The organism is Gallaecimonas pentaromativorans (assembly GCF_003751625.1).
Classification (GTDB): Bacteria; Pseudomonadota; Gammaproteobacteria; order Enterobacterales; family Gallaecimonadaceae; genus Gallaecimonas; species Gallaecimonas pentaromativorans.
Genome location: NZ_RJUL01000007.1, coordinates 222,317 through 279,987, shown reverse-complemented (window position 1 = coordinate 279,987; position 57,671 = coordinate 222,317). Strand labels below are relative to the sequence as shown.

46 protein-coding genes and 1 pseudogene (2 of these 47 running past the window's edge) are annotated in these 57,671 nt (G+C 57.8%); 13 read left to right on the top strand and 34 right to left on the bottom strand.

Translation table 11 applies throughout. From position 1 onward, the window contains the following. From EDC28_RS14410 to ubiE, 12 genes are all read right to left on the bottom strand, one after another. Positions 1-600 carry the start of an ArnT family glycosyltransferase gene (locus EDC28_RS14410; protein ID WP_123422064.1) on the bottom strand. It extends 1,047 nt beyond the left edge of the window, so only the first 600 of its 1,647 coding nucleotides appear in the window; the start codon lies at positions 598-600; its stop codon lies beyond the left edge, outside the window. Then, on the bottom strand, positions 584-850 hold the full coding sequence (locus EDC28_RS14405; protein WP_050659759.1) for a lipid-A-disaccharide synthase N-terminal domain-containing protein: 267 nt from the start codon (positions 848-850) through the stop codon (positions 584-586). Before EDC28_RS14405 ends, EDC28_RS14410 begins: the two co-directional genes overlap by 17 nt. Further along, positions 847-1,560 carry a glycosyltransferase family 2 protein gene (locus EDC28_RS14400; RefSeq protein WP_050659760.1) on the bottom strand — a complete coding sequence of 238 codons (714 nt, stop codon included), beginning with the start codon at positions 1,558-1,560 and terminating at the stop codon, positions 847-849. Before EDC28_RS14400 ends, EDC28_RS14405 begins: the two co-directional genes overlap by 4 nt. A gap of 129 nt (positions 1,561-1,689) precedes the next feature. Further along, positions 1,690-2,697, bottom strand: a complete 1,008-nt coding sequence (gene hemB / locus EDC28_RS14395) for a porphobilinogen synthase (RefSeq protein ID WP_417361618.1) — start codon at positions 2,695-2,697, stop codon at positions 1,690-1,692. 27 nt (positions 2,698-2,724) lie between these two features. Beyond that, positions 2,725-3,507, bottom strand: coding sequence for a TatD family hydrolase (locus EDC28_RS14390; protein ID WP_050659761.1), 783 nt, complete (start codon positions 3,505-3,507; stop codon positions 2,725-2,727). Beyond that, positions 3,504-3,977, bottom strand: a complete 474-nt coding sequence (locus tag EDC28_RS14385; RefSeq protein ID WP_050659762.1) for a hypothetical protein — start codon at positions 3,975-3,977, stop codon at positions 3,504-3,506. The genes EDC28_RS14390 and EDC28_RS14385 overlap by 4 nt, the downstream gene beginning before the upstream one ends. Then, positions 3,974-4,714, bottom strand: coding sequence for a twin-arginine translocase subunit TatC (gene tatC / locus EDC28_RS14380; protein ID WP_050659763.1), 741 nt, complete (start codon positions 4,712-4,714; stop codon positions 3,974-3,976). The genes EDC28_RS14385 and tatC overlap by 4 nt, the downstream gene beginning before the upstream one ends. Continuing rightward, complete coding sequence (gene tatB, locus EDC28_RS14375; RefSeq protein WP_123422063.1) at positions 4,711-5,043, bottom strand: Sec-independent protein translocase protein TatB; 333 nt, start codon at positions 5,041-5,043, stop codon at positions 4,711-4,713. The genes tatC and tatB overlap by 4 nt, the downstream gene beginning before the upstream one ends. Continuing rightward, positions 5,043-5,273, bottom strand: coding sequence for a Sec-independent protein translocase subunit TatA (gene tatA / locus EDC28_RS14370; protein WP_050659765.1), 231 nt, complete (start codon positions 5,271-5,273; stop codon positions 5,043-5,045). Before tatA ends, tatB begins: the two co-directional genes overlap by 1 nt. A 41-nt stretch (positions 5,274-5,314) precedes the next feature. Further along, positions 5,315-6,931 (bottom strand): ubiquinone biosynthesis regulatory protein kinase UbiB, encoded by a 1,617-nt coding sequence (ubiB, locus tag EDC28_RS14365; RefSeq protein WP_123422062.1) that lies wholly within the window; start codon positions 6,929-6,931, stop codon positions 5,315-5,317. Next, a complete protein-coding gene (locus EDC28_RS14360; RefSeq protein ID WP_123422061.1) occupies positions 6,928-7,530 on the bottom strand; it encodes a ubiquinone biosynthesis accessory factor UbiJ in 603 nt (200 codons plus the stop codon). The genes ubiB and EDC28_RS14360 overlap by 4 nt, the downstream gene beginning before the upstream one ends. A 1-nt stretch (position 7,531) precedes the next feature. Beyond that, on the bottom strand, positions 7,532-8,281 hold the full coding sequence (ubiE, locus tag EDC28_RS14355) for a bifunctional demethylmenaquinone methyltransferase/2-methoxy-6-polyprenyl-1,4-benzoquinol methylase UbiE (RefSeq protein ID WP_050659768.1): 750 nt from the start codon (positions 8,279-8,281) through the stop codon (positions 7,532-7,534). A gap of 333 nt (positions 8,282-8,614) precedes the next feature. Here ubiE and EDC28_RS14350 point away from each other — a divergent pair, with 333 nt between their 5' ends. The 4 genes from EDC28_RS14350 (at position 8,615) to EDC28_RS14335 (ending at position 13,616) form a co-directional block, all read left to right on the top strand. After that, complete coding sequence (locus tag EDC28_RS14350) at positions 8,615-10,003, top strand: GntP family permease (RefSeq protein ID WP_050659769.1); 1,389 nt, start codon at positions 8,615-8,617, stop codon at positions 10,001-10,003. Between the two features lie 46 nt (positions 10,004-10,049). Then, positions 10,050-11,207 (top strand): iron-containing alcohol dehydrogenase, encoded by a 1,158-nt coding sequence (locus tag EDC28_RS14345; protein ID WP_123422060.1) that lies wholly within the window; start codon positions 10,050-10,052, stop codon positions 11,205-11,207. Between the two features lie 25 nt (positions 11,208-11,232). Beyond that, positions 11,233-12,729 carry a CoA-acylating methylmalonate-semialdehyde dehydrogenase gene (locus EDC28_RS14340; RefSeq protein ID WP_123422059.1) on the top strand — a complete coding sequence of 499 codons (1,497 nt, stop codon included), beginning with the start codon at positions 11,233-11,235 and terminating at the stop codon, positions 12,727-12,729. A gap of 119 nt (positions 12,730-12,848) precedes the next feature. Next, positions 12,849-13,616 carry an IclR family transcriptional regulator gene (locus EDC28_RS14335; protein WP_050659806.1) on the top strand — a complete coding sequence of 256 codons (768 nt, stop codon included), beginning with the start codon at positions 12,849-12,851 and terminating at the stop codon, positions 13,614-13,616. Positions 13,617-13,641: 25 nt separating this feature from the next. Here the strand turns inward: EDC28_RS14335 and EDC28_RS14330 are convergent, their stop codons facing one another. From EDC28_RS14330 to EDC28_RS14300, 7 genes and pseudogenes are all read right to left on the bottom strand, one after another. Continuing rightward, on the bottom strand, positions 13,642-15,063 hold the full coding sequence (locus EDC28_RS14330) for an efflux transporter outer membrane subunit (protein ID WP_123422058.1): 1,422 nt from the start codon (positions 15,061-15,063) through the stop codon (positions 13,642-13,644). A 4-nt stretch (positions 15,064-15,067) separates the two neighbouring features. Beyond that, entirely contained in the window at positions 15,068-18,205 is a 3,138-nt protein-coding gene (locus EDC28_RS14325) for an efflux RND transporter permease subunit (RefSeq protein ID WP_123422057.1), read from the bottom strand. Between the two features lie 3 nt (positions 18,206-18,208). Next, positions 18,209-19,348, bottom strand: coding sequence for an efflux RND transporter periplasmic adaptor subunit (locus tag EDC28_RS14320; protein ID WP_123422100.1), 1,140 nt, complete (start codon positions 19,346-19,348; stop codon positions 18,209-18,211). A 243-nt stretch (positions 19,349-19,591) separates the two neighbouring features. Further along, a complete protein-coding gene (gene pbpC, locus EDC28_RS14315) occupies positions 19,592-21,877 on the bottom strand; it encodes a penicillin-binding protein 1C (RefSeq protein ID WP_123422056.1) in 2,286 nt (761 codons plus the stop codon). Next, positions 21,874-27,483 (bottom strand): alpha-2-macroglobulin family protein, encoded by a 5,610-nt coding sequence (locus EDC28_RS14310; protein ID WP_123422055.1) that lies wholly within the window; start codon positions 27,481-27,483, stop codon positions 21,874-21,876. Before EDC28_RS14310 ends, pbpC begins: the two co-directional genes overlap by 4 nt. A 668-nt stretch (positions 27,484-28,151) precedes the next feature. Then, a pseudogene (locus EDC28_RS14305) lies at positions 28,152-29,068 on the bottom strand (IS5 family transposase). Between the two features lie 204 nt (positions 29,069-29,272). Then, a complete protein-coding gene (locus tag EDC28_RS14300) occupies positions 29,273-29,689 on the bottom strand; it encodes an IS3 family transposase (protein ID WP_170164134.1) in 417 nt (138 codons plus the stop codon). Between the two features lie 423 nt (positions 29,690-30,112). Here EDC28_RS14300 and EDC28_RS14295 point away from each other — a divergent pair, with 423 nt between their 5' ends. After that, positions 30,113-31,147, top strand: coding sequence for an IS630 family transposase (locus EDC28_RS14295; RefSeq protein ID WP_123422053.1), 1,035 nt, complete (start codon positions 30,113-30,115; stop codon positions 31,145-31,147). Between the two features lie 372 nt (positions 31,148-31,519). Here EDC28_RS14295 and EDC28_RS14290 read toward each other — a convergent pair whose 3' ends face one another. From EDC28_RS14290 to EDC28_RS14265, 6 genes are all read right to left on the bottom strand, one after another. Further along, on the bottom strand, positions 31,520-32,134 hold the full coding sequence (locus EDC28_RS14290; protein WP_123422052.1) for a LysE family translocator: 615 nt from the start codon (positions 32,132-32,134) through the stop codon (positions 31,520-31,522). Between the two features lie 168 nt (positions 32,135-32,302). Then, positions 32,303-32,488: a CsbD family protein gene (locus EDC28_RS14285; RefSeq protein ID WP_123422051.1), complete on the bottom strand. Its 186-nt coding sequence runs from the start codon at positions 32,486-32,488 to the stop codon at positions 32,303-32,305. Positions 32,489-32,497: 9 nt separating this feature from the next. Beyond that, positions 32,498-32,674: a DUF1328 family protein gene (locus EDC28_RS14280; protein WP_083445931.1), complete on the bottom strand. Its 177-nt coding sequence runs from the start codon at positions 32,672-32,674 to the stop codon at positions 32,498-32,500. 252 nt (positions 32,675-32,926) lie between these two features. Next, entirely contained in the window at positions 32,927-34,252 is a 1,326-nt protein-coding gene (locus EDC28_RS14275; RefSeq protein WP_050659784.1) for a sigma-54-dependent transcriptional regulator, read from the bottom strand. A gap of 174 nt (positions 34,253-34,426) precedes the next feature. Continuing rightward, positions 34,427-34,882, bottom strand: a complete 456-nt coding sequence (locus tag EDC28_RS14270) for a ferritin-like domain-containing protein (protein ID WP_050659785.1) — start codon at positions 34,880-34,882, stop codon at positions 34,427-34,429. An 11-nt stretch (positions 34,883-34,893) separates the two neighbouring features. Next, positions 34,894-35,454, bottom strand: a complete 561-nt coding sequence (locus EDC28_RS14265; RefSeq protein WP_050659786.1) for a BON domain-containing protein — start codon at positions 35,452-35,454, stop codon at positions 34,894-34,896. A gap of 252 nt (positions 35,455-35,706) precedes the next feature. Between EDC28_RS14265 and EDC28_RS14260 the strand changes: the two genes are divergently transcribed. The 3 genes from EDC28_RS14260 to EDC28_RS14250 are packed head-to-tail and all read left to right on the top strand — an operon-like array spanning position 35,707 to position 38,686. Next, a complete protein-coding gene (locus tag EDC28_RS14260; RefSeq protein WP_123422050.1) occupies positions 35,707-36,363 on the top strand; it encodes a fumarylacetoacetate hydrolase family protein in 657 nt (218 codons plus the stop codon). Beyond that, a complete protein-coding gene (locus EDC28_RS14255; RefSeq protein WP_123422049.1) occupies positions 36,341-36,736 on the top strand; it encodes a gamma-glutamylcyclotransferase family protein in 396 nt (131 codons plus the stop codon). Before EDC28_RS14260 ends, EDC28_RS14255 begins: the two co-directional genes overlap by 23 nt. 60 nt (positions 36,737-36,796) lie before the next feature. Continuing rightward, complete coding sequence (locus EDC28_RS14250; RefSeq protein ID WP_123422048.1) at positions 36,797-38,686, top strand: S9 family peptidase; 1,890 nt, start codon at positions 36,797-36,799, stop codon at positions 38,684-38,686. Here EDC28_RS14250 and EDC28_RS14245 read toward each other — a convergent pair. Both EDC28_RS14245 and EDC28_RS14240 read right to left on the bottom strand, forming a co-directional pair. After that, positions 38,683-40,254 carry a sensor domain-containing diguanylate cyclase gene (locus tag EDC28_RS14245; RefSeq protein ID WP_123422047.1) on the bottom strand — a complete coding sequence of 524 codons (1,572 nt, stop codon included), beginning with the start codon at positions 40,252-40,254 and terminating at the stop codon, positions 38,683-38,685. The two genes, EDC28_RS14250 and EDC28_RS14245, sit on opposite strands and share 4 nt — an antisense overlap. A gap of 97 nt (positions 40,255-40,351) precedes the next feature. Beyond that, positions 40,352-41,014 (bottom strand): hypothetical protein, encoded by a 663-nt coding sequence (locus EDC28_RS14240; RefSeq protein WP_050659791.1) that lies wholly within the window; start codon positions 41,012-41,014, stop codon positions 40,352-40,354. Positions 41,015-41,231: 217 nt separating this feature from the next. On the opposite strand from EDC28_RS14240, the gene EDC28_RS14235 reads away from it, so the two are divergent. From EDC28_RS14235 to EDC28_RS14215, 4 genes are all read left to right on the top strand, one after another. Continuing rightward, positions 41,232-42,728, top strand: a complete 1,497-nt coding sequence (locus tag EDC28_RS14235) for a phospholipase D family protein (protein ID WP_050659792.1) — start codon at positions 41,232-41,234, stop codon at positions 42,726-42,728. Between the two features lie 108 nt (positions 42,729-42,836). After that, a complete protein-coding gene (locus tag EDC28_RS14230; protein ID WP_123422046.1) occupies positions 42,837-44,720 on the top strand; it encodes a CocE/NonD family hydrolase in 1,884 nt (627 codons plus the stop codon). An 839-nt stretch (positions 44,721-45,559) separates the two neighbouring features. After that, positions 45,560-48,598 (top strand): di-heme oxidoredictase family protein, encoded by a 3,039-nt coding sequence (locus EDC28_RS14225; RefSeq protein ID WP_244946597.1) that lies wholly within the window; start codon positions 45,560-45,562, stop codon positions 48,596-48,598. Between the two features lie 480 nt (positions 48,599-49,078). Next, positions 49,079-49,603 (top strand): hypothetical protein, encoded by a 525-nt coding sequence (locus EDC28_RS14215; protein ID WP_123422044.1) that lies wholly within the window; start codon positions 49,079-49,081, stop codon positions 49,601-49,603. A 557-nt stretch (positions 49,604-50,160) separates the two neighbouring features. On the opposite strand, the gene EDC28_RS14210 is transcribed toward EDC28_RS14215, so the two are convergent. From EDC28_RS14210 to EDC28_RS14180, 6 genes are all read right to left on the bottom strand, one after another. Further along, positions 50,161-50,679, bottom strand: a complete 519-nt coding sequence (locus EDC28_RS14210; protein ID WP_170164133.1) for an SMI1/KNR4 family protein — start codon at positions 50,677-50,679, stop codon at positions 50,161-50,163. A gap of 130 nt (positions 50,680-50,809) precedes the next feature. Next, positions 50,810-51,325 (bottom strand): DUF6438 domain-containing protein, encoded by a 516-nt coding sequence (locus EDC28_RS14205; protein ID WP_123422042.1) that lies wholly within the window; start codon positions 51,323-51,325, stop codon positions 50,810-50,812. Positions 51,326-52,555: 1,230 nt separating this feature from the next. Then, complete coding sequence (locus EDC28_RS14195) at positions 52,556-53,134, bottom strand: type II toxin-antitoxin system VapC family toxin (RefSeq protein WP_123422040.1); 579 nt, start codon at positions 53,132-53,134, stop codon at positions 52,556-52,558. 5 nt (positions 53,135-53,139) lie between these two features. Then, a complete protein-coding gene (locus EDC28_RS14190) occupies positions 53,140-53,478 on the bottom strand; it encodes an STAS-like domain-containing protein (protein ID WP_123422039.1) in 339 nt (112 codons plus the stop codon). A gap of 9 nt (positions 53,479-53,487) precedes the next feature. After that, positions 53,488-54,462, bottom strand: coding sequence for a hypothetical protein (locus EDC28_RS14185; protein WP_123422038.1), 975 nt, complete (start codon positions 54,460-54,462; stop codon positions 53,488-53,490). Positions 54,463-54,952: 490 nt separating this feature from the next. Continuing rightward, the gene (locus tag EDC28_RS14180) at positions 54,953-56,398 is read right to left on the bottom strand and encodes a DUF3612 domain-containing protein (RefSeq protein WP_419179032.1); all 1,446 of its coding nucleotides are present in this window, start codon (positions 56,396-56,398) and stop codon (positions 54,953-54,955) included. A gap of 235 nt (positions 56,399-56,633) precedes the next feature. Between EDC28_RS14180 and EDC28_RS14175 the strand changes: the two genes are divergently transcribed. Then, on the top strand, positions 56,634-57,206 hold the full coding sequence (locus EDC28_RS14175; RefSeq protein ID WP_050659510.1) for an aldolase/citrate lyase/malate synthase family protein: 573 nt from the start codon (positions 56,634-56,636) through the stop codon (positions 57,204-57,206). Between the two features lie 48 nt (positions 57,207-57,254). Here the strand turns inward: EDC28_RS14175 and EDC28_RS14170 are convergent, their stop codons facing one another. Continuing rightward, a protein-coding gene (locus tag EDC28_RS14170; protein ID WP_123422036.1) for a flagellar brake protein crosses the window boundary here: on the bottom strand, positions 57,255-57,671 show its 3' portion. 327 nt of this gene lie beyond the right edge of the window; the window shows 417 of its 744 coding nt (coding positions 328-744); its start codon lies off the right edge, out of view; its stop codon occupies positions 57,255-57,257.

Genomic DNA, 57,671 nt, shown 5'->3' with positions numbered 1-57,671 from the left:
TTTGGCCATTTTCTGGCGCAAATCGCTGCGCCAAATCAGCGGCAGCAGCAGGAACAGGGCGATAACCCCCACCCCTTTGGTGATCACCCCAAAGCCGGCGGCGGCAAAGCCGAGGAAGTACCATCCCCAGGCCGGGCCCAGCAGCAGGTGGCGGGCAATACCGTAACCGCCAAGGGTGACCCAGAACACCAGCAGCATATCTATCTGCGCCGTCCGCGATTGCAGGCTGAACTGGATAGTGAAGGCCAGCAGCCACAGGCACCAGGTAGCGACTCTGGGGCCATGGAGGCGTTTGGCCAAGTCCACGGTCAGCCAGGCGGTGCCTATACCGGCCAGGGCCGAGGGCAGCAAAAAGGCAATTTTCATGGGGACCTTCAGCCACAACAGTACGGCAATGGCCCACATGAAGATGGGGGGTTTATCGGGATAAAGCTCGCCCACCCGGTGCGGGATCAACCACTGGCCGGTGTTGACCATTTCCTGGGCGATAAGGGCAAAGCGGGGTTCATCGGCAGGCCAGGGCCAGCGCAGGCCGATACCGGCCAACACCACCACCAGCAACAATAGCCATCCGAGGCGATATTCAGTTTCTGGCTTCATGTTTTTTGATCAGCTGCAGGTTGCGAAGGTAAATGATGAAGCCAGCGCTCTGGCCGAGGATAAACACAGGGTCTTTGCGGTAAATGGCGTACACCAGCAACAAACTGGAACCACCGATAGACAGGTACCAAAAAGCGGTCGGCACTATGCTCTGCTTGGCTTTTTCACTCACCAGCCATTGCACCAGAAAGCGGGCCGAGAACAGCAGCTGGCCGGCAAATCCCAGCAGCAGCCACCAATCAATGGTCATTGCAGCTCCTCCTGCAACAAGGGCTTTTTGGCTCGCTTTTGCAGCCAGCGCACTCCGGCCATGTCCACCAGGCCCACCCAGAGCCGGTTGTGCAGACCGTATTTAGAGGTGCCGGCCACCCGGGCCCTGTGGTTAACCGGTACGCTCAGCACCTTGGCGCCGGTGCGCACACAAAGAGCGGGCAGAAAGCGATGCATGTGGTCGAAATAAGGCAGGGTCAGGAACAGTTCGCGGTTAAGGAGCTTAAGGCCACAACCGGTATCCACCACACCATCGCTCAATAAGCGGCGGCGCACGCCGTTGGCAATCTTAGACGACATTCTTTTGAGCCAGCTGTCGTTGCGGCGGGTACGGATCCCGCAGACGCACACATCACCACCGGCCTGGCGGGCTTGGTTTAGCAAGTTGGGGATATCGGCAGGGTCGTTCTGGCCGTCGCCGTCGATGGTGGCCACAAACCGGCCCTTGGCTTTGCGGCCGCCCAGCCAGACGGCGGTGCTTTGGCCGGACGACTGCCCCAGGCGCAGGGCTCGTAACCAGGGGTAGCTTTCTTTCAGCTCACACAGCAGGTTCCAGCTGTTGTCGGTAGAGCCGTCGTCAATGACCACGACTTCAAATTGCTCGCTTTCGAGGGCTTGGCCCACTTCTTTCAGCAGAATGGGTAGGTTTTCGGCCTCGTTCTTGGCCGGAATAATAACGGAAACGTCCATCGCCCCTCGCAGTATTGAAACTGACTATTTATCAATAGCTTAAATTTGCAGTCTGGCCAGTCAGACTTAACAAAAAATTAAGGGCGAAAAAAAAGCCGGTGATGACCGGCTTTTGACATTTTTGTGAATTTACTGTGCTTCTTTGAGCCATTTCGCCGCTTGTTTGGCGAAGTACGTGAGAATGCCATCGGCGCCGGCTCGCTTGAAGCAGAGCAGGGACTCCATGATGGTTTCTTTTTCGGCCAGCCAACCGTTCTGCACGGCGGCCATGATCATGGCGTACTCGCCGGACACCTGATAGGCAAAGGTGGGTACCCGGAACTCGTCTTTGACGCGGCGCACCACATCCAGGTAGGGCATGCCGGGTTTGACCATCACCATGTCGGCTCCTTCGGCGAGGTCCAGGGCGATTTCATGGAGGGCTTCGTCGCTGTTGGCCGGATCCTGCTGATAGGTCTTCTTGTTGCCGCCCTTGAGGTTGCCGGCAGAGCCGATAGCGTCGCGGAACGGGCCATAGTAGGCCGAGGCATACTTGGCGGAATAGGCCATGATGCTGGTGTTCACATGGCCCGCTTCTTCCAGCGCCTGGCGCATGGCGCCGATGCGGCCATCCATCATGTCGGACGGGGAAATGATGTCGGCGCCGGCTTCCACATGGCAAAGCACCTGCTTGATCAGGATGTCGATGGTGATGTCGTTAAGCACATAACCATCATCGTCGATGATGCCGTCCTGGCCGTGGGTGGTGTAAGGGTCCAGGGCTACGTCGGTCATCACCCCCATTTGTGGGAAGGCGGCTTTGACGGCGCGAATGGCGCGGGGAATGAGGCCTTGTGGGTTATAAGCCTCTTCGGCCAGCAACGACTTGGCCGCCGGGTTGGTGACCGGGAACAGGTCGATAACCGGTACCCCCAGTTCCACCAGCTCGGCCACTTCCTTGAGTAGCTCGTCGATGGTCAGGCGCTCCACGCCGGGCATGGAGGGCACCGCCTCGCGCTTGCCTTCCCCTTCCATAATGAACACCGGCAAAATCAAATCGTCGCTGCGCAGGTGGTTCTCGGCCATCAGCCGGCGGGTGAAGTCGTGTTTGCGCATGCGGCGCAGGCGGGTGTTGGGGTAAGGCGCGCGGTTCATCATTCTCGATACTCCTGAATAAGGCACCTGCTACCCGGCAAACCCGAACAGGCGCTGGCTGTTGGCCAAGGTCATGGCGGCCAGCGTTTGTGGGTCTTGTCGGCGGCACGCAGCAATGGTGCGGACAATGTGGGGCAAATACTGTGGCTCGTTGCGGCGGCTTTTGAGCTTGAGATCCCGGGGGATGAGATAGGGGGCGTCGGTTTCCACCAACAGCCTGTCGTCGGGGATCATCTGCACCAACTCGCGCAGGTGCTGGCCGCGCCGCTCGTCGCAGATCCAGCCGGTAATGCCGATATAAAGGTCCAGCTCCAGCCAGCGCTTTAGGGTGGCCTCATCGCCGGTAAAGCAATGGGCCACGGCGCCGGGCAGGCGGTCACGGAACTGGCGCAAAATGGCGTGCTGGCGCTCGGCGGCCTCTCGCTCGTGAAGCAGCACCGGCATGGCAAGCTCGCCGGCCAGCTCAAGCTGAGCGGCAAACACCTGCTCCTGCACCGCCCTTGGGCTTAAATCGCGGAAAAAATCCAGGCCGCATTCCCCTATGGCCAGCACCTCTGGGCGCCGGGCTAATTGGCGCAGGCGGGCAATAAAGTCGGCAGGAGCTTCGTCGGCATAATGGGGGTGGACACCAGCGGTGGCAAAGGCCCTTTGCGAAGAGGCCGCATAATCTGCGGCCTGGGTACTTTGCTCGACCGTGGTGCCGGTCAAAATCAGGTAGTTGACCCCTTGGGCCGCGGCATCGGCCACCACTTGCTGCCGGTCGCTGTCAAAGGCGCTGTCGGTAAGGTTAATGGCGATGTCGCAGAGGGTCATTTGCTACGTACTACCCGGATGGTGCGGCCGCCTTCCTTGCTGAGATAAACGGCGCCGAACACACCTTTTTTCAGCTCGACTTTGTCGTCGGCCTTGATGCCGGAATAGCTGCTGTCGGTTTGTTTCCAGATTTGGCCGTTATCCAGTACCACTACCAGCTTGCCGTAGGGGCCTTTGTTAACCTGGGTAACGATGGCGTTGATGCTCTGCAGGGCATCCTGATTTTGCACCTTTTCCTCAATACCGAAGCTGGCCACCGGGTCCTGGGTTTTGGCTATCACAGTAGAGCGGCCCACGGCTTGCTCGGTGGCGGCCATATCGGGGTTCGCCTTAACCTGTTTGGCCAGGGCGTCAAAGCAAGCCAGCCGCAACTCGTTGTCGCTCAGTTGGGTACACTGGGCCAGTTTGTCCTGGATTGAGGCATTGGCACCAAAGGCCAGGGCCAACAGGGGCAGGTAACGCAGTTTCATTCAGAATCCTCTTCTTCGTCTGGCGCTCGGCGGCGCTTGACCAGCTTGGCCATCACCAGCCCGGACTCGAACAGCAGCCACATGGGCACGGCCAGCAGGGTTTGGGAAATCACATCCGGTGGCGTAAGCAGCATCCCCAGGGTAAAGGCCGTTACGATGATATAAGGGCGCTTTTTGGCGAGGCTCTGTACGTCGGTCGCGCCAGTGTAACAGAGCAGCACCACGGCGATGGGTATCTCAAAGGCCACACCGAATGCAAAAAACAGTTTCAGAACGAAGTCCAAATAACTGGAGATATCGGTGGCGATGGTCACCCCTTCTGGGGCAACCGAGGTGAAAAAGGCAAAAATAACCGGGAAAACAACGTAGTAGGCAAAGGCAATGCCGGCGTAAAACAGCAGGCTGCTCATCGCCAGCAAGGGCGCTACCAACCGCCGTTCATGCTTATAAAGCCCCGGCGCCACAAAGGCCCAGATTTGGTAAAGCACCGCTGGCATGGCCACAAAAAACGACAGCACCATAGCCAGTTTGAACGGCGCAAAGAAGGGGGAGGCCACGTCGGTGGCGATCATCGAGCTGCCGGCGGGCAGCTTGCTGATCAATGGCAAGGCCAGGTGGTGATAAAGGTCTTTGGCAAAGTAGGCCATCACCACCAGTGCCAGACCCACTGCGATCAGGGCGCGCAGGATACGGGTGCGCAGCTCCAGAAGGTGCGCAAGTAACGGCATATCACTCATGGGTCCTTGGGATCCTTGGCGTCTTTGGCCTCGGGGGCATCCTGATAAGGCCTTTGCATTTCCTTGGCGCTGCGTTTCATGTCATCGACGGTGTCGGCCAGCTCTTTGGGCAAGTCCTTGCCCATCTGCTCGGCTTTTTTCATGCTCTCGTTGAGCTCGTGGGCTTCCAGCTCGCGCTCCAGTTCGCTACGCACTTGGTTAGCCATGCCCTTGACGGTGCGAACCCAGCGCCCCAGGGTGCGGGCCGCGCTGGGCAGGCGTTCTGGCCCCAGCACCACCAGGGCGATGATGCCAACCAGAACCAGCTCCCAGAAGCCAATGTCGAACATCAGACCTTATCCTTGTCAGACTTGGCCTTTTCCTCCTGTTTTTCTTCCTTGAACTGGGCGTCAGGTTTGTCTTCCAGTTTCTTTTCTTCCTCGTCGTCCTTCATGGCTTTTTTAAAGCCTTTGAACGCCGAGCCGAGATCGGAGCCGATATTGCGCAGTTTTTTAGTGCCGAACAGCAGCACGACGATGGCGCATACGATAAGCAATTGCCAGATACTGATATTACCCATGGAAGATCCCTACAACGTGGTTACACGATTCTAAGTAGCGCCTACTTACGCAGCGCCTTTATCCAGGTTGCCGCCGAGGCTAAAGCCAGAGCTGCTGGCACCCATACGTTCACTTTGCCATAAAGTATGGCGCCGCACACCAGCAGGGTAGCGGCAAGAATGCGCAAACTTTGTTTCTGTAATTGTTGCTGGTGCAGTTGGTGGTGGTGTTGCTCCCGCTGGGACTGGCGCTGTTGCCAGTCTCGGGCCAGACGCAGGTTGTCATACAACAGGTCCGGCAGCTCCGGCAGCTTCTCGCCCCAGAACGGCAGATTGGACTTGATATGGCGCAGCATGGCCTTGGGGCCCATCTGATCTTTGAGCCAATCCTCTAAAAACGGTTTGGCGGTTTTCCACAGATCCAGCTGCGGGTAAAGCTGGCGGCCCAGGCCCTCGATATAGAGCAGGGTCTTTTGCAGTAGCACCAGCTGTGGCTGCACTTCCATATTAAAGCGCCGGGCGGTGTTAAAGAGATTCACCAGCACCTGGCCAAAGGAAATTTCTGCCAGGGGCTTTTCAAAGATGGGCTCGCAGACGGTGCGAATGGCCACTTCGAATTCATCAACGCTGGTGTCAAAAGGCACCCAGCCCGAATCCACATGCAGCTCGGCCACCTTGCGATAATCGCGGTTAAAGAAAGCCACGAAGTTCTCGGCCAGGTAGCGTTTGTCTTCCTTGGCCAGGGTGCCGACGATGCCGCAGTCGATGCCGATGTACTTGGGGTTCTCGGGATTTTCATAGGCCACGAAGATGTTGCCTGGGTGCATGTCGGCATGGAAGAACGAGTCGCGAAACACCTGGGTGAAGAACACTTCCACGCCCTTCTCTGCCAGGCGCTCGAGGTTGGTGCCGTTGGCCTTGAGGGTCTCGACATCGGCCACCGGAATGCCGTAGATGCGCTCCATCACCAACAGCCGCTTGCGGCACAAATCCGGGTAAACCTCCGGCACATAGAGAGAATCCGAGCCTTCAAAGTTGCGGCGCAGCTGGATGGCGTTGGCCGCTTCGCGCAACAAATCCAACTCGTCAAAGAGGGTCTTTTGGTATTCGCGCACCACTTCCTTGGGCTTGAGGCGGCGCCCGTCTGGCATCACCTTGGCGGCGATGGCGGCGAAGGTACTCATCAGCTCCACATCGGCGCTCATTACCTTGGCGATGCCGGGGCGGATCACCTTAAGCACCACTTCCACTTCGCTGTCCTTGAGGCGGGCGGTGTGCACCTGGGCGATAGACGCTGAGGCTAGGGGCTTTTCGTCAAAGTCGCTGAACCACTGCTCCAGGGGGCCGCCAAGGCTGCGCTCAATACTGGCGCGGGCCGCCTTGCCGTCAAAGGGCGGCACCTTGTCCTGCAGCTTGGTGAGCTCTTGGGCGATGTCGTCGGGCATCAGGTCGCGGCGGGTTGAGAGCATTTGCCCGAACTTGATGTACACCGGGCCCAGGCTTTCCAGGGCCAGGCGTAAGCGCTCGGCGCGGGGCTTTTGCTTGTGGCGGTTGGGGATCCAAAACAGCGACAGCCGCCAAAGGCGCATGTACCAAGGCCAGAACCGGGTTGGGATAAGGTCGTCAAGGCCATGGTTTAAAAAGGTTTTTAAGACTTTATAGAGTCGCAGGCTGCTCATCGGTGCTCCAGCGCCGCAAGGCGCCTCTCCAGGCGGGCCAGGGCGCTTTTCAGGTCGTCTACATCATCAAAGAACTGGCGCTGCTCGAGGGCATTGGGGGTTAGCCGGGACTCTTCGGTGAGCTGCTCGGCGCCCCACTGTGCAAAGCGGCCGGCACTGCCTGCCAGGCGCCGGCTGAGGCGTGCGGTAGCGCTAAACAGCAGGTGCGCCGGCACATCGCCCAGGTATTTGGCCAGTTCCCCTTCCCAGTCGATGTCGAGCTTGGCAAAGAGTTCCGAGAACTGTTTGAGCAGCATCGGGTCGCCGGTCAGCTCCAGGCGCCCTTCCTTGATGGCGCGGGGCAGGTTGGCGCTGTCCTTGAGCTCTTTGATGGCGGCCACCGGCAGGGCCACCTTGGCGTCGGGGGCGGCCAGATCGCCGGTCACCAGCAGGCCGTCGTCCAGCACCACAAAACCGAGGCCAAGGTTGATGTCGGTCAGTTGCACCAGCACCGTTTTGCCGCTCAGGCGCCCCAAGCGGCGGCCGCTGGAATCATCCAGTGCCAGCAAACGGTTGGCACCGGTTTGAGCTAGGGCCTGGATAAGCTGCTTGAACGGCATCTTAGAACTTGAAGCCTCGGTGCAGGGCGACGATGCCGCCGGTGAGGTTGTGGTATTCCACTTCGTCAAATCCGGCGTCTTTCATCATGGCCTTGAGGGTTTCTTGGTCCGGGTGCATGCGGATGCTCTCGGCCAGGTATTGGTAAGACTCGCTGTCACCAGCCACCAGTTTGCCCATGGCTGGCAGTACCTTGAACGAGTAGATGTCGTAGGCCTGGGTCAGCAGCGGGTTGGCGGGCTTGGAGAATTCCAGCACCAGCAGGCGGCCACCGGGCTTGAGTACCCGTTGCATGGACTTGAGTGCCGCCAGTTTGTCGGTGACGTTACGCAGGCCAAAGGCGATGGTGATGAGGTCGAAGTGGTTGTCCGGGAAGGGCAGGCATTCGGCGTTGGCCTGGACAAAGCGCACATTGCTGACGATGCCCATGTTGCGCAGCTTTTCCTTGCCGACATTGAGCATGGAGTCGTTGATGTCGGCCAATACCACTTCACCGCTGTCGCCAACGATACGGGCAAACTTGGCGGCCAGATCGCCGGTACCGCCGGCCAGATCCAGCACCTTCTGGCCGGTGCGCACCCCGGAAAGGTCGATGGTAAAACGCTTCCACAACCGGTGGATGCCCATGGACATCAGGTCGTTCATTACGTCGTATTTGCCGGCCACGGAGTGGAACACCCCGGCCACCATCTTGGCTTTGTCTGCCACCGGGACCGATTTATAGCCAAAGTCGGTGCTGTTGTTGTCTGCCATGGGCTCATCCTTTTCAAATCGCCCCTAGTGTACTTGAGCCAGCCGCCCGGCGCAGCCCTGGGCAGTGGTGAAAAATGCATTTCTGAATTTTCCCGATACAGGTGCTGCCCAGGCTCAGCCTAACGAGCAGTAATTTGACGTTTACGTAAATGTCGATTGGGTTTGACAGGGTTATTTTGATCGATAATGATACGTTTCGTATCGAAAATTGATTTTGTTTCGTTGTGTGGCGGGGTTGGCAGCATAAGGGCCGGTGCAACAGGCCCAGGCAGAACCGCCAGAAAACCAATAACAACAAGGGTGCCAAGTACGGCGCTGCCTTTGGGGGAAAACATGAGTTTGATAGGAATAGTGCTGTCGCTGGGGTTGCTGATGTACCTGGCGTATCGCGGCATCAGTGTGTTGATCCTGGCGCCGCTGCTGGCCATGTTGGCGGTGCTGCTGAGCGGTGAAGGCAACCAGTTGCTGGGCACCTACACCCAAATCTTCATGACCGGCCTTGGCGGCTACATCATCAAATACTTCCCGCTGTTCCTGCTGGGGGCCATCTTCGGCAAGTTGATGGACGATTCGGGCTCGGCCCGGGCCATCGCCCACGCCCTGGTGGGCAAATTGGGCGGCTCACGGGCGGTGCTGGCCATAGCCCTTGCCTGTGCGCTGTTGACCTACGGCGGCGTGTCGCTGTTCGTGGTGGGTTTTGCGGTGTTTCCCATCGCTGCGGCGCTGTTTCGTGAAGCCGATGTGCCCAAGCGGCTGATCCCCGGGGCCATCGCCATTGGTTCCTTGGGCTTTACCATGACCGCCTTGCCCGGCACCCCGGCCATTCAGAACGCCATACCCATGCCGTTTTTCGGCACCGACGCCTTTGCCGCCCCTGGCCTTGGCCTTATCGGCGCTGTGGTGATGTTTGGTTGTGGCTGGGGCTGGATGGAATACCGGGCCCGCAAGGCGCGGTTGGCCGGTGAAGGTTATGGCAGCCACCCCGACAGCCAGGAAAGCGGTTTTGATACCAGCCGCCTGCCGCCGCTGTGGGTGGCGCTGCTGCCCATCGTGCTGGTGGTGCTAGGCAACTACCTCTTTAGCAAGGTGTTGTTCCCGGCCCTTAACAACAGCTACCTGGCCGAGGCCAAGTTTGGCCACACCGAGCTCAGCGCGGTGCTGGGGATCTGGTCCATCATCAGCGCGCTGCTGCTGGCTTGCCTGGCGTTGGTGGCCTTTAACTGGCGGCGCTGGGGCAACCTCAAAGACACTCTCAACAAGGGCACCCTTGGCTCCCTGCTGCCGATTTTCAACACCGCATCGGAAGTGGGTTATGGCTCGGTGATCGCCTCTTTGGCCGCCTTCGGAGTACTCAAGGCGCTGATGTTGAACTTGTCGCCAGACAACATTTTGATCTCCGAAGCGGTGGTGGTGAACGTGCTGGCCGGCATTACCGGCTCGGCCTCTGGCGGCATGAGCATTGCCCTTAACACCATGGGCGATACCTACATGCAGTTGGCTACCCAGGCCGGGGTGTCGCCGGAGCTGCTGCACCGGGTGGCAGCCATGGCTTCTGGCGGGCTTGATACCCTGCCCCATAACGGCGCCGTGATCACCTTGCTGGCCATTTGCGGCCTGACCCACCGGCAGTCGTATCTGGATATTTTCATGGTCACCATTCCTGCGGCCCTGGCCGGCCTGGTGGTGGTGATTGGTCTTGGTAGCATGTTCGGTGCCTTCTGAGCATGTGTCAGTTGGCGCCCGGCCGGGCGCCTTAAAGGAGGGTCTTATGGCCTCAGTCGTTCTGCCCCGGGTGATGGAAGTCGGCCCCGGCGCGCTTCAAAAACTGCCCGAGTTGCTGGCTACCTTTGGCTGCAAAAAGCCGCTGCTGGTGACTGACAAAATGATGGTGCAGCTCGGTTACCTCGATAAGGTGCAAACCCTGCTGGCGGCCAAAGGCATTGCCAGCGACGTCTTTGCCGACACCGTGCCCGAGCCCACCGCCGCCTCCATTCAGGCCGGGGTAGACAAAGTGCGCGCCGGCGACTTTGACGCCGTAGTGGCCCTCGGTGGCGGTAGCCCTATCGACAGCGCCAAAGCTATCGCCATCTTGGGGAAATTTGGCGGCGTCATTAACGACTACCGTTTCCCGCGCCAGGTTAACGAGGCGGGGCTGCCGATTATCGCCATCCCCACCACCGCCGGCACCGGCTCGGAGGCGACCCGCTTTACCATCATCACCGATGAAAAGACCGACGAGAAACTGCTCTGCGCCGGCGTTGGCTTTATGCCGGTGGCGGCCCTGATTGATTACGAGCTGACCTTAACGGTGCCGCCCCGCACCACCGCCGACACCGGTATCGATGCCATGACCCATGCCATCGAAGCCTATGTCAGCAAAAAGGCCAGCCCCTACTCCGACAGCCAGGCCCTGGCCGCCATGGGCCTGATTGGGCCCAACCTGCGTCGCGCCTACCACCAGGGCGACGATAAAGCCGCCCGCGAGGCAATGATGCTGGGCGCTACCCTGGCCGGTATCGCCTTTTCCAACGCCTCGGTGGCGCTGGTGCACGGCATGAGCCGGCCCATCGGCGCCTTCTTCCATGTGCCCCATGGCCTGTCCAACGCCATGTTGCTGCCGGCGGTAACCGCCTGGTCCATCCCTGCTGCCGCCGAGCGTTACGCCGATTGCGCCAGGGCCCTGGGGTTTGCCCATATGGACGATCCAACCGAACTGGCCAACCAGAAATTGCTGGCAGAGCTGGTGGCCATCAACACCGAACTCAAGGTGCCAAGCCCGGCGGATTTTGGCATCGACAAAGACCGCTTCTTCGCGGTGCGCCACACCATGGCCGAGCAGGCCCTGGCCTCGGGTTCCCCCGGCAACAACCCGCGGGTGCCCAGCGCCGAAGACATCGTCACCCTTTACGAACAGCTTTGGGCCTGATGCCCAGCCCCCAAGGAGATTTGCAATGACTACCATCGGACATCTCATCAACGGCCAGCCGCGCATGGACGCGGCCCGCACCCAGGACGTATTCAACCCCGCCACCGGCAAGGTCGAGAAAAAAGTGGCCCTGGCCCCCAAGGCCACGGTGGAAGAGGCTATCGCCGCCGCCCAGGCCGCATATCCTGCCTGGCGCAACACCCCGCCCATCAAGCGGGCGCGGGTGATGTTTCGCTTCAAGGAATTGCTGGAGCAGCACAGCGACAAAATTTGTGAACTCATCGGCCAGGAGCACGGCAAAATAGTTCATGACGCCGCCGGTGAACTGCAGCGCGGCATCGAGAACGTCGAGTACGCCTGCGGCGCCCCGGAGCTGTTAAAAGGCGAGTACACCAAGAACGTCGGCCCGGCCATCGACGCCTGGAGCGAGATGCAGCCGCTAGGCGTCGTCGCGGGCATTACCCCCTTTAACTTTCCGGTGATGGTGCCGCTGTGGATGTTCCCCATGGCGCTGGTGTGCGGTAACACCTTCGTGCTCAAACCCTCCGAGCGCGACCCGTCCGCCACCCTCTTTATTGGTGAGCTGCTGCAGGAAGCCGGCCTGCCGGCCGGGGTGTTCAACCTGGTCAACGGCGATAAAGAAGCGGTAGACACCCTGCTCACCGACCCTCGGGTACAAGCAGTGAGCTTTGTAGGCTCCACCCCGGTGGCCGAGTACATCTACGCCACCGCCAGCAGCCATGGCAAACGTTGCCAGGCCCTGGGGGGCGCCAAGAACCACGCCATCGTCATGCCCGACGCCGACATGGACAACGTGGTGAACTCCCTGCTGGGAGCCGCCTTTGGCTCCTCCGGCGAGCGCTGCATGGCGCTGTCGGTAGCGGTAGCGGTGGGCGACGCCGCAGCGGACACCCTGATTGAGAAAATGCAGGCCGGCATGCAGGGCCTGAAGGTCGGCGCTTACCACGATAAGCAAAACGACTTTGGCCCTGTCATCACCCGCGCCCACCAGGAAAAGGTGGTAGGCCACATCAACAGTGCCGAGGCCCAGGGTGCCAAGGTAGTGGTGGATGGCCGCAGCGTAACGGTGCCGGGCTTTGAAGAGGGCTTTTTCGTCGGCGCCACCCTGATTGACCGGGTTACCCGCGACATGGACAGCTACCAGGCCGAGATCTTTGGCCCTGTGCTGCAGGTGGTAAGGGTCAACACCATGGAAGAGGCCATGGCGCTCATCAACGACCACGAGTACGGCAACGGTACCTGCATCTACACCCGCGACGGCGAAGCGGCCCGTTATTTTTCCGACAACGTCCTGGTGGGCATGGTGGGTATCAACGTGCCGCTGCCGGTACCGGTGGCCTACCACAGCTTCGGCGGCTGGAAGCGTTCCCTGTTTGGTGACCTGCACGCCTACGGCCCGGACGGCGCCCGCTTCTACACCCGCCGCAAAACCATTACCCAGCGCTGGCCCTCGGCCAACGTGCGGGAAGGGGCCGAATTCTCCATGCCTACCATGAAGTAAAAACCCCCGCGAGTTTTGGCCGCCTGCGGGCGGCTTTTTTTATGGGCCGCTCTCGGGTGTTGCAGGGCGGGGATGAAAACGCCACCATTAACCGACTTTTTTGGCACGCAGGTAACCCCTTGACCACAAAACGCGATAAGGGCTCGGCCATCAGCCGGGTGCTGGAGATCATCGAACTGGTGTCCAACGCCGAGGCGCCGTTGTCGCCGGCCGATATTGCCCACGGCCTGGATATTCCCAAGCCCAGCGTGCACCGGCTGCTGGCCCAGCTCAAACAGGACGGCTTCTTGCAGATGAACCTGCGCGGCCTGTGGGAGCCGGGTAACCGCCTTTATCAGTTGAGCATGGGGGTCTGGCATGCCGACCGCTTCAAGACCTCGCGCCAGGCCATCATGCAGCGGCTGGCGGACGCGGTGCAGGAAACCTGCGGCATCTCCATCCCCAATGGTCTGGAGATGGTGTACTACGACCGGGTGCAGGCCAACTGGCCGCTGCAGATTTACCTGCCAGAAGGCAGCCACACCCCGGTGTGGTGCACCTCGTCCGGTAAGCTGTACCTGGCCTCTTTGTCCAAGGCCAAGCGCCAGACGGTGCTGGCCTCCCTGCCCATCAAGGCCATGACCCGCAACACCATTACCGACCTTGACGCCCTGAACGCCGAGCTGGACCGCATCGCCAAAACCGGCATCGGCACCGACGATGAAGAGTTCATCGACGGCATGGTGGCCTGCTCTGTCCCCATCAAAGACGGGCGGGGCAAGCTGGTGGCCTGCCTGTACGTTCATGCCCCCAAATTGCGGCTGAGCCTGGACGGGCTGCTGGCCTTTGCGCCGCAGCTGCGCCAGGCCGCAGCGGATTTAAGCCGGCTGGACGACACCGAGATCTAAAAAAGGCGTCGGTTGGCGCCCTTTTTTATGGTGTTGCTGGCGCTTCGGCCGCAGTGCCGGCCAGGCCCCCGCCCAGCACCCGGTACAGGGTAACCCTGTTGCTGAGCTCGGTCAGGCGGGTGCTGATCAGCCCCTGCTGGGCGCTGTAGAGGGTGCGCTGGGCACTCAGGGCGTCCTGGAAGCTGTCGATACCGGCCTGGTAGCGCTTAAAGGAGAGCCGGTAGCTTTGCTGGGCCGCTGCCACCAGGGCGCTTTGGGCCGCCAGTTGCTCCTCTATGGTGCCGCGCCGGGCCAGGGCGTCGGCGCTTTCCTTAAAGGCGGTTTGCACCGCGTTTTGGTAGGCGGCCAGGTATTTGTCCCGCTGGGCCTTGGTGTAGGCCAACTGGGCGCTGTTGGCACCGGCATCGAAAATGGGCAGGGTCAGGCTGGGAGCCACCGACCAGATACTGCTGGCGCCGTTGAAGAGATCTGACAGCGCGTCACTGCCCACCCCGCCTTTGGCGGTCAGGCTCAGGCTCGGGAAGAAGGCAGCCCTGGCCACGCCGATGTTGGCGTTGGCGGCTTTAAGGTCATGCTCGGCGGCCAGCACATCGGGGCGGCTTAGCAGCACATCGGAAGAGAGCCCCGCCGGCACATCGCTCAGCCACTGGCCGTTATCTGCAAGGGCGGCAGGCAGCAGCTCTGCCGGCAGCTGTTGCCCGGCCAACAGGTTCAGGGCGTTGATGTCCTGGGCCACCTGGGTCTTGTAGCTGGCCACATCGGCCCGGGCACTTTGGTAGGTGGTCTCGGCGCCGGCCAGATCGACCCGCGAGTCTACCCCCATGGCTAGGCGTTTTTGGCTGATGGCCATGGTTTGCTGGGCGCTGGCGGCGGTTTCTTCGGCCAGTTTCAGCAAGGAGTGGTCGGCGGCCAGGGTCAGCCAGGCATTGGCGGTTTCGCCAATCAGGCTGATCTGCGCGGCCCGCAAGGTTTCGCTGCTGGAGAGGTAATTTTCCAGCTCCATTTCGCTCATGTTGCGGGCTTTGCCGAACAAGTCTATCTCGTAGCTCGACAGGCCAAGGGTGGCTTCGCTGCTGCTGGTAATGCTGCCGCTGGTGGTCTTGGCGCGGCTGGAGGAGACGCTGGCGTCCAATTCCGGGAACTGGCTGGCGTACTGGCCCTTGTAAGTGGCTCTGGCCGATGCCACATCGGCCAGGGTTTCTTTTAAGGAGCGGTTGCTGGCAAGGGCCTTGGCAATCACCTGTTGCAGGCGGCTGTCGGCCACGAACTGGCGCCAGGGCAGCGCGGCAGCACTGGCGGCTTGTTGCGGCTGGCCATCGGCGGCCCCAAGGGGCAGCTTGGCCGGAATGTCCGCGGCCGGGCGCTGGTAGTCGGGGGCCAGGTTGCACCCCGCCAACAGCAAAGGGGCAGCCAGTAATAAGGCCAGGGCGGTTTTATGGTCGGTCATGGCCTTACTCCAAGTCACTGCTGTACACCGGCTTTCTGGCCGGGAAGAAGCGGCGCACCAGCACGAAGAACAGCGGCACCATAAAGATGGCCAGTACCGTGGCGGTGAGGGTGCCGCCAACGATACCGGTGCCGATGGAGATGCGGCTGTTGGCGCCGGCGCCGCTGGAAAGCGCCAGGGGCAGGGTGCCGAAAATAAAGGCCAGGGAGGTCATCAAAATGGGCCGCAGCCGCAGCCGTGCCCCTTCCATGGCCGCATCAAGGGCCGATTTACCGCGCTCGTATGCCTCTTCGGCAAACTCGACGATAAGAATGGCGTTCTTGGATGAAAGACCAATGGTGGTGAGCAGTGCTACCTGGAAGTAGATGTCGTTTTCAAGGCCGCGCAAGGTAGCGGCCAGGGCGGCACCGATAACCCCCAGCGGGATCACCAAGATCACCGAGAACGGCACAGTCCAGCTCTCATAAAGGGCGGCCAGGCACAAAAACACCACGATGATGGACACCGTATAGAGCATCGACGCCTGGCCGCTGGATAGCTGCTCCTGGTAAGACAGACCGCTCCAGGCGTAGCTGATAGCATGGCCCGGCAGGGCTTTGGCCAGGCGCACCATCTCGTTCATGGCCTCACCGGAGCTGACCCCGTTGCCGGAGCCTTGAAGCTCATAGGAGGCGTTGCCGTTGAAGCGGTCCAGGCTTTGGGGGCCCGAGGTCCATTTCACCGACGAGAAAGCCGAGAACGGGGTCATGGTGGTGTTGCCGTCGCTGTCGGTGCCGCGCACAAACCAGTGGCGCAGATCGTCGGGCTTGGAGCGGTAGGGCGCGTCGCCCTGCACGTAAACCCGCTTGACCCTGTCCTTGTCCAGAAAATCGTTCACATAACGGCCGGCCCAGGCGGTGGACAGGGTGTTGGTGACATTGGACAAGCTCAGTCCCAGGGCCGAGGCCTTGGCGTCGTCGATGTTGATTTTGAGCTGCGGGGTGTCGCTGATGGAGCCTTCGCGCACCGAGCTTAGCAGCGGGTCCTGGCGGGCTTCGGCCAGCAGTTGGTCACGCAGTTCGGTCAGTTGCTGGCGGGAGGTGCCGGCGTTGGCCAGCAACTGGAAGTCAAACCCGGCGCTGTGGCCCAGGCCGCGGATGGCCAGCGGTAGCATGGAGAACACCCGGGCGTCGCGGATCTTGGCCAGGTTCTTGTTGGCGCGGGCCGAGATGGCGCCGGCGCTGTTCTCGGCTCCGGGGCGCTGATCCCAGTTTTTGAGCGACAAGAAGCCCATACCGGCGTTTTGGCCGCTGCCACCGAAGCTAAAGCCCGAAATGGTGAAGATGGTGTTGAGGTTGTCTTTTTCCTGGGTCATGAAATAGTCCTCAACCTGCTTGGCCACGTCGCGGCTGCGCGACATGGACGCGCCAGTGGGCAGGTTGAACTGCACCATGGTGCTGCCCTGGTCCTCGTTGGGCAAAAAGCCGGTGGGCAGGCGCACCAGCAGCACCGCCAGGGCGGCGATCACCAGCCCGTACACCAGCATCCAGCGCACCGGTTTTTTCAGCACCTGGCCAACCCGGCCGGCGTAGCGGTCGGTCATGGCATCAAAGGTGCGGTTAAACCAGCCGAACAGGCCCTTGTGGCTATGCTCGGCGTCGGAGGGCTTGAGCAGGCTGGCACAAAGGGTGGGGCTTAAGGTCAGGGCCACCACCACCGACAGCACCATGGACGAAACGATGGTGATGGAGAACTGGCGGTAAATCACCCCGGTGGAGCCGCCGAAGAAGGCCATGGGCAGGAACACCGCCGACAGCACCACCGCAATGCCGATAAGGGCCGGGGTGATCTCCTTCATGGACTTGATGGTGGCGGCCCGTGGCGAGAGTTTGTCTTCGCGCATCACCCGCTCGACGTTCTCCACCACCACGATGGCGTCGTCTACCAGCAGGCCTATCGAGAGCACCATGCCAAACATGGTCAGGGTGTTGATGGAGTAGCCGAAGATCTCCAGCACCCCGAAGGTGCCCAGCAACACCACCGGCACGGCGATGGCCGGGATCAGGGTGGCTCGCCAGTTCTGCAAGAACACGAACATGACGATGATCACCAGCACTATGGCCTCGAACAGGGTTTTGACCACCTCCTCGATAGACAGCTTGATAAAGGCGGTGCTGTCACGGGGGAAGGCCACCTGGTAGCCGGCCGGGAAGGTGCCCTTCATGCTGGCCACGGCGGCGCGAACCCGCTCGGCGGTGGTCAAGGCGTTGGCGCCGGGTGCCAGCATCACCGCCATGCCCGATGCCGGGTGGCCGTTAAGGCGCGGCGCGGCGCCGTAGCTTTCGCTGCCCATCTCTACCTTGGCCACGTCGCTCAGTTTGACGTCGGCGCCCTGGTAGTTGTGTTTAACGATGATGTTGCGGAACTGCTCCGGGGTTTGCAGCATCGATTGGGCGGTAACAGTGGCGTTCAGTTCTTGCTGGTCGGGACTGGGCTGGCCGCCGATGCTACCGGCAGCCACCTGGGTATTCTGGGCCTCAAGGGCGCTGGTGATGTCCGACGGCATCAACTGGTAAGCCGCCAGTTTGGTGGGGTCCAGCCAGATACGAATGGCATGCTGGGCGCCGAACACCCGCACATCGCCCACCCCTTCGAGACGGGCGATGCGGTCCTGCATGTTGGACACCAGGAAGTCGGCCACGTCGTTGGAGGTGGCTTGGTCGGTGGTGTCGTACAGGGCGAAAACAATCAAGAAATCATGCTGGGATTTGGTAACGGTTATCCCTTGCGATTGCACCGAGGTAGGCAGCCGGGAGGTCACCTGCTGCACCTTGTTTTGCACCTGTACCTGGGCGGTGTCGGCGTCGGTGCCTTGCTCGAAAACGGCAGAGATACTGGCCTGGCCGGAAGAAGAGCTGGACGAGGTGAAATACAGCAGGCCGTCGATACCGGTCAGCTGCTGCTCGAGGATCTGGGTGACCGAGTTTTCCACCGTCTTGGCGTCGGCGCCGGTGTAGGTGGCGTTGATGTTGATGGTGGGTGGCGCCACGTCCGGATACTGGGCCACCGGCAAGGTACGAATGGCAAAGAGGCCGCCCATCATGATGATGATGGCCAGCACCCAGGCAAAGACCGGGCGGTCGATAAAGAAACGGGCCAACATGGCTTAGACGCCTCCGCCGGTGCTCAAATCTAACGTCACCGGCACGGTTTTCACCTGCTGCTTGGGCTGGACCTTGTCGGTGCCTTCGACGATAAGCGTATCGCCGTCTTTCAGGCCGCTCTGGATAACCCACTGATTGCCCATGGCCTGGCCGGTAACCACCTGGCGGCGCTCTACCTTGCCATTGGCATCCACGACCCAGGCGTGGGCACCGCCGTCGTTGTCACGGATAACCCCTTGCTGGGGCGCCAGAATGCCGTTGTCCTGGCGGGCTTCGGCAAGGGTGGCCCGCACGAACATGCCGGGCAGCAGCAGGCCGTCGGGGTTGGGGAAGGTAGCCCGCAGGGTAACCGAGCCGGTGGCCTGGTTTACCGCCACTTCTTTAAACTCCAGCTTGCCCTGGTGGGGGTAAGTGCGGCCGTCTTCCAAGGTCAGCGACACTTGGGCGTTGCGCTGGGCGATGCCGCCCTTGGCCAGCAAGTCACGCAGCTCCAGCAGCTCTTTGGAAGACTGGGTAAGGTCAACGTAAATGGGGTTCAGGGCGCGAATGGTGGCCAGTGCCGTGGTCTGGTTGGCGGTCACCAGGGCGCCGGCGGTGACGCTGGAAATACCAATATGGCCACTGATGGGGGCTTTAAGTTGGGTGCGGTCGAGGTCGATTTTGGCGCTGTCCAGGGCGGCCTGGTAGCGGGCGACGCTGGCCTTGGCTTGCAGGTAGGCGGCGTGGGCGTCGTCGGCGTCCTGTTTGGACACCCCCTGGTCTTTCACCAGGTCCTGGTAGCGGTTGTCCTTGAGCTGGGCCGAGTTGAGGGTAGCTTCGGCATCCAACAGATCGGCCTTGGCCTGGTTGTAGGCGGCCTGGTAGCTGGCCGGGTCAATCTGGTAAAGCAAGTCACCTTTTTTGACTTCGCTGCCTTCCACAAAGTGGCGCTCCTGGACGATGCCGCTCACCTGGGGGCGGATCTCGGCACTCAACGACGCCACGGTGCGCCCCTGCAACTGAGTGGTCAGGGCGATAGGGGCGGCCTTGAGGGTCACCACACCGACCTCGGTCTCGGCCTTATGGGCGGTCTTGGCGGCGGAATTGGCGTCCTGGCAGGCTGCCAGGGCGCAGGCCAGTGCCAGCAGGCCGGACCTTAACATCAGTTTTTTCATAGGATGAATGCTACTTCTATGCGCGACGGCACCATTTTCCAGGGTGAGGCCTATCTTGCCTATTGGCCCTTGGTTTAGGGGTAAAACCGTGTAAAGAAACGTATGGCAATCTTTGCCGGATGTTTTCAATGTATACGCTGGCCTTAAGGCCAGCTTAAGGGCTAGCACTTTGGTCGCTTTTGGCTTGCCGTTGGTGGCTAAGGGCGATTTTTGTGCGGTTTTTAGGGGGAATTAAGGGCCGATATCCACCCGCAGCAGCCGGCTGGCACTGCGGCCCTTGTCGTCGGTCACCGACAACTCAAAGCGCCCGGCCCGAGGCGGCCGCCAATCCAGCGCCTTGCCCGGCGCGCTCTGGCCAAGCAGGCTATTACCGGCAAACCAGTACAGTACCTGGCTGTCGGAGGGGGCGTCGGCCTTAAGGGCAATGCGCTCGCCAGGGCGGCTTTGGCGCAGGCTGTAGGTCACCCCCTTGAGCGGCGAGCGAATAAGCGGCGCGGCATCGCTCTGGCTAGCGGTTTGGCTGCAGGCGCCAGGCAGCGGCGGCGGCAGTTTGCGGGGCAGGCCGGCCTGCTCAAAAAGCGCTGCCATATCAGACGGCCAGAAGGCAAACACCTCCTGGTGCTGGCGGGCCGGGTTGTAAGGCGGGCAGACGGCGGCGCCGCTGAGGTTATCCACCCACAGCGGCCGGTGCAGGGTAGAGACTTTTACCGGCGACACCCCGGGGATGTACCAGCCTTCCACCACCTTGGGGCACCAAGGGTTGGGTAAATCTCCTGAGGCGGCGCAAATGGCCACCTTTTTGACCGTGTCAGGCGCCGGGTTGGCCAGATCGGCGGTGGCCGGCAGCGCCCCTTGCAAGGCATCGCTGATGGCAAAAAACAGCGGCCCGGCGGTTTCCACTCCCACAAAGGCCGGGTTGGGGGTGGCGTCGAAGTTACCCACCCACACCACCAGCACATAAGGGCCGGTTAGCCCAGCGCTCCAGGCATCGTGAAAGCCCCAGGAGGTGCCGGTCTTCCAGGCCACAGTCCAGCCGGTGCGGGGCAGGCCGTCGGCGCGGGGGTTGTCTTTGAGCATGTCGCGCACCATAAAGGCTGCCGCCGGGCTCAGCAGCGCTGGGCTGGCCGGGCTTACCGGCTGGCGCTGGCGGTCGCGCAGCGGGTAATGGTGGCCATCGCTTGCCAGCATCAGGTACAGCCGGGCCAACTCGGCCATGGTCAGCTCGCCGCCGCCAAGGGCCAGGGCCAGGCCGTAATGGCTCTCTCCCCGCAGCCCCTTGATGCCGGCCTGGCGCAAAAAGCCGTACAGGTTGGGGTGGCTGATTTGCCCGGCCAGCCACACCGCCGGCAGGTTGCGGCTTTTGATCAGGGCGTCGTGGGCGCTGATGGGACCGGTAAAGCGGTGGTCGAAGTTCTCCGGCTCGAAGCTGCCAAAGGCGGTGGGGGCGTCCTTGAGGATGCTCAAGGGGTGGATGACGCCCTGGTCCAGCCCCAGGCCGTAGAGAAACGGCTTTAAGGTGGAGCCCGGCGAGCGGCGGGCGGTGACTCCGTCGACCTGGCCTTGGATGTCGGCGTTAAAAAAATCCGCCGAGCCCACCCAGGCTTTGATGCTCTGGTCGCGGCTGTCCACCAGCAGCGCGGCGGCATTGGTTACCCCCAGGTGGCGGCGGCTGGCGATGTATTGGCTAAGGCGGCGCTCCAAAAGGCTTTGCAGGGCTGGGTCCAGGGTGCTGTGGATAACGGTAGCGGCGTCTTCGCGCAGCAGGCGGCGGCTAAAGTGCGGCGCCAAAAAGGGCAGCTCGCGCCGGTCGTGGCCGATGACACTCAGCGCCAGCAAGGCGCTGTTGCGCGGGTCTTGGGGGTAGTTTTGCTGCCAGAATCTGGCCAGGCGGTCGCGGGCATCTTGGAAATCGGCGCCAAAGCGGGCGCGCCGCGCCGGGCTTTGCGGCATCACTGCCAGGCTCAGCGCCTCGCTCAGCGACAGCTCACCGGCCGCTTTGTGAAAGTAAATCTGGCTGGCGGCCCCCACCCCTTCGATGTTGCCGCCCATGGGCGCCAGGTTGAGGTAGGCCTCCAGAATGTCGTGCTTGGAGTAGCGCAGCTCCAGCCACAGCGCGGCCAGCATTTGCTGGAGTTTACCCGGCACCTGGCGGCTGTTAATGCCGTAAAGCCGCCTGGCCAACTGCATGGTGAGGGTGGACGCGCCCTGGCGATCGCCGCCGATATAAGTGGCGGCAATGGCCCTGGCCATAGCCACCGGGTTGATGCCGGGGTGCAGGTAAAAGTAGCGGTCTTCTTTTAACAGCATGGCTTGCACCATGTTGGCCGACACCCCTTCCAGAGGTTGCCAAAGCCGGTATTGGCCGTCGCGGGCTAAGGTCAGGCGCAGCAGGCTGCCGTCGCTGGCCAGCACCTCCCGGGAGGAAGGTGCCATGGCCGCAAAAGGCTGGGCCGGCCAGAGCCTAAGCCCCAGCAGCAAGGCCGCCAGGGCCAGAAGGGGCCGGTAGCGGCGCCTCATGGCGCCTCGATCACCAGTTCACCGGCCGGGCCCTGGGCCTGGCTCAGGGGATCGTACAGGCCTTCGGCATAGACGGGCGGCACCTGGAACTGCCCGGCGTTGGTGGCCCGCACCTTGTAGACAAAGGTTTTGGCATCGCGCCAGGCGGTGCCGTAGAGCACCAGGCGGTCTTCCCGCACGTTCAGCCACTGGGGTGACCAGTCGCTGAGCTTGCCCACCCCCACCGGCGGCTGCCAGCCGTTGAAGCTGTCGTCCTTGTCGCGGTACACCGGCTCCACCCCGCCTGGCAGCAGGTCAATCATCACCACCTGTTGCAGCTGGTCGAGGTTGGTGGCGCGCAGCCGCAGCCTGACCAGGAACTCGTCACCTACCTTGACCTTGCCAAGGGGTTGGCCGTCCAGGCTCAGATAATCGCGGCTCACCTCCAGCCCCTGGCTGAAAGGCTCTGGCGGCTGTTGGTCAAAGCCTTCTTGGCTCAGAAGATAAAAGGCCTGGCTGCTACCTGTTTTTTTAAATTTCACCTGTTGGCTACCGGCGGGCAGCTCGGCCTGAGGCAGGCTCAGCACCTGCCAGGCCTGGCCTACCAGCGCCTGCATGGCAAGACCCTGGTCGCCACGGGCGTTACCCAGGGCGGTGAGGGCGCGCACCAAGGTGCCGGCCGACAGCGAGCTGTAGCGCTGCTCGCTCAGCCACTGGCCCATGCGCGGCAGCAGGTTCGCGGGCAGGTCGGCAAGGCGCGCTGGCGCCTGGCGGGCCAGCAGGGTTAGCAACTGGGCGTCGTGCACCATGGGGTCGAGGTAGAGGCCAAGGCGCTTAGGGTTATCTTCCAGCAGCTGCCAATGCTGGGCTTGCCACAAAGGTTCGGCCAGCTGTTGCTGTTGCATCAGGGTGAAGCTTGCCGCCAGCCAGGCACTGGCGATATCGCCCTGCCAGTCCTTGGGATAGTAGCGCTGCAGGCGCTCGCGGATATCGGCCAGGGCGCCGCTCACCTGCACGCCCTGGCGGGCCAGCAAGTATGCGCCGTAGGCCCGCTCGCGCAGCTCGGCAAGGCCATTGCTGGGGCCAGAACTTAGCGCCGAGAGATAGCCGTTGGCCTTATCCAGCAGATCTTGCGGCACCGGGTAGCCGTTGGCCTTGGCGTCCAGCAGCATGTCCACCACGTACAGCGCCACCATGGGCTCCACCACCGGGTTGGCGGCCCAGAGTCCGAAGCCGCCTTTGCTGTTCTGGCGGCTGCGCAGTTGGCCAATCAACTGGTTGAAGGCGGCCAGGTTGTCCTGGGGCTTGCCGAGGAGCAGCGCCGGTACCGATTTGGACACCAGCTGCTCGGTGCAGGCGTGGGGGTAGTTATTGAGGTATTGGCTAAGGCCCTGGGCCCACACCAGCGGGCTGCTGCCAAGGGCGGCGTCCACCTTGCTGAACGGGGCAAAGAGCTGGCGGTCGACCTTGAGGCTGGCTTCGCTGCTGTCCAGCACTTTTGTGGCCAAAGTCAGGCGGTGGGGGGTGAGCGGCCGCACCGAGATGGTCTCGCTCATTTTGAATTCGCCCTCGCTGGTGGCGAGCTGCCAATGCAGCTTGCCTTCGCCCAAAGCGGTACCGGCCTTGACGGCAAAGTGGGCGGTGACTTCATGGCCCGGCTCGATATGGAACTGCTGGGGCGCAAGGGTGCTGGCAAGGCCCCCTTCCAGGGTCAGGGTGAGGGTAACATCAGCGGCTTTGGGCTCGGTGTTGTAGAGTCCGAGGGTGACATCGCCGGTGTCGCCCGGTGCCAGGAAGGCCGGCACATTGGGGCTCATCACCACCGGCGCCTTGACGGCGACATCGGCCTCGCTGGTGCCCATGGCGGTGTCGGTGGCACTGACCGCAAAGAAGCGAATATTGCCGTTAAAGCTGTCCGGCACCGTATAACTCAGGTGCTGCTCGCCGGCGGCCAGTTCGCGAATGCCGGACCAATACACCACCGGCATGGCACGTTTGCGCTTAAAGGGGTTGAGGTTGGCGGCCAAGAGCGCAGCGGCGTCACCGCCGGGGGCGGCCTGGCGCATCAGCACTTTGAGATCGGGCAGCAGCAGGTCGAGAATTTGGCTCGAATCAACGCTCAGCGCCTTTTTGTCAAAGAAGTGGCCCAGCGGGTCTGGCGGGGCGTAACGGGCCACTTGCAAGATGCCGGCATCTACCCCAAACACCACCACCTTGGCGGCCACCGGCAGGTTCAGAGCGATATCGAGATCGCTGCCGGGTTTAACCTTGGCTGGCACGCTGAGGCTAATGGCCTGGCGGCGCTCACCCAGGTCAACCTTGAAGGGTTTGACAGCGTAGGACAGCGGGCTCATGAACACTTCCTTGGCATCGGGTGCCCGCAGGAACTGCACGTTGATGTAAGCGTTGCCCTCGATGCCGGCCGGCAGGGTGATGCTTTGTAAAGAGCGGGTGCTGTCAGCTTTGAACCATTTGAAGGCGTAGACCTTGTCGCGCTCGATGGTGATAAGGCCGGCGCCGCTGTAGGGCGCCTGGATAGCTACCTGGATGGTTTCGCCGGGCTGGTACTGGCCCTTGTCCAGGGTCAGCTCCAGCTCGGCGTTGCGCTCCAGGGTGCGGCTGGCGTTGCCGCTGCCGGCGACGCTGTAGTCAATCTGGTTGAGCTGGCGGCCGCTGGCGTCCACCAGCCGCAGCCGGTAGTCGCCTGGGGTGCGGGTATCCAGGGCCAGCATTTGGCCCTGGGCGGCCAGCGCCAGGGGTTTTGTGTCAAGCAAGGTGTCTTTGCGGCGAGACTGGTAGCGGTAGGTGCCGTCGTCTTGCTTAACCAATACCGACACCCAACGGCGGGCAATGCGCTCTACCTGAAGCTCGGCGGCCACGCCTTTGAGATCCTGGCCTACCGCCTGCAGGCTGAGCTGGCGCTCGCCGCCTTTGCTGATAAAGCCAAGGTCGCCATCGGCCTTGTAGCCCAGCAGCCAGTCGGCATCGGACACCAGCACCTGGCTTTGGGCGCTGACGCCGTGGCCGGAGCCAGCCTCAAACACTTTGGCCAGCAGGTGCAGCTTGTAGGTGCTGCCGGCAAAACGGTCCAGGGCCAGGTCGAGGTTGGCTTTGCCGTCGCCGTCGGTGGTGGCTTCACTCAAGGTCTCGCGGAACGACTCCTTGAGTTTACCCAGCACCCCAAAACGGTAACCGGGCCAGGCCTGGAAACTGATATCGGTGGGGGACAGCACCATCTCGCCGGTGACCCTCCGGTCGCTGGCCGGGCCGCCAAAGAGCTGCTCAGCCAGTACCCCGGCGCTCATCTGCGCCGGTTTGAGCCAGCCTGCTGGGCTGTTGTCGGCGCCAAGGGACACCCGCACCTTGATGCGGTCGGGCTCGAAATCACGCACCTTGAAGTTCACATCGCCCAGGCGGGTGAGCCGGTACTTGCCTTTGATAAGGGACAGGCTGGCCTGGTAATCGCCGGCGGCGGCTGTTTCGCTGGCGGTGAAATCCAGGCTGTCAAAGCCGCTGGCGTCCAGTTTGAAGGTGCGGTCCAGCACCGTTACCCCGCGAGGGTCTGTGACCTGCAACTTAACCGGCAGGCCGCCAAGGGCGGTGGCCCAATCCTGGCCGCGAACCAGGCTGGCAATGTGGGCGGTTTCGCCGGGGCGATAGAGGCCGCGGTCGGTAAAGAGGTAGGCGCTCAGTGCCGCTTGATCGTCGCTTTCATAGCTGCCGCCGGTGTCGAAACGGGACAAATCGAGATGGCGGCGCCAGTCGCCCATGGGCAGGAAGGACAGGTCACCGCCCTTTTCCACCCGGTAGTAGAGGGGGGTCTTTTCCCGGCGCAGGTTGCCGAGTTTGCCAAAGCGGGCGTGGCCGCGCTGGTCAGTTCTGCCGGTGGCTACCGGCAAGCCGTTACGGCCAATCACCGCCACTTCGGCGCCGGCGACTGGCTGGCCGCTGGCAAGGGACTGCACGAACACATCCTGGCTGCCGTCGCGGCTGCGTTTGGCAAGGATGCCAAGGTCGGTCACTACCACAAAGCGCAGGTCGTGAGCCTCGGTCTGGTAGTAATCGAAGGTTTCGTTGTCTTTCTCGCTGGCCGGGGTCAGTTTGACCACGAAGATGCCGCGCCTGTCTTTGAAGAAAGGCTTGAGGTTGATGCTGCCGTAGAGGGTCTTGCTGGGGTCTTTGCTGGCAAACTGCTGGTTGAAGACTTGGCGGGTCACCAGCCGGTCAAAATCACTGTTATTGAGGTGCGGCTCGGCAAAGCTGCCGGTGCTTTGGTCGATAAGGGCATTGAGCTGGTCAGGCAGCAATTGCGCCACCTCCACCTGTACCTTTTGCACGCCACGGGCGAGGTAACCCAGGCGCTGGTCGTCGTCCAGGGTCAGTAGTGAACCTTCACCCAGGAACTTCAGGGCCTTGGAATACTGAGGCATGCGCACCACGCTCAGCACCGGATTGCGAGACAGGTAGCCGCCCTGGCCTTCCACTTCCTTGTCTACCATCACCGCCACGTAGCGGCCAACCGGGGCCTGCAACTTGAAGCTGTGCAGCTGGTTAAGGCCTTCGGCGCCGGGGATCTGGGTCAAGAACAGTTTCGGGGAGCCAGCCAGCACCTGCTCGGTGACGTTCTCTTGATACCAGTTGCTGCTGCCCTTGGGGTTTTTCTTGGGCAATAGCCAGGCCTGCACCTTGCCGCGCAGGGCGTCGTCGCTCACCGGCCGGGAGCTTTCCATGGTCAGTACCGGTTTGGGCTCGTCTTTGTCGTTGTAGGCAAAGCTCACCTGGGCTGGCTCGAAGCTCAGCTGATACCGGCCCGGCACCCGGACTTGCCATTTGTCTTTGCCGGCCTCATTGCCGCCACCGGCGGCGCGGATGCCGCTGGCCATCTCCAGGGTCACAGTGCTTTGCTCAAGCGGCGTGGCCAGCGCTGGCGAGTGCACATAGGCAAAAAGGTGTTTGTCATCGAAGGTGACTTCGGTGTCGCCGCTGGCGCTGTAAGTGAGGCCAGGGCTTAGCAGCACCGACAAATGGGCTTTGACCGAGGCCATGTCCACCGGGTGGCTGAAGGCAAGGGTCGCCACCAGCTTTTGGATGCTGGGCTGGGTTGGGTCCTGATAAAGGCGCCCTTCGGTTATCTTGGCGGTAAAGGGCGCCGTGGCAAATTCGCTCTGGTATTTATTCAAGAGGATGTGGTCAGCCAGCAGCTGCTTTTTGTCCAGTGTCACCTCAAAGCGGGTCGCCACCGGCCAGTCGCCGTCGGGGATAAATTGCAGGTGCTTGTCGCTGGCCCAGCGCCACTGCCCGGCGAGCTTGGGGCTCAGGCTGATGCCCTTCGTTACCGGTTTACCGATGCCATCAAGAGGCGCCACCGAGCCGCTAAAAGCCAGGGTCAAAGGGGCGACCTGGGGTTTGTCCTGGTGGTAATCGGTGAGGGCCGGCGCCTCAAGGGAATAGTGTAGGGTGCGGGGTTTGGGCAGATGCTGGTACCAATACCAGCCACCCCAACAAAGTGCAGCGATCAGTGCCAGCAGCAACAGGCTGCCAACGGCTTTTACGGGGTGCTTTGCGCACCAGCGCATCCAGGGCGGGGCCTGCCATTGGCCAAAAAGTGTTGCCAGCAACGCACGCATCCTTGTGTCCTCTTCAATCTCGGCTGCGCGGCATCATACCCGAAAATCCTTACAAAAGGCGTAACAGCGGCCTAACAAAAGTCACTTGCCCTGTCACTTTTTACAGTTGGATAGTACAGCTATTAAGCATATTGCATCCTATTAACCTTAAGACTGCTCCCTAGCCAGGTCACAGGAGGACCTCATCATGTTCAAGAAAATCTTGCTGGTAGTTGCCGTAGCTTCCACCTTTTTAGCCGTCCCCTCTGCCAATGCCTCAGATGACGAGACCATGACTACGCAGGGGGGTAGTACTAAGTACTGCATGAACTTGGGCGAGGCAGAACTCTGCCTTCAATGGCACTAGCTATTGATTCAGAATCCCATTATTCGTAATGAATAAATTCGCTACGGCGTTATAGTTGCAAGTTATTAACTTGCTGTTTTTTTATGAAGACTTCTTTAGTTTCATGATGTTCACCCGATAAAACGGACACGCAGTTGTTATCAAGCGGCTTGCTCGTACTGTATCGGTGATACGTAATCGAGGCTACTGTGCAGCCGCACCTTGTTGTAAAAATGCTGGCCTACTTGTTGGCGCAGTGACGCTATTGTGTCGAAGTGATTATCGTGGGCGTTGTTTCCTAAATCCGACAAGGAAGTGCAGTCCCCTAATGGGCTGGCTGCCCTTAGCTGACCGCTTGGCGAACCGGCATACCTAAGGTCAGCATTTTGTTCATCACTTTCGCCCCAGCCAGGGCCTCGGCAACCTGGCCGTTGTAACTGCGCAGGCTGAGCTTCGCGTTGATGGGTTGCTTGTATCGCGACATCGCCGTTTCCGCTTTGACCGTTGGTGATAGCCGCTTTCCTTATTCCACTCCGCCAGTTGCCCGGCTTTCAGTGCCGCCACGGCGTCGTTTCGAGGATGACCTTCCTCCCAAAAGCCCGCTGTTTTACGGGGTGGAATACTGGCTTTGGCGCCTTTCTTTTGCAGTAATCGATGGCACGCTTTGCTGTCGTAGGCGCCGTCAGCGCTGACCTGATGGATACGACGGCGTAGTGGGCTGATTAAGGCGGGCAAGACCTCGCTGTCTCCCACGCTTTCCAAGCTCACTTGCGCTCCAATCGCTTCATGAGTTTTGGCGTCCACCGCCAGGTGCAGCTTGCGCCACACCCGGCGCTGTTCCTGGCCGTACTTACGCTGCTTCCACTCGCCTTCGCCAAAGACTTTTAGGCCGGTGGCGTCGATAACCAAGTGGGCCACCGCCCCTTTACTGGGTAGGCGGTACTGGATATTGACCGTCTTGGCGCGCTTGCTGATGCAGCTGTGGCTGGGCGAGGTCAGTGGCAGTTTCATCAACTGGAATAAGGAATTGATAAAGCCTTCCAAGGCCCGCAAGGGCAGTTTGAACAGTGCCTTGAGCATCAAGACCGTCTCGATGGCAGTGTCGCTGTATTCAAAGCCTCGACCCCGATTGCCGTGGTGCTGTGGGCAATACCAGTTGGTGATGGCGGCCTTATCCATCCCAAACCCCAGCAAGCTTCGATTGATCAACGCGCGGTTGTACGTTGCCCAGTTGCTGATTGGGTGTTTGGCTTGGCCCATGGGTTACTCCCCTTAGATATGTTGGGGATCGGATCACAGTCAGGCGGATTGGTTCAGTGGATTTGGAAACAACGCCGTTTTGCCCTGAACTCGATGCCGCGGTCAGTGCGCAGTATCAGTCCTGACCTCGGTTTTCGCTGCTTGATGGCTTTATAGAGCGCCACTGTGCTGAGTTCGGCATTGAGGGTTTCGTGTAGCGCCCTGCTAACGATTTTCCGTGACCATCACGGCCAGAAACACATGGCGGCAGCCAAAACGGATGTAGGTGACATCACTGGACCACTGCTGATTGGGGCCGCTGGGTTTTGGCATGTCCAAACGATAATTAGGTAGCACTTTGAGCTCGGCCCGGCGCTTGTTCATACGCCGGTAAACCCGTTCGACACGGGCTTTTAACCCCGCTTCACGCATCAACCTCGCTACCCGCTTGGCGCCAACCCGAATACCTTCCAGGCGCAGAGCGCGGTGTATTTTGGGGCTGCCATAACGTGACTTGGCCTTCTCAAAGAGACGGCGGACATCGACCAGTAATGCTTGGTTTTGCTGCTGGCGCTGACTTGATTGGCGCTTGAGCCAGTCGTAGTAGCCGCTGCGCGAAACCTTCAGCCTGGCACACAGCACTTTTACCGGGATTTGCTCTTGCTGGCGTTGGATGAAGCGATACCGCTGCGTTGTTCCTCCGCCTGGAAACGTTGCGGCCCTTTTTTAGAATGTCGTTCTCCATCTCCAACTCGGCTATGCGCTTCTTGAGTTGTTTCACTTCATCCTGCTCTTTGAGCTTGCCCTCGGGCTTAGGGATCTTGTTGGCCATGCCGTATTCACCTTCACGAAATTCGGCTGCCGGCGAGACAACATGAAGGGGTGAATGTCCAGCGCCTCAGCCACTTCCTTGACGCTGCGGTGCGGTTCATGGCTCCACAGCACGGCTTTTTTCTAAATAACTGTTCCGAATAGTAGATCACTCAAGGAAGGGAACCCGGGTCCGTTTGTGCGATCAGATCTGTCGCCAAACAAAAACCTACCGCCGGACACCGGGTTCTCGCCATGCTACCACGACTCAACGCCACCGAACGACGTGAACTGACCTCGCGTCTCCATCGCACCTTAGACAAGGCCCTCTGCCGCAGACTCAACGCCATTCTCTTGTTGGATAAGGGGCATTCCGTGTCCTCCACCGCCGCGCCCTTGGCCGCTGGACGTTCATCGGTGCGTCGCTGGTTGGATTGGTATCAAGAAGCAGGTCTGGATGGGTTGGAAAGCTTGCAGGCGGGGCGCCGTCGGCGTTTGCCCTACGCGCATATCACCGCCTTGCTCAAGGCCTTGACCGCGCTCACGCCAACGGACTTCGGCTACCAACGTTCGCGTTGGAGCACCGAACTCTTGGCTATGGAAATCAATAGGATGCTCAATAGCACTCTGTGCGCATCCACCGTCCGCCGCTGGCTGCCTCGTATCGGCATTGTCTGGCGCCGGGCCGCGCCAACGCTGCATATCAAAGATCCCTATAAGGCCGAGAAGATGCAGGCTATCGAACAGGCCCTGAGCCAGTGCAGCCACAAGCATCCGGTGTTATTTGAAGATGAAGTGGATATCCACCTCAACCCGAAAATGGGAGCGGACTGGATGCCGCGAGGCCAGCAACGACGGGTGGCCACGCCGGGCCAGAACGCCAAGCACTATCTGGCGGGCGCACTCCATGCCAAGACCGGGCGGGTGCTGTATGTCTCGGGGCAAAGTAAGGACTCAGGGTTATTCATCGCCATGTTGAGCAAGCTGCGTCGCACCTATCGGCAAGCGAAAAGCATCACCTTGGTGGTAGACAACTACATCATCCACAAAAGCCGGAAGACGCAGCGCTGGCTGGCCGACAATCCCAAGTTCAAGCTGGTGTTCCAGCCGGTTTACTCGCCCTGGGTCAACCGTATAGAACGGCTCTGGCAGGCGCTGCACGAAACCATTACCCGCAATCACCGATGCAAAACGATGTGGCAATTACTGGGCAGGGTTCGTCACTTCATGGAGACCGTTTCACCCTTCCCTGGCAGTGGTCATGGTATCCGCAAGGTGGAGCACAATTAGGATCAGTTATTTAGAACTACTGTCAGCGGGCTCATAAAGACGAAAGCCCCCTTCTAGGGGCCTTCTCTCAAAGCCACCTTCTAAGAAGGTGGTATTTTTACTTTCAGCGTTAAACCACCTCCTATGGAGGTCGGTGCTATGCCCGTAGAGAGCCCATTATCTAAAAATACTGGTACTCGGATGCTAAACAGGTGATTGCCGTGATGCTTTTTTGCATTGGCTGATGTTGTTCAGCGAGAGAGTTAGCACGTGAGGTGAGAAAAATCGTTAAACAAGGGGAGCTTAGTCAGTGAGAAGAGCTTGTAGACACGAAAGCTCCCTTCTAGGGGGCCTTACCTCAAAGCCACCTTCTAAGAAGGTGGTTTTTTACTGTTAGCTCAAGTAGTAGTGCCAAAGCTCCATCAGCACCGGCACTACCGACAGCACCAGCAGCAAGCCCATGGCAATGTTGAAAATACGCTGGGCCAGCGGCTGGGTCAGTACCCGGCGCAGGCCCGCCCCTGCCACCAGCCAAAGCCCCACACAAGGAAAAGCCACCACCAAAAAGGCCAAGGCAATGGCCAGCACTTGCCACCACATGCCGGTTTGGGCCGAGGTAAAAGCGGCGATGGCGCCGGTGGCCATCACCCAGGCCTTGCCATTTACCCACTGAAAAGCAGCGCCTTGCCAAAAATTCAGCGGCTTGGCGTGGCCAGCCTGGATGGCTTTGGGAGTCTGGCTGGCAATCTTCCAGGCCAACCACAGCAGGTACAGGGTACCCAGCACCTTGATCAGCTGATGCAGATGAGGGAAGCGCTCAAAGACCAGCCCGAAACCCAGCCCCACTAACAGCACCATCAGCGGAAATCCCAGGCAGATCCCACAAAGGTGCGCCAGGCTGGCCCGCACGCCATAGTTCATGCCGGAAGACATGATCATCACGTTGTTGGGCCCAGGGGTAATAGTGGTGGAAAAGGCAAAGAACAAAACGGCGATGAAAATTTCCATAGGTTTTGGGCTTGGGAGACGAAACGACAGCATGCCACAGAAGGTGGTCTGATGGAGATCCGCCAGCATGGTTTAGGCCAGCGGCTTTACCACCAATGGCGGTACTGAGGCGTCTCAGGGCTGAGCAGCGATTAAAAAACCCGGCCTTGGCCGGGTTTTTACTTTGCGTCAGAGTTTATCCAAGGCTTTTTCGGCCTCTTCTCTGGCCATGCCGTAATGGGTTTGCAGCAGGCCAATCAGCTTTTCGGTGTGGCCTTCGGCCTGTTCCAGCTCGTCGTCGGTTAGCTTGCCCCAGCGGGCTTTGACTTTACCTTTAAACTGCAACCACTTGCCTTGTGCAATATCGCGGTTCATCACGTCCTCCTAAAGCCTTGGGCTGCCGCCACGAACCAGATGCACCAGCAGGGAAATCACCAGCAACACCACAAACACAAAGAACAAGACCTTGGCGATACCGGCAGCGGCGCCGGCGATACCACCAAAACCCAAGGCGGCGGCAATCAAAGCGACAATCAGAAATATCAGTGCCCAGCGTAACATGCGTCCTCCTGAAGTTAGGGTTCATCCTGACTATCGCAGTATCCGTGCCAACTCGTAATGCAATGAAAATAAAGGCTTTTTAATTTTAAAGCTTTGATGCGCCGGGCAAAAAACTCAGGGTGGCCATGAAAATTCTACCGGCAGCTTTGTATCTGGCCGTGAAGGCGGCGAGAGGGCCTAATGATAAAGGCCAGGGCTAATCCTGGCCTTTTTGTGAGTGCGCGGCGTAAAAAAGGAGGCCAGAGGCCTCCCTTATTGCCATTCTTCTTCGCCCTCGCGGTATTTTTCCAGCTTGTTGTAGAGGGTTTTTACGCTCACCCCCAGCTGCTGCGCGGCCTGGGTTTTATTTTGCTGGCAGGCTTCCAGGGTGGCGAGGATCAAGGAGCGCTCGGCGTCCCGTAAGGTGGTGCCGGGGGCAATGTCCTCGGTGGCGAGGGGCTTTTCGGTGAGATCCGGCAGCTCTCCCAGGCCAATCTCGTTAACGGCCAAAATATGGGCCCGCTCGATGCAATGCTTGAGTTGGCGCACGTTGCCTGGCCAGGAATACTGGGCGATGGCGTCGATGGCGCCTTGGGTAAAGGCCTTGTCGGTGCCGGTTTCAACGTTGCGATAGGCCAGAAAATGCCGGGCCAGCTCGACAATGTCGTCGTCGCGCTGGCGAAGGGGCGGCAGTTGGATGGGAAAGTGGGCCAGGCGAAAGTAGAGATCTTCACGCAAAAAGCCGCCGTCTATGGCCTCGTCGGGGCTGCGGTTGGTGGCGGCAATAATGCGCACCTTGGTATATTGCACCTTGTCGCTGCCCACCCGGCGGAACTCGCCGGTTTCCAGCACCCGCAGCAGCTTGCTTTGCAGCTCCAGCGGCATCTCGGTGATCTCGTCCAAAAAGAGGGTGCCTGCGGCGCCCCGCTCGAAAAAGCCACTGTGGTCCTTCAATGCGCCGGTAAAGGCCCCTTTGACATGGCCAAACAGTTCGCTCTCTACCAGCTCGGCTGAGAGGGCAGCGCAGTTTACTGCCACAAAAGGCTCGGCGGCGCGCTGGCTTTGCTGGTGAATTGTGCGGGCGGCCAGTTCCTTACCGCTGCCGCTTTCCCCCACCAACAGCACATTGGCGTCGGTACGGGATACCCGGCGGATCAGCCGGTACAGCCGGCGCATCACCTCGCTTGAGCCCAGCAGCAGGCCATATTGGTCGAGGTTAGAGCGAAGGGGGGCCTGGGCGCAGCTGCTACTTTGCTCGGCCAGTTCATCGCGAAACTCGGCCAACACCTGTTGCAGATGGTCCAGATCCAAGGGTTTACGAAAGTGGTAGGCCACGCCCCGGCGCATCAGTTTGTCGAGCCAGGGGTTGGGGGTGCCGTCGCTTACCAATAGCCAGTCGGCCTGGTGGGCCAGGGGGTGCTGGCGATACTCGCGGTAGTCTTGCTCGCCAAAGTGGCTTGGGCCGTAAACGACGAGGTCAGCCCGGAAGGGCTCGTGAAGAGTCGTGCTTTGGGTCAGCTGGTAACCGGCCTGGGTGAGGGGAGTGGCCAATTGCTGGGCCAGGGCCAGATCATCGGTAACAAGGTGCAGACGAGCCATATCCGAGTCCTCTTCCGTGTTGGTGGTCCAGTACAGCAGAGGCTGGATGATCCCGAGATTAACTAGATACTTAACTATCACTTAAGGCCAAGCTGGTTCAGCCTCGCCTCACTCTTGGTATGGAACGGGCAACAAAAAGCGCAGCCTTGGCTGCGCTTTTTAATGGGGCGACACTCAATGTTTGTGGGCTTGCAAGCCGTCCTTGATGGCCTTCATCCGGTCGTGAGCCAACTGGATGGTGGCCAGGCAATCTGCCACCTCTTGGGCCAGGGGCCGGCTTTGCAGCTCCCTGACCCCATCGCGGAACCGGCGCAGGGCGCGGTTCTCGGCTTCTTCAAGCTGGGCAACGTACTGGTATTGCGGGTCGTTGCTCAGCTGGGCGCGAAGGTCGGTGTAAACAGCCTGCATGCTGCCTGCCAGGGTGCCGCCGCGGTCCGGTGTTTCACCCAAGGCCTCTACCTGTTTGCTCAGGTCGCGGACAATGTCCGCCCGGGCCAGGGCCATGTCGCGAAACAGGGACTGCAAGTCGCTGTCGTCGACCTGGCGGGCAGCGTACTGGTAAAACTGCCGTCCGTCTTGGCAGACGGCAATTAAATCCTGTACCAGCCGTGAGTCATGGGTACCGAACATCGAGATACCCGTTACTCGCTGACCTTGAGGTTATCTTTGACGTCGGAGACGTTGTCATAACCTTTGGCCATTTCGATGGCGAGATCGTGCGCTGCGTCGTTTTTCACCTCACCGGTGAGGGTCACCACGCCGTTGTCGGTGTCGACGTCAATATCCATGGCGCTCAGTTCACTGCTGGCGGCGTACTTCATGTTCAGGCCAGCGGTGATGGTGGCGTCATGCCAGGCGCGCGAGAAGTTCTTGCTGGTCTTGTCAGGCTCGCCTTTGTAGTCCTTCTTGACGGTCAACTTGTTGTTGACGTCGGACACGCCATCGACGTTTTTGGCGATCTGCCCGGCGAGATCTTTCTCAACGTCGCTGGAGACGGTACCGCTCAAGGTGGCCACACCGTGGGACACCTCGGTGTCGATGGTGAAGTTGTTGAGCTCGGTGTTGAGCATCAACGCGGTTTCCAGTTTGCCGTCCAGCCAGGCGTCTTTGGCATCCCCTTTCCAGTTATTGGCTGCCATGGCCGGGGCGCTGGCAAGGGCGGTCAGGGTCAGGGCGGTCAGTACGGTTTTGTTAAAACGCATAAGTTCCTCCTTGGGACTGGGTAAGCGTTGTCGCTTTAACTAGTGCGAGCACCGTGCCAACTTTTAAATCCTTTTTATTTCAAGTGTTTATTGATTTTCTGTTTTGCCGGCGCCCATGCCAGCCTGTAAAAATTACCGGCTTCTGGGTAAGGGCTTCCCGGCCCCATACCGGGGCGACAGCCAGCGTTCAGCCACCTTGTACCGGCTGCGACGCCGTAGTAAAACAGCTGCTTACTCAATGGAGGTCACAAGATGCAGTTGAAGTGGAATTCCGGTGAGCCCCTGGCCTGGCCCAGAGGAAAAGTGGTCTGTGTGGGCCGTAATTACGCCGAGCACGCCAAAGAACTGGGCAACGCCGTGCCCGAGCGGCCGCTGCTGTTTATGAAACCGGCTACCGCCCTGGTACCGGCCGAAGGTGGCTTTAGCATCGACGAGAGCCGTGGCCAGGTGCACTACGAGTGCGAACTGGCGGTACTGGTGGGCAAACCCCTTACCAAGGCCAGCGCTGCCGAAGCGGCCGATGCCATTGCCGGCTTTGGCCTGGCCCTGGATTTGACCCTGCGTGACCTGCAAAGCGAGCTTAAAGAAAAAGGCCACCCCTGGGAGCTGGCCAAGGCTTTCGATGGCTCCTGCGTGGTTACTTCCCTGGTGGGCCCCGAGGGTTTTGACGACCTTGGCGCCGTGCATTACCAGTTCTTCCAAAACGGTGAACTGCGCCAAGACGGCCACAGCAGCCAGATGATCACCCCCATCACCGAGCTGCTGGCGCTGATCAGCACCACCTTTACCCTGGAGCCGGGCGACCTGGTGCTGACCGGCACCCCCAAAGGGGTCGGCGTGCTGCAAAAAGGCGACACCCTGCGCCTGGTGCTGGAAGACAAGCTGGATGTCACCACCCAGGTGGGCTGAGCTGCCGGTTTTTGTCTACGGCACCTTGCGCCGGCAAAGCCCTCATCCCCTGGCCCGGCGGCTGGCGGATGAGGGCCGTTATCTTGGAGAAGCGCGCTGCCAAGGCCAGCTTTACCGAGTGGCCCATTACCCCGGTTGGGTACCAGGGCCTGGCTGGGTAACAGGGGAGCTGTACCGGTTAAGCCCGGCGCTGCTGGCGGCGCTGGATAGCTATGAAGAGTGCGGCCCGGGTTTTAGCGAGCCCTGGGAATACCGGCGCGAGCGCCATCAGGTGTGGCTGGGGAAAGAGGCGCTTTTGGCCTTTATCTATCGCTACAACAGGCCAACCGGCTCCTTGACGCTGCTAGGCAGTGGAGATTTTTTCCTTACTTGACAACTTGTTAGCTCTCTACCAACTTTCAATGGCTGCCATGGCCAGAAAAAGGAGAGCCGGATGCGCCTTATCTACCTGACCCTGCTGGGGCTGGCCTTAACCGCCTGCGACAGCAAACCGCCCGCCCCCCAAACTCCCCGTTATGACGCCAAGGCGTTTTTCGATACCGTCAATTACCGGGGGCTGTCGTTGTCTCACGACGGCCAGCAGGTGCTGGTCAGCAGCGATATCAGCGGCATCTTCAATGTATTTGCCATCCCGGTGCAGGGCGGCAGCCCAAGGGAGCTGACCGATAACCCCGGCTCCACCTTTGCGGTGAGCTGGTTTCCTAACGACGAGCGGTTTCTCTATACCCGCGACGACGGCGGCAACGAGATTTATCACCTTTTTGTGGCCGATGACGCCGGCCAGCACGACCTCATCCCCGACCCTAACGCCCGCGCCCAGTTCCTGGCCTTCAACCAAGACGGCACCGCTTTTTACCTGCTCAGCAACGAGCGCAATCCCAAGCTGATGGACCTCTACCGCTACGACGCCACCACCTACCAGCGCCAGCGGCTATTCAACAACGACCAGGCCTTTGAGATTGGCGCCATCAGCCGCGACGGCCGCTTTTTGGCCCTGGACAGGGTCAACAACAACAGCGACACCGACCTTTACCTGGTCGACCTGCAAGCTGCCGACAAAACCCCGGTACTGATAGGGGACTTACCCGGCGAGAACGCCAATTTTCGCGGCCTCACCTTTGGCCCCGAAGGGCATTTTTTGTATTTCGCCACCGATGCCTACGGCAACTTCAATCAGGTGTGGTCCCACCATCTGGCCACCGGCACCCAGGAAAAGGTGGCTGGCAGCGACTGGGACGTCAGCGGCTTTGCCTTCTCGCCCTCGGGCCAGTACCGGGTGGGATCGGTCAACGCGGATGGCCGTACCGAGCTTACGGTCAGCAATGCCCGCACCGGCAAGGCCCTGGTGCTGCCCGAGCTGCCCCCCGGCGACATTACCGGCGTCAACTTCAGCGACGACGACGCCACCATGGTCTTTTACCTGTCCAGCGACACCAGCCCAGCCAACCTCTACGCCCTGGATTTAAAGAGCGGCCAGGCCCGCGCGCTCACTTCGGCCTTGAACCCGGCTATTGATGCCGGGCAGCTGGTTACTGCCCAGGTGGTGCGCTACCCGAGCTTTGACCAGTTGCAGATCCCGGCCTTGCTGTACCGGCCCAAAGGCGCCTCAGCCGAGGACCCGGCGCCGGTTATCGTCTGGGTACATGGTGGCCCCGGTGGCCAGAGCCGCCATGGCTACAACGCCACCTTGCAGCATCTGGTCAACCACGGTTACGGGGTGCTGGCGGTCAACAACAGGGGCTCGTCGGGGTACGGCAAACCGTTTTTTCACCTGGACGACAGGCGCCACGGCGAGGACGACCTGAGGGATCTGGTCGAGGCCAAAGGCTACCTGCAAAGCCTGCCTTGGGTGGATAAAGACCGTATTGGCATCATGGGTGGCAGTTATGGCGGCTACCTGACAGTGGCGGCCCTGGCTTTTCACCCCGATGTGTTTGCCGCCGGGGTGGATATTTTTGGGGTCACCAACTGGCCGCGCACCTTGAGCGCCATTCCGCCCTGGTGGGAGAGCTTTAAATCCTACCTGTACGCAGAGATGGGCGACCCGGCCACAGACGGCGAGCGGCTGCGGCGTATCTCGCCGCTCTTTCACGCCAGCAATATCAACAAACCGCTGCTGGTGGTGCAGGGCCTTAACGATCCGCGAGTCTTGCCGGTGGAAAGCCAGGAGCTGGTGGCGGCGGTGAAGAAAAACGGCGTGGCGGTGCAGTATCTGGAGTTTATTGATGAGGGCCACGGCTTTACCAAAAAGCTCAACCGCATTGCCGCTTCTGAGGCGTACCTGCGGTTTTTAGATACCTATCTGAAGGGGCAGCAGCACTAGTCGCCGGGGAAGCGGTAAAAGCACACCCGGCCCTTGCCCTGGGATTTGGCGGTATAAAGTGCCTGGTCGGCCAGCGACACCACGGTTTTGGGGTCGTCGTTGTCCTTGGGCCAATAGGCGCCGCCGATACTGCAACCCACCAGCAGCGAGCCCCATTGGCTTTCCATGGGCTCGTTTACCGCCGCCAGGATGCGCTCGGCCACTTGCACCGGTTGGGTGTGAGGGCCCAGTTGCAGCACCACCAGGAATTCGTCGCCCCCCAGCCGCACCGCCAAGTCGCCGTCGCGGGTGTTATGAATAAGCCGCTCTGCCACCTCCTTTAATACCAAGTCGCCAGCCTGGTGGCCGAAGTTGTCGTTAATGGCCTTAAAGCCGTCGAGATCCAGGTACAAAAATACCAGCGGGTCGACCTGGCCCTGCATAAAGCGCAGCAGGGCGGCGCGGTTGGGCAGGCCGGTGAGGGTGTCTTTGAGCGCCAGGGTTTCCATTACCCCCAGCGCCGACTGGTGCTTGCTGAGGTTGGTCACCATGTCGCACAGGGAATCGCTGAGCATTTGCAGCTCCCACACTCCTGTCACTTTGGGAATGGAGGCCGGAATGCCGGCGCTAAGGCGATTGGCGGCCCGGGCGATACGGGTGATGGGCCGGCTTATCCTCCCTGACAACCACCAGCCGAGGCCGGCAGCCAGCAGACTGGCCAGCACCGTCATCCCCAATAGCCGCAGCAGCAGCGGCGACATCTGCTCGGCTATCTCCGCCACCGGTTGGCGCAGCAGCACCTGCCAGCCTGGCGAGTGGTAGTGGCTGGTGGTCAGGGCATATAAAAAGGCCTGGCCCTGGTCGTCGTGAAAGCGCTGCCAGCCACGTTTTTTAAGCGCGGCCAGTTGCTGGCCGTCAATCAAATCCCCCAGCTGAGCGCCGCTGCCCACCATTACCACTCCGGCCTTATCCAGCAGTAGGGGCTCGATGCTGGCGCTGTCTTGGCGGGGCAGGGCCAGGGCCTGCTCGATAACCTTGGCCCAGTCCCAGGAGAACTGACCGGCAAGGATGGCCAGGGTTTGCTGGTCGGGGCCGCGAATGGCCATGGTCAGGCCAGCCTGCAAGTAGGGGTGGGCCTGGCGGCTGGGCCAGGCCGGGTTGACTACCGGTACCGGTTTGTTGGCATCGCCCGGCAGGTGCAATAGGTCAAGCCCGGTCAGGGTTTGGCCCACCAGCCAGGGATCGGTGGCGTAGAGCACCTTACCCTCGGCATCCAGCAGGCCAATCCAATCCAGGTTTTGCGAAAAGCGCTCGACGTTATCAAAAAACGCCACCACCGCGTCGCCATCGATGGGTGGGCGGAACAGGGGCAGGCTGGCGGCGCCTTCAAAAAACTGCAGGCGCTTTTCCATGTCCATATCCAGCTGGTTCATCAGAATGCGGGCATTCTGGGTAAGCAGGTGCCCGGAGAGGGTGCGAACGTCGTCCTTGGTTTGGATGATGGTAAAGAAGGTGAAAACCCAGGAAATACAGATGGCGACCAAGGCAATGCCCACTGCTATCTGTACGCGAAGACTGGTGTGCCGCATAGCCAGGCCCCTAACAACGTGCGTGTTAAAGGATTGTAAGCCATGGGCAAAAAGGTGGTGGGGCCGGGCAATAAAAAAGGGCCCGCAGGCCCTTTACTCAGTTCTGGTAGTCGCCTCTGAGCGATTGCACCAGCGGCTGCATGAAGCTGTGTACTTCTTCGTTGAGCGCGGCGTCGTTTACCGAAGCCAGGCCGTTGTTGACGTCTACCCAGGCCAGGGCTTCGCGTTGCTGCCACAGCGGCATGTATACGCGGGTGCGCAGTAAGGTCAGGCTGGCGGTGACGTTGGCATCTTTGGGGGCCTCAAACCAGCGGGTGTTGCCCATGCTGTCTTTAAGATCCACCACCGCTACGGCGTGAACGCCAAGGGAATAGGCCACTTTGGCCAGGATCTGGTTGATCTCGTCTTCGCTCATGCTGTTGAGATCCAGCGACACTTTCATGTCGCGCATCTGCTTGGCGAAGGTGGCAGGGCCCACCAGGCGGTAACGGGTATCCTCGGCCAGCAGTTCGGTGGTCTGGCCGACAATGCTTTGATAAAGGCGCTGGTTTTCCGGGGAGGTGTTCACCAAAAAGGCAGACAAGTCGGCCACGGCAATGCTTTGTACCCGGTGCAGAACGTCGGATTTGACGGGGCTTTCTTCCAGTTTGTCCTGGGTGACAACCACGTCGAACTGGGGCTTGCTCTTATCTTTGCCCGAGGTCTGCACGCAGCCGGACATCAGAAGTGTAAGGGCGACAAGGAAGAGCGCTTTTTGCATGATCCACTCCTTTGGATACTGAGCGTTATTTGAGCGGGGGGACAATATCAAAACCGCCGCCAGAGTTCCACTACCGGCGCAGCATGGCCGCAGCAGCCTCATCTAGGGTGACCTGAAGTACTTTAAGGGAAAATGAACAAGCCCTTGGTTGTTTATGTTATATCTCATGCACTTGGAATAATGGGCCCGGTAACGGCGGCAACTGGGAGGCGGTGGCATGAGTGGTCTGCGTTGGTGGCTGACATCCTTGTCGCTGCTGGTGGCCGGTGCCATTAACCGGGTGCCCCGTTTTGCCCGCGAGCCCTCTTATCGCCTGCCGGTGCCAGCGGGCACGCCCTGGCAGCAGCGCCTGGGAACCGGAGTGCGGCTGCTGTGGGACAACAAAGATGCCCTGGCCACCCGCCTGGCACTGATCCAAAACGCCAAAGCCAGCATCGATGCCCAGTATTACCAGTGGCGGGCCGACACCTCCGGCAAGTTGCTGCTGGCGGCGGTGCTGGACGCCGCCGAGCGCGGGGTGAGGGTGCGGCTGCTGATTGACGACGTCCACACCGACGACGACCCCCTCATTGCCCGCCTTAATGTGCACCAGAATGTGTCTATTCGCCTCTTTAACCCCTTTGGTAGCCGGGTGCTTACCCCCATCACCCGGCCCCTGGAATGGCTGTGGGATTTTTCCCGCGCCAACCACCGCATGCACAACAAGGCGCTGATCGTCGATGGCGAACTGGTGGTGCTGGGGGGGCGCAACGTGGGGGACGAATACTTCGGGCTGCACCCCAGGCGCAACTTTCTGGACATGGACCTGCTGGCGGTGGGCCCGATAGCCGAAGACGTGGCCGAAGCCTTTGACCTTTTCTACAACGCCCAGTGGGCGGTACCGGTTTCCCGGCTCATTTCATTGCGGCCGTTAAAGCGCGAGGCGCGCCAGGCCTTTAAAAACCTCAAAGCCTTCTGGGACAGGCCCCAGTGCCAGGCGCTGCTGGCCAGCCTGCCAAGGGATGTGCTGGAGCAACCCTTGCATCCGGCTGGCATGGAGGTGCTGTTCGACCCGCCATCCAAGGTGCATCCCTTGCGCAAGCAGCGGCGCCGGGCCGGCTCGCGCACGGCTATTGCCCTGGGCCGCCTGGCCAGAGAAACCCGCCACGAGCTGCTGGTGGTGAGCCCCTATCTGGTGCCGTCAGGGGAGATCTTGGGGCAGATGGGCCAGTTAAAGGGCGCTGGCGCCCAGGTGCGCATCCTCACCAACAGCCTGGCCGCCAACGACGTGGTGATCGCCCACAGCGGTTACGCCGCCCAGCGCCATGCCATGCTGGCCACCGGTATCGAGCTTTTCGAGCTGGCCAGCGACGCTGACCTGCCTGGCGGCCAGGAAGCGGGCAGCCAGTCTGGCCTGCATGCCAAGCTTATCGCCTACGACAAACGCCGGCTCTTTGTGGGCACCTTCAACCTCGACCCGCGCTCGATATTCATCAACACCGAGATGGGCCTGCTGCTGGACTGCCCAGCTATTGTTGCCGAGCTTGAGGCGCAGCTCGCCCCTTATGTGGGCGGCGGCCAGAGCTGGCAACCGGGGTTTAGCGGCTCGGCGCTGCTGTGGCGCCGCAGCCATCAAGGAGAGCAGTGGAGCGCCTCGGTGGAGCCCCAGGCAAGCCTTTGGCGCCGCTTTTTGGCGCGGGTACTATCCTGGCTGCCGGTGCGCAGCCAGCTCTAGCCAAATCTGCAACCCCCTTTCGCCCTGCTTGGCTCGCCCTCTGCCTAACGAAGCTTGTGCCGGCTCGCCAAGCCCGGTAAAAAAGCAGCACAACTATAAGGAGATGACATGAAAAATCTGTTCACCCGGGGCGCCCTTGCCTTGCTTGGCACCGCCTTGCTGACCAGCATGGCCTGGGCCGACGAAACCGCTGCCGACAAAGAGCGGGCCGACTACATTCGCAGCCATTACGCCAAGTACGAATACCAAATTCCCATGCGCGACGGCACCAAGCTCTTTACCTCCGTCTACGTGCCGTACGACCACTCCAAGAAATACCCGATGCTGATGCAGCGCACCCCCTACACGGTGTCGCCCTACGGCCTCGATCAGTACAAAACCCGCCTGGGCCCAAGCGAGAGCTTTGAAAAAGCCGGTTATATCTTCGTGTTCCAAGACGTGCGCGGTAAGTTCATGTCTGAAGGCACCTTCGTGAACATGCGCCCCCAGGACGCCGGCGAGAAAGGCGGCAAAGCCGTTGACGACGCCACCGACGCCTACGACACCATCGACTGGTTGGTCAAACACGTGCCGGACAACAACGGCAAAGTGGGCCAGTGGGGCATTTCCTACCCCGGTTACTACACCTCGGTGTCGTCTATCAACGCCCACCCGGCCCTTAAGGCCATCTCGCCCCAGGCCCCCATCGCCGACTGGTTTTTTGACGATTTCCACCGTAACGGCGCCTTTGTCACCCCCATGGCGTTCTTGTTCTTCGACACCTTCGACAAGCCCCGCGACGGCACCATCAGCGCCTGGCCAGAAGGCCACAAGCTGCCAACGCCAGACGGCTACCAGTTCTTTAAAGACTTGGGCCCACACAGCAACGTCAACAAGGATTACTTCAAGAACGACCGCCCGTTCTGGAACGAAATCACCCAGCACCCCAACTACGACAGCTACTGGCAGGCCCGCAACGTGTTGCCGCACCTTGGCAACACCAAGCCCGCCACCCTGGTGGTAGGCGGCTGGTACGACACCGAGGATCTCTACGGGGCGCTGGCCACCTACGCCACCATGTCCCACAAAAACAACAAGGATAACGTGCGGCTGGTCATGGGCCCCTGGTTCCACGGCCAGTGGAACCGTGCCGACGGCTCCAGCCTTGGCGAAGCCCACTTCGGCTTTGACACCACCAAGTGGTACCAGGACAACATTCAGCTGCCGTTCTTCGAGCACTACCTCAAAGGCAAAGACGAGCCCGAACTGGCCCGTGCCACCGTCTTTGAAACCGGTGCCAACCGCTGGCGCACCTTCGACACCTGGCCGCCCAAGCATACCCAGCCCGAGACTCTCTATCTGGGCAGCAACCAGCAGCTGCTCAAGCAAAAAGACCCGGCCGGCGGCTTTAGCGATTACGTGTCTGACCCCAACAAACCGGTGCCACAATCCACCGCCATCAGCCGCGGCTGGGACCGTGAGTACATGACCGCCGACCAGCGCTTTGCCGCCCGTCGCCCCGATGTGCTGGTGTTTGACACCCCGGTTGCCAAAGACGACATGACCATCGCCGGCCAGCTGAACCTGGATCTGTGGTTCTCCACCGACCAAAGCGCCGCCGACATCATCGTCAAGCTGGTGGATGTGTTCCCCGGCACCGACGAAAACACCGGCCTAAAAGACGACGCCACCGGCAACCGCCACGAGTTGGTACGTTGGGGCGTGATGCGCGGGCGCTTCCGTGACAGCTTCTCCGATCCCAAACCCTTTGTGCCCGGCCAGCCCACCGAAGTGAAGTTCGCTCTTTACGACGTGCTGCACACCATCAAGCGCGGCCACAAGCTGGAGATCCAGGTACAAAGCAGCATGTTCCCCTTCCTGGATCTGAACCCCCAGAAGTACGTGCCCAATATCTTTGAAGCCAAAAAGAGCGACTACGTCCGCGCCACCCACAAGATTTACCACTCGGCCCAGTACCCGAGCTCGGTGAGTTTTAATGTGTTGAAAGATTGAGAGCGTTTGTTGCTGCAATAAAAAAGCCGCCTGAGGGCGGCTTTTTTTGTGGTGGCGTTGGCGAGGGTATGAATTTCGCTTTTCGGCTGGTTGTAAAGCCGGGACGACAAAAACCAACCCTGGCCTTTGCCCAAAGGGCCATTGCCGTTTTGCTCCGATGTTTAAACCGGCTCCTGAAAACTTTGTCGCCCGACGGGCGGCCTTAATTTAAAAACGATCATTTTTGTCTGAAAATGTATGCGGGCCGCCGAGGCAAAGCAGCATTCCAGGTGTTACGCGGCGTCCTTTCGGGGATCTTTGGTTAAATCAAATATTGCTTACCTTGCGTGGCGATTCCTTCTGGCCCGCAGGTTCTGTGCTCGCGCTTAGCAGCATCACCGCAGCGCTTTGATAGGCAAGCCTCACCCTGGCGGGGGAGTTATGGTCTTGGTTACTCAGGCTTTCTCTGGCCGTTGCCTTTTGCCTTTGCTCTTCGCGCGTTGGCGCCAATGTGCAAACTATCTATTTACATTCTGATCGCATTAGCTTTCGCTACCGGCAGTAAAGCGCGCTGCTTAAAGCGGACCCAAGGCGGGTAGCGTCGTTACCTATTGCACTGATTTGGATAAAGAAGTGGCTGACCCATATTGATGCTGGGTTTTTTCGCTTCAACAAACAATTTTTCATATCGCAGTCAATAAATGTAAAAGCCATGTCGCCAATATGAGTTAAGCATTCATGTCGTCTGGCGACGTAGCGGATTGCGAGGAGCATGAATACGCAGCGAATACCTGCGTCAATCATGGCAACTCATGGCCTTTTGAAAAGGGGTGCATAAACGCCTCTTAGGAAAAATCACAATGGAACTGCCTTTGCTCACCAATGATAAAACTCGCTTTCTCTTAATCACTCGCTGGGTTGTCATGTTGCCACTCCTTGGCACGCTGCTTGTTGGCTGCGGTGGCGGTGGTGGTGATGATGGCAGTACAGAGACGACACCCACACCACCTCCTGTTAGTGGTACCCCCGATCCTGAAGAACCGGGAGATACGCCGGTAACGCCGGTTCCGGAAGATGAAAACCAACCCACCTTGGAAGCGCCCACTCTCACCAGTGCGGTGCCGTTGCCCAAAGCCGGTGGCCCCTCATTACCACCGCCGCCGGATAGCTTGAGGCTGCCGGCAGATTTTGTGTTTAGCTCATCGCAACGTCAGTCCGCCATGAGCGCCGCGGCAGCAGCAACGGATGCGGCGGTGGTTACGCCTGTGCAAGCCAGCTCTTCTGGCGATGAGAACGACACCAATACTGCCGCAAAAGCCATCGATGGTGATTTACAAACCCGTTGGGAAAGCGCCTGGAGTAACGCGGCTGATCCTGACGCGGCGTGGCTGCAGTTTGATTTTGGCAGCAAGACCGCCATCGGTTACATGAAGTTGCAATGGGAACGCGCCCATGCAGCACAATATGCGGTGTATATCTCTGACGATGCCCAAACCTGGTATCAATTGCGTTATGTGGTCGACTCACAAGGGGAAACCGAGCAGTTTTACAACTTGGGTATCTACGCCCGTTATCTGCGTTTACAGGGGGTCACGCGGGCAACCCAGTATGGCTACTCCCTGTTTGAAGCCGAATTTCGCGCGCCAACTGCCGAGAATTCCCTGCCCACACTGCAAACCTCAGCCGTGTCTGTGCCGATGTCGGGTGCCGGGCTGACGCCACTGCCGCAGTTTGACGAGCCGATAGAGTCTACCCAGTTTTCCTTACCCGACGGCCGCTTGGTAACACGCTTTGGTATGGTGGGCCGCTCTCGCCATGCCCGTGAACGCGGTGAAGACTGGAACGAGATTGGCTATGGCGTGAATGACACCGTGGATGCGGCGGGTAATCCCCGCGACAAAGGTCCAGGGGCGCATCTTAATTTTGTGGCCAACTATTTTCAGTTTCGTACCTGGGGCGTGGAGATCATCGACGACAGCCATGTCGCCGGGGTGACCCATCCCAAGTTAGTGGTTAACCAATATTTTCAGGAACCGCAAAAAGGCGGCGGGCATGTCTTTGTTCGTGGCTTTGATAATCCCTATGTGACCGGTTATGGCTGGATGAGCCCGGGTGATTTGCTGGATGACTCCACCTATTTGACCGATGGCGCCCCCTGCCCGGTAGTGGCTAAACCCGCCAACGGTGTGTTGCTGCGTCCCGACAGCGGCTATGGCGGCGTAATGGGTGCCAACGACGGTTGCAGTGTGTTGTTTGATACCTTTCCGGGCCATCGCGACAATTCACCCGACGCCAACGGCGTTATGGTACCGAACGGTAAAACCATCGACGCCCGTCCGTTGGAAGTAGGCGATGTGTTGGAGTTTTCCAGCTCGTTTTTTACCACCCGCGAGATCATGGATTCCCTAGGCGACAGCCACGGTTATCGCTACTACACCAATGAGCTGACTTACGTCATGGGTGAAGGGTTGCGGCCTTGGTATGGGGTGCAACCACGGCTGAAAAACGCGCCGCTACCCAAGGAAACACTGCAAGGCGGCACGGGCTCTATTTCTTACGATTACGCCGATAATGCCGCCTTTATGTTCCAACAGCCGCAAACCACCATTGCCATGGAAAACATGCAACGCTTTGTGGAAGGGCGCCGTTGGATCCATACCAACCTGTGGACTGGCGAGCACAACGAGCCGGATAACGACCGCAACGATGCGGGCATGGCGTTGCAGGGGCCGCGCTTCAACCAGTCTTCCTGCTTTGGTTGCCACATCAACAATGGCCGCAGTGCAGCGCCAACGGTGATTAACCAGCGGCTCGATACCATGGCGGTACGCACCGCCGAGTCCACCGTCGATGGCACCTATTGGCCAGACCGCCATTACGGCCTCGCGGTACAGATGAACGCCCGCTCAGTAACCACCGGCGAAGCGCAAAATTGGGGCACGGGAGTTTGGCTGGCAGGGTTTGAGGATTCCTCAGCAACCCTGGCCGATGGCACCGTGGTGGCGCTGCGAAAACCCAAGGTAGCGTTCGAGGGGCCAACCCCTGCGGTCTATTCACTGCGGGCGGCGCAGCCGATGATCGGCATGGGGCTGCTCGAAGCCATCCCCGATGCCGAGATTTTATCTCGGGTGCGCACCAGCCCAGACGAAGATGGCGTGAAAGGCACCGCAAACTACGGCTATGACCCAGAAACAGGCGAAGTACATCTCGGCCGCTATGGCTGGAAGGCCGGCAAAGTCAGCTTGCGTCATCAAGTAACCAACGCGGCGTTGCTGGATATGTCGGTCACCTCACCGGTCTATCCCAACCGGCTGTGTTTGGCAGGCTCTGCCCACTGCAATGCCAGTGACGGGCTAGATATGGGGCTTTCTGCCGAAGCGGTCGAGCGCATGACCCAGTATTTGCAGCTCTTGGGCGTCCCGGCGCAGCGCAGCCTGGTCAGTGGTTTTCCCAAAGGCGTTACCCCCTTGCCGTACCTGGACGTAGACCCAGATGCGATAGCCAAAGGGGAGAAACTCTTTACCGATATCCGTTGCAGCAGTTGCCATGTGGTGGAGCTGCAAACCGGCAACACGTCAGAATTTGCCGAAGTGCGCAATCAGACGATAAAGCCCTACACCGACATGCTGTTGCACGATATGGGTGACGGGTTGGCCGATGGTTTTCAAGAAGGTTTGGCAACGGGCAGCATGTGGCGCACATCGCCGCTGTGGGGCATTGGCTACACCGAATATGTTGCGGCGGGCACCCCCGTGGGATATCTGCACGACAGCCGAGCACGCAGTCTGACCGAAGCCATTATGTGGCATGGTGGAGAAGCGCAAACCAGTAAACAGCGTTTTGCAGCGCTCAGTGCGCAAGAGCGCCAGCAATTGCTGAGCTTCTTAAAGTCGCTGTAAATAGCGGATCAAGGCCCCGGCCGCCTTAGGGTGGCCGGGGCTTTCTTTGTCAGACGGTACGTAGTCGGCCCATTGATAAAGGCTGCTCAAAGCTCCCACCGCACCACACTCACAGACCTTCGGCACCCGCTGATAGTCTCGCTCGCCTCTAATTTGCGTTTCTAACAGAAAAACACTGTGTCAGCGTGAAACCAGCATTGTCCAAAGCGTATTGAAGTGGCAAAGAGGACATTCCTCTGGCCCACTCTTTATGGTTACTCAGAAGATGAGTGTCCTGTATATGATGATATATGCAGCAGCTATTGGGCCAAAGTCAGATATTACCATTCTGGATGGAAATTTTCATTATCATAGGAATGTTAACTTCACCGCCATTGGATCCGCTGAATTTACGATTATGCATGAGCAAGGACATGGTAAAGGTATAATTTTGGAACATGAGGCGGATGGTTACGCGATAAAAAAATTGGGGTCATTCAAATGAAATTTTTAATTGCTGTGCTTTTTGTTTTTCCTGTTCTTTGTTTTGCAAGTACAGAGAAGTTAACCTTGCATGAGCTTATGAAGCATTCAGACGTTGCTGGAGTGCTGACCGTTGAGACTTATAAAGTTTTGGATAGTGGAAAAATTATCCTTAAAGGACGAGCTTCCAGCGTTTTTAAAGGGGAAATGGCTAGTGTAACAGTCGTAGTTCCCAAAGCGTCCGATGCTGATGCAGATGCCAAGAAGTACTTTTTTATTGGTAACTGTAATAGTTATGTGAAGAAAGGGGGCGTTTGCTCAGTTGTTAGCTCGCGTATAGGTGTGCAGACAATATTCCCATTTGACGAAGGCGGTGAACATATTCTCGCTAGTAGAGAAAGTTTTCTCACTACTAGAGATGGAAGTTTCTATATGCCAGATTCCTATGTAGATGCTTTCTTGGTGAAACATGGAAGAATATTTGCTTTTGTGAAATGGAGCGCTATTGTTGAGGCCGTTAAATCAGAAGTTGAAGGGAGATAATTTGGGGGTAAGTGGGGGAGGTCTAAAAAGGAGCAATCTAACAGAATCTAAGATGACACCCATCTTCTGATTTTCGAAATTTCAGTAAATCAGTGAGGCTTAGGGTGTGAAATAACCTTTAGCCTGGCAGGCTAAACTAATAACGGTTTGGCCAGCAGGAGGCGAGCATGTTAATAAGGTCAGCATGATGCTGACAGTGGAAAGAAAAGTAAAAAGGACACCCATCTAATCGTAAAAAAGAAAAGGACACCCATCCAATCATTAACCCTTTATGGCGACTAAAAAGAAGGGCGCTATTTTTTATATCAGTGACGATAAAAAATAAACAAAAATAAAAGGGACACCCGTCCCATCATGGCGCAATTGCCCCGCAAAAACTAGCCTTGAAAAACCTCTATTGATAAAGGCCCCGGCCATGACCCGTCCTCGTGCTGAACAGGTGTCGGTGAACGACACGCCCTACTATCGCTGCATTGCTCGCTGTGTACGTCGTGCTGCTCTCTGAGAAGTGGACTTTTGGTCACTCAGAAGATGAGTGCTCTTTTATTCTTGTTTTATTATTTTTGTTCAAAGATGACATTCCCATCATTGTCATATACTTGGCTGGATGGGATGAGTTTGCTAATAAAATCTGAAAAATCGCTAGCCAAAAAAAATGACAAAAGCTCGTCAGACTCAATGAAAATAATCTTTGGCTTATCGGGATTATCTCGGTAGTCAAAAGCTACCCATGTATGACCATCTCCGTCAAAAGCAATTACCTTTTCTGGTATTCCCCATTCATGGGCTGTTTTAGATTTATTAATTATGCCTTCACTGTTATTTAGATCAGCTGATATTCCAGCTACTGAGCCAACCGTCCAAAATCTCTCCCCAAGGTAGTAGATTAAATCTTCAGGAACATCATTTTCAATTAAAATCTGATGTTCTTCATGCAAGTAACCTCCATTCCAATCTTTCATTAGAGAAATATAGGATTGGGGAAACTTAACTCCCAATTCCTTTTCAATTTTACTGACTTCAGCATCATCAAATTTTTTATTTTCGGATGCCCATCCATTCACGTCTAATACCATATTCATCCACCTTTTTTTAGAGAACACTTGACCAGTGTTCTTCGAACAAAAAGGACGCCCATCTAATAATGGCGGATTCACCATGCAAAAACTAGCCTTGAGAAACGCCCCTATCACTGAATTACCACAGCTAATCCAACCATCTTACTTCGTTTAACAGCTGAGTCATTAATTGCTCTAATGCCCATAATGTCATTGGGCCAGTATTGGCGTAGTTCTTGATTATTTTTTGCTGAGACTGTGTTTTAACCATAGTGTAAACAGATGGCTGATCAGTAATGTCAACACTGTAAACGTCTTGCAGATCCATGAAGTCAATTTCATTAATGTAGGCAAGAATGTTTTCAAGTTGAGACCGTTTCAATTTACCGTTATGCTGGCCGAGCTTATCAACAAAGCCGTAGCCTTCGTAATAAACTGTACCATCCGTTTTTATTTTGAGCATGAATGCAGGGCAGTGTCCAAAGCAAGATGTTTTCTGAATACCAATCTCAGTGATACCAAAAGTGCTATATTCATTGCTCTTATAATGGGATTTGTCAAAAAAGGTTGGGGCTGTAACCCCACTTTCTTCATACAATGAAACTAAATCCTGAGCGCACAAGTTGCTGCACAAGAATAAAGTAAAAATGAGAAGTTTGCGCATGTATTACCTTGATAGCTCAGGTATGGAGTGCGGCGAGAAAAGAATAACGTACTCAAAAGATGGGTGTCGCCTGTTACTGCTGTCACTCCCGAAAATACAAAATAAAAAGTGTTATAAAGCCAACCCCATTCTATTTAAAATCACGTAGATGTTCTATTCTCTATATATCTTTCTCGGTATGACAACTACTTAATAACCATATGAAAAACAATGGAACCAAGTCGATGCCAACACCAAAGCCCAAGTTATTACCCAATAGAAATTGGAATGATGGACTGAATAGCGATGCTTTGATACCGATTCCATTTTGGATAACTACTACCAGATATATTAACCCAGAGTATGCGTAATAGATGGATCCAAAATTGAACCAGAATAACTGGGCAATCTGGTTAAAATACGACAATTGGAAACCAAGCCGCTTTCGCCTTAAGAGAAAGTAGCCTGCCAATCCATTGAGCGTTGAAGTCCCCAAGAATAATGCAAAGTTAAATAGTGTAAATTGCTGTAATAGGCTAGTGAATCCGGCGAAGATAAATCCAAGGCAAGTGATGATCTGAACCCATGCCAGAATTTTCAAGCGATTATTTACGGTTACAGTGATTTTCTCTTTTTCATGCTTTCGATATTGCTCAACTTCTTCTTTTCTTGACGAAAATTCTTTCAGCAGCTCCTGATATCGCTCTGGGTATTTATACTTATCAATGCTGCTTAAGCTTTCTTGCAATTCTTGTATTGAGTAACGCGAGTAGTCCAGGGCGGGATTATACTTTGTTAAAGTACACCTAAATTGAATTTTAACCCCTTAAATCAACATAAACTTGCAGTCAGGTATACGCCTTACTGGCTTTTTCCTAAAGCAAGTGTAGATACTGCATAGTTGTTACGAAATTTTACAAACTATGCTCGCGCCCTAGCGAGTAGTCCACTTAGTCATCCTTGGATGGTAACGTTGAAATTAATATGGAATCATAGGTATAAGATAAGGAATTTATTGTAAAATCACTCTGGAAATGGGGGACATGTTTTGGCGACACTCATATGCTTTCAGTAGTCGCTGATAATCTTGCTCGTCTTGGATTTGCGTTTTTAACGACAAAACGCGGTATCAGAGCGAAGAAAACACCCTTTAAGGCTGATTAATACTGCACAGGCGATGCATTGAGAAAATTGGACTTTGGTTACTCAGAAGATGGATTTTCTTTATATTTTACTCCATATATCTATGGTTCAACTAATTAACATGTTATTCGCCGTATAAAGCTCCAAGTCTAAGCTTTGGAAATCTCTATCATCAGTGATAATTTTACTTATTTGATACTCTGACATTGAGCGAATATAGAATGCGTCATAAGCATCCAGAGAATGAGCATTAAGTGTTTTTAAGGCGAAATCTGCTAAATCCGAATTAATTGTAAGCTCCAAAGCTTCAGACATAGATGTGATTTGAGCCCAGGAATTAGAAACTTCAAGCATAACTTTTTTTCTTTTTTCTTCTATGTCTCGAAAATCTTTTCGAGTTAGATTATGCAGGCGATGTGAATTTTTGTAGCTATTATACTCGGTTTTTTCAATGATATTTGTTAATTCCGATAATACTAGAGGGCTGTGATACAGCTTAGCACCTTTATCTAGAATCTTTTCTATAAAAAGAGGATACTTTTCAATCTGATATCTAACAGGATAATTTACCGGATTAATTTCATTTGATGCAGCGTAAGTAAACCAAAACCAGACATTGGTATCTACAAAAAACCTATCGCTATGATGAAGTTCAATGTTACGCTTAATGTCAAAAACTCTATTCATTCCTGTTACTCTTTTTCATGTTTATTAAGAGTATCCGACACCGTTTTATCTCCTCCATAAAACTGGAGAGCATTCTGAATAACCGCGTTTAATAGCCCAATTCCAACATCACTACAATTGGTTATCTTTAAGTTTCTTGTTAATCGGTCAATCGTGATATCATTCAGCAAAATTCCAATAGAAGCATTGAAAAATGGTGACGCATATAATAAAACACCAGAAAAATCTAATTCAATGAACTCATCATTCATCAAGCTTTTGTAAATAGCATCATGTAGCTTAGTGCCACTTTGCATAGATATAGCATTTTTACCTACCAAATCAAATACTTTTACTATTTTCATTGCAAACTCCTAAAAATATTTAACCTGATTACTGACTTCTGATTTAAAACGATAGTGTCTGTCGTCACAGTTTATCTTGATGCTTACCAATGTTCCCGGAAAGTTAAGTCCATGGCTAGTAACAATAAAATCTCTTCCTTTACTGATCTGTGCATAAGCCTCGTTACTGTAAATTCTGATCTCACCCTCGTTAAGTTTAACAAATTCACCTAGCAAGTCGAATCCTAAGCCTCGTGGCATGCCGGCCTTTACACTATCAGTACCAGTAGAATGCCCCTTGACAAGAGCCCACTGCATGGCAGTAACATCATCTTTGATATCTTCTTTAAACTTCCGAACATTAGAGGCAATCCCAGGTCCAAAGTCTAAAACACTCAAGCAAAGTGTCTTCTCCTTCCGGTCAAACTGACCACAACTGTAGACACCTAATTCACTTAGGTCTTGCACAGAAGCGCCATGCCCGTAAGCATTCATAAAAATTTCAAATATCTTACTTATCAAGACTTCCTTTAAGGTAACACTAAAGTTTACCTTGTCATCAGACAACCACTGTTCACTTAAATGCTCTGCAATGTTATCTTCATTCAAATGATTTTTATGTTCTCGGTAGCCTATATAATCACCTGATGCGTATCCATTGAAATTATGTTGTGTGAAATGACTGAGGAAATTATTCTCGATTAGTTTTTCTCGAATCAAGTCACTCATTGAGTTTACATCGAACATTACTCCAGCAGTTGCGAGCGGCTCAGCTTTTAACATTGCAATTAAAGATCTAGTAAGTCTCGTGTTTTGAAAATTCACGTACCGAGAAAGACCACCTAATAAAACCACTCCGTGATGATCAAGCCTGGAGCATTTAGAAAAATCAAAATCAAAGTTATTTTTAGGTTCAGATGTTATTTTTTCGAATATCTTTAGAATTTGATGAAAGCCAATATCATCAAACTTAATTGTTGGAACATGAATCCTAACTTTACTCATAGGTTATGCTAAAATCCCTCAATTTAGCCAAATTTAATGGCAGTCCTGCTGACTTTGTGCGGCAAAGCTACCGGGGCGACAAGTTTGTCAGGAACAAACTCGAAAATTGTCGTGCCTACAATGGCTTTAAGGGTGGGGATCACGGACTGTCCGAACATTCCGGGTGATAAAGGGAATGTACCGTATAGCCTAACTAACCCTAAAAAACCTTATTTATCATATTGATATGCATGTTAAGTTAGCCGTTTATCAGCACGCTACCGCCCTTGAGTTACAGCCCCCAAAATGCTGATCACATCCTTGTTATGACTTGGCTCAATGTTAGAAAACCTTCCCTGGCGAGTCACCGAGTAGAAGGCAAGTTTCTCGTGTTTGTCCGCGTCAAATCCCCATATTACTCAGCGAGATAAGCGCCACAGACCCACCATAACCACATCAAAACGACGGGTAAACTGGCTGGCATTAAAAATTTCCCAAAAGTGGCGTACGCCTAGCCCTCACCGCACCCTGCATAGCAGCTGGGCTTTCTGGGGCAGACCGCGCCTCGGGAGCAGATAAGGCGGGCTTCGGTGTCGATGCCTCTTTCTATCCAGTTGATATTCAAAATCTTAGCGACGGTGCGCAGCTCTTTTTTGATGGGGTTGGGTATGGCGGTGCTGCCGCCGTTTTTCACGCAGGAGGCTTTGAGTTCTTGGGCGATGGCGTCTGCTGCAAAGCCCTGGGCGGCGAGGGCGGGTAGCAGGTCGATACCGGCGCACAGCACCCGGTTGTTGCCGGCCGGGTCAATCACGTTCACCGATTCACAGCAGTAAATGCGGGGCTGGTCGCCGACGTTGAGAATGGAGATCTGCGCCGAGCTTTGGCTGCTGGCGTGGGCTTCACTGAGCCGGCGAAACACCGCCCAGTGCTGGCAAGGGTCGTTGACCTTGCGCATGTTGCCCCAGGGCAGGGGGATGCCGTTGCCTCGGTACACCGCCTTGAGTTTGCCTGGGCCGTAGGCATCGAAGTAATGCCAGTGCGGGTAGGGGGAGACCACCGTCATCCGCCGCATCGCCACCGACGGCGACACCCCGGCCTTGGTGTGTACGTCTATCTCGTAGCCGTTGCGGTCCAACAGTTGCCGAAAGGGCACCTTGGGGCACAACAGGGCGCCGGCAAAGAAGCTGGACTCGAAATCCCGCCAGGCTTGCAGTATGTCCTGGGCGTTGAGATCGGAGGTGGGTTGGCTGTCGGGGGTTTCTTCCCAGGGCTGGGTATTGCCGATGGCCAGCACGCTTTGCAGGGTGTCGGTGCTGTGCAGCACCTTGTGGCCGATATACACCGCCAAGTCGTACTTGAGGCGGGTGGGGTATTGGCGCAGCACTTCGTTGAGGTAGAGGGTGCCGGGGGGCTCAAAGAAGGAGGTCACCAACTGCTTGGCGCTGTTGCCCAGTTCGTCCACCACCTCTTTGGGGGGCCTTTTTACCCAGCGGATGCTCAGGCCCTGGGCCTTGGCCATGGCCAGCAAGTCGTCCACCGCCAGGTTAAGGCGCTTTTGGCCTATGTCTTCGGCGGCCCGTTCCAGGTTGGGGAAGTGGTTTTGCAGGTTTTCCTGGTGGGCGCGGATCAGCAGGTGAGCGAACTGGCGGCCGGTGATGCCGGTTTGCGACAGCATCTCGGGAATGGCGATTTGCAAAATCTCGTTGGAGAACAAAAAGCCCGGCTCCAAGGCCATGCCGCTGATGCCGCCGCGGCTGCCTTTGTCGGGGGTCAGTTCGCTGCTTTGCTCGGGTTCGTTGTCCAAAAACCACTTGGCATCTTTTTGAAAAACCTCGGCAATCACCTCCAGCATTTCCACGCTGGGCACCCGTTTGCCCCGTTCAATCATCGACAGGTAAGACACCGACGGCGCGTATTCAGGGTTGATTCGGATACAGCGCGATGACAGGTCTTCCATGGTTAACCTGTTGCTTTTACGCAGGTTTCTAACCTTGGTGCCGAGGAAGTGGGATTGCCTTACCAGACTTTTTGACACTGCCATTTTGTAAAATTCACACTGTGAAATTTTTGTTGTGAAATTATAGTCAGGATTTGGCTAGGCTACAAAACAAGCCGCTCAAAAGCCCTGGCGGCAGAAAAATCAGGTGGGCAGCGGCCCAGTAACGAGGACACTTTCAACGAGGTAACCACAGATGAACATGCCCGCATTGAACAGAACAGACCTGCACGACCAGCACAAACCCGTTATCGCCGAGGCCATCTTTGCGGTGGAAGCGGTAAGCGCCGGCGAGCAAAGCGAAAAGCAGCTCAAAGCCAAAGCGGTGCTGGACAACCTGTTCCCCCTCGATGCCGGCTCCCACCAGGACGTAACCTGCTACGTCATCGATTACCGCCACCTGCTGGCCTACTTCAAAGACGGCAGCCATTGCGGCCTCAAAGACGCCAGCCACTTCGTGGCCTTTAGCGGCGAGAAGGAAGACCCCTGCGCCATCTTGCTGCGCGATGGCAGCGGCTGCCACCTGGAGTTGTCACTGGGTTGCCGCAAGGGCAGCGGCGCCGTGGAACTGGTGGAAATTGAAGATATCCAACTGGAAAGCTGCACCACCTTCAGCCAGGGCCCGGCCCTGCCCCCCAGCATGGCCGCCATGCGCCACTGGATAAGCCTGATAAAGGGCGACGGCAAGCCCCAGGCGATGATGGAAGACAAAGAATTTACCGCCAAATGCGGCGCCGATTACTACCTGGATTACAGCTTCACCCTGTAAGGGCGCCGTTGTGAAAAAGCCTCCCACCGGGAGGCTTTTTTGTGGCCGTCAGGCTGGTAGCGTCAGCTTGCTGCCGTTGAATTTCAGGCGGTTAAGCAGCGCCCTGGCGGCATTGGCCCCTTCTTCGTCGAACTTCAGGCCGTAAAGGGCGTAGTGCAAGGAGCGTTGCAGGTTGCACACCGAGCCTTGCAGCGGGGCAAACACCTGGGTCTTTTGGCTGTTGGCAAAGATGCTGAGGGTGAGCTGGTCTCCCAGCTGAAAGGTTCTGCCAAGGGGCGGGGTGACAAAGCGGCAGCCGCTTTTGGATAAATCCCGCAGCTCGCAATCGCTTTTGTGGCTCTCCAAAATCACCTTGCCGGGCAGTTTCACCTCGAACCGGGGCTCTTTTCTGAGCTGGGTCACCTTGACCGAGGTGGGCACCGACAGCAGCAGCATCGGCAGCGGATCTTTAACCTGATGCAACAG

Coding starts and splice junctions, on each gene's coding strand:
- EDC28_RS14405 (WP_050659759.1), bottom strand. CDS start 850: ATGACCATTGATTGGTGGCTGCTGCTGGGATTTGCCGGCCAGCTGCTG.
- EDC28_RS14400 (WP_050659760.1), bottom strand. CDS start 1,560: ATGGACGTTTCCGTTATTATTCCGGCCAAGAACGAGGCCGAAAACCTA.
- hemB (WP_417361618.1), bottom strand. CDS start 2,697: ATGATGAACCGCGCGCCTTACCCCAACACCCGCCTGCGCCGCATGCGC.
- EDC28_RS14390 (WP_050659761.1), bottom strand. CDS start 3,507: ATGACCCTCTGCGACATCGCCATTAACCTTACCGACAGCGCCTTTGAC.
- EDC28_RS14385 (WP_050659762.1), bottom strand. CDS start 3,977: ATGAAACTGCGTTACCTGCCCCTGTTGGCCCTGGCCTTTGGTGCCAAT.
- tatC (WP_050659763.1), bottom strand. CDS start 4,714: ATGAGTGATATGCCGTTACTTGCGCACCTTCTGGAGCTGCGCACCCGT.
- tatB (WP_123422063.1), bottom strand. CDS start 5,043: ATGTTCGACATTGGCTTCTGGGAGCTGGTTCTGGTTGGCATCATCGCC.
- tatA (WP_050659765.1), bottom strand. CDS start 5,273: ATGGGTAATATCAGTATCTGGCAATTGCTTATCGTATGCGCCATCGTC.
- ubiB (WP_123422062.1), bottom strand. CDS start 6,931: ATGAGCAGCCTGCGACTCTATAAAGTCTTAAAAACCTTTTTAAACCAT.
- EDC28_RS14360 (WP_123422061.1), bottom strand. CDS start 7,530: ATGCCGTTCAAGCAGCTTATCCAGGCCCTAGCTCAAACCGGTGCCAAC.
- ubiE (WP_050659768.1), bottom strand. CDS start 8,281: ATGGCAGACAACAACAGCACCGACTTTGGCTATAAATCGGTCCCGGTG.
- EDC28_RS14350 (WP_050659769.1), top strand. CDS start 8,615: ATGAGTTTGATAGGAATAGTGCTGTCGCTGGGGTTGCTGATGTACCTG.
- EDC28_RS14345 (WP_123422060.1), top strand. CDS start 10,050: ATGGCCTCAGTCGTTCTGCCCCGGGTGATGGAAGTCGGCCCCGGCGCG.
- EDC28_RS14340 (WP_123422059.1), top strand. CDS start 11,233: ATGACTACCATCGGACATCTCATCAACGGCCAGCCGCGCATGGACGCG.
- EDC28_RS14330 (WP_123422058.1), bottom strand. CDS start 15,063: ATGACCGACCATAAAACCGCCCTGGCCTTATTACTGGCTGCCCCTTTG.
- EDC28_RS14325 (WP_123422057.1), bottom strand. CDS start 18,205: ATGTTGGCCCGTTTCTTTATCGACCGCCCGGTCTTTGCCTGGGTGCTG.
- EDC28_RS14320 (WP_123422100.1), bottom strand. CDS start 19,348: ATGTTAAGGTCCGGCCTGCTGGCACTGGCCTGCGCCCTGGCAGCCTGC.
- pbpC (WP_123422056.1), bottom strand. CDS start 21,877: ATGAGGCGCCGCTACCGGCCCCTTCTGGCCCTGGCGGCCTTGCTGCTG.
- EDC28_RS14310 (WP_123422055.1), bottom strand. CDS start 27,483: ATGCGTGCGTTGCTGGCAACACTTTTTGGCCAATGGCAGGCCCCGCCC.
- EDC28_RS14295 (WP_123422053.1), top strand. CDS start 30,113: ATGCTACCACGACTCAACGCCACCGAACGACGTGAACTGACCTCGCGT.
- EDC28_RS14290 (WP_123422052.1), bottom strand. CDS start 32,134: ATGGAAATTTTCATCGCCGTTTTGTTCTTTGCCTTTTCCACCACTATT.
- EDC28_RS14285 (WP_123422051.1), bottom strand. CDS start 32,488: ATGAACCGCGATATTGCACAAGGCAAGTGGTTGCAGTTTAAAGGTAAA.
- EDC28_RS14280 (WP_083445931.1), bottom strand. CDS start 32,674: ATGTTACGCTGGGCACTGATATTTCTGATTGTCGCTTTGATTGCCGCC.
- EDC28_RS14275 (WP_050659784.1), bottom strand. CDS start 34,252: ATGGCTCGTCTGCACCTTGTTACCGATGATCTGGCCCTGGCCCAGCAA.
- EDC28_RS14270 (WP_050659785.1), bottom strand. CDS start 34,882: ATGTTCGGTACCCATGACTCACGGCTGGTACAGGATTTAATTGCCGTC.
- EDC28_RS14265 (WP_050659786.1), bottom strand. CDS start 35,454: ATGCGTTTTAACAAAACCGTACTGACCGCCCTGACCCTGACCGCCCTT.
- EDC28_RS14260 (WP_123422050.1), top strand. CDS start 35,707: ATGCAGTTGAAGTGGAATTCCGGTGAGCCCCTGGCCTGGCCCAGAGGA.
- EDC28_RS14255 (WP_123422049.1), top strand. CDS start 36,341: ATGTCACCACCCAGGTGGGCTGAGCTGCCGGTTTTTGTCTACGGCACC.
- EDC28_RS14250 (WP_123422048.1), top strand. CDS start 36,797: ATGCGCCTTATCTACCTGACCCTGCTGGGGCTGGCCTTAACCGCCTGC.
- EDC28_RS14245 (WP_123422047.1), bottom strand. CDS start 40,254: ATGCGGCACACCAGTCTTCGCGTACAGATAGCAGTGGGCATTGCCTTG.
- EDC28_RS14240 (WP_050659791.1), bottom strand. CDS start 41,014: ATGCAAAAAGCGCTCTTCCTTGTCGCCCTTACACTTCTGATGTCCGGC.
- EDC28_RS14235 (WP_050659792.1), top strand. CDS start 41,232: ATGAGTGGTCTGCGTTGGTGGCTGACATCCTTGTCGCTGCTGGTGGCC.
- EDC28_RS14230 (WP_123422046.1), top strand. CDS start 42,837: ATGAAAAATCTGTTCACCCGGGGCGCCCTTGCCTTGCTTGGCACCGCC.
- EDC28_RS14225 (WP_244946597.1), top strand. CDS start 45,560: ATGGAACTGCCTTTGCTCACCAATGATAAAACTCGCTTTCTCTTAATC.
- EDC28_RS14215 (WP_123422044.1), top strand. CDS start 49,079: ATGAAATTTTTAATTGCTGTGCTTTTTGTTTTTCCTGTTCTTTGTTTT.
- EDC28_RS14210 (WP_170164133.1), bottom strand. CDS start 50,679: ATGGTATTAGACGTGAATGGATGGGCATCCGAAAATAAAAAATTTGAT.
- EDC28_RS14205 (WP_123422042.1), bottom strand. CDS start 51,325: ATGCGCAAACTTCTCATTTTTACTTTATTCTTGTGCAGCAACTTGTGC.
- EDC28_RS14195 (WP_123422040.1), bottom strand. CDS start 53,134: ATGAATAGAGTTTTTGACATTAAGCGTAACATTGAACTTCATCATAGC.
- EDC28_RS14190 (WP_123422039.1), bottom strand. CDS start 53,478: ATGAAAATAGTAAAAGTATTTGATTTGGTAGGTAAAAATGCTATATCT.
- EDC28_RS14185 (WP_123422038.1), bottom strand. CDS start 54,462: ATGAGTAAAGTTAGGATTCATGTTCCAACAATTAAGTTTGATGATATT.
- EDC28_RS14180 (WP_419179032.1), bottom strand. CDS start 56,398: ATGGAAGACCTGTCATCGCGCTGTATCCGAATCAACCCTGAATACGCG.
- EDC28_RS14175 (WP_050659510.1), top strand. CDS start 56,634: ATGAACATGCCCGCATTGAACAGAACAGACCTGCACGACCAGCACAAA.